Below are 52,240 nucleotides of genomic sequence, written 5' to 3'. Positions count from 1 at the left end.
GAGCGCCATGCCCTTCCCAGCAAGTAGCTTGAGCTTCTGGAGCTCCTCTGATGTCCAGGGTTGGCGGTGCCGTTCGAAACGCTCGGTCACGATATGCTCCTATTTTGACGAGACATCGGCGGCATTCCGCACTCGTAGCAGAAGTGGGCGGAGCTTGGTCAAACATTCGCGCCACGCAACCCGTTGTTTGCGCCAACAGCTGACCTTGGATCACCGCCTGGTAGCGGACATTGCTTTGAGGCCGCCGGGGCCGAGTGCCAACGGCGTGCAATCTTTAGACCTGGATGCTCCTGATCAGCCGCTCCAGATCGGATTGAAACTGCTTACAGTGTTGGGTGACCCCTGCGGTTGAAAGATCGATATCTTGTATGACCGGAAGGCCGCGGGAGAGCAGCAAGCAGCCTTCCCTTGTCAAAGACAGTCGCCTCAGTCGGGCATCTTTCGGATCGGTAAGGAAGGCGACCAGCCGCCGACGGAGGAGTGGCTTGAGGCTCGCGGCGACGGTGGTCCGGTCCGCGCCTAGAGCAGCGGCGACCTCACCGATAGATGGCGGCGCATCCGAGTCGAGGCAGCTGAGTAGGATCAGTTGCCCGGCGTTAAGATCGAGACCCCAAAGAGCCGGGTCGGCTTTCCGGGACATAACCCTGGCAGCACGCAGGATCGAAGCCGTAAGCCCGGTGGAGGCGGCATAGCCCGAGCTTGGGAGTCTGTCCTTTGGCTCACTCCGCCGCCTCCGCGAAGGCGATTGGCGAAGTTGCGCCACTCGATGGGGCGCCGGCCTTGTCGGCCGCGTCCGATGTCGGCTTGATCCGGAACCACGCAGCATAGAGCGCCGGCAGGAAGAGCAGGATGAGCACCGTCCCGACCGCCGTGCCGCCGATCAGCGTATAGGCCATCGAACCCCAGAAGACCGAGTGGGTCAGGGGGATGAAGGCCAGAACCGCGGCGAGCGCCGTCAGGATGACCGGCCGCGTGCGCTGAACCGTCGCCTCGATGACGGCATGATAGTCGTCCAGACCCGCGATCCGGTTCTCCTTGATCTGGTCGGTCAGGATCAACGTGTTGCGCATCAGGATGCCCGCCAGCCCAATGAGGCCCAAGATGGCGTTGAAGCCGAAGGGCTGGTTGAAGGCCAGCAGCGTCGGCACAACGCCGATCAGGCCGAGCGGGGCTGTGAACAGCACCATCGTCATCATCGAAAACGACCGCACCTGGACCATGACGACGATCAGGGTCACGGCGATCATCAGCGGAAAAATCTTGCCGAGAGCATCGTTCGCCTTGGCCGCCTCCTCGATCGAGCCGCCCATGTCGATGCGATAGCCGGCCGGCAGCGCGGCGATCAGCGGCTGGAGCGCGGCCCGCACCTGCTTGGAGACCTCCGGAGGCTGCGTCGCCTCGTTGAGCTCCGAGCGGACCGTGATCGTCGTCATCCGATCCCGCCGCTTCAGCATCGGCTCCTCGTAGCGGATCTCGGAGTGTCCGATCTGGTCGAGGGGGATCTGCCGCCCGTCCCGGCTCATCAGGGAGAAGTCGGCGAGACGCGTCGGGTCGAGACGTTCGGCACCTGCGCTGCGGGCGATGACCGGCACGTTGCGGATGTCTTCCCGGACCTGCGTGACCGGCACCCCGCTCAGCAGGAACTGGAGCTGCTGGCCGACCTGCGCCGGCGACAGGCCGATCAGGTTGAGGCGATCCTGGTCCGGCACGAAGCGCAGGACCGGCGTGCGGTTGCCCCAGTCTCGGTTCGCTTCCCGGACATCGGAGATGCCCCGCATGACCTGCAGGGCCTGTTCGGAGATCTTGTAGAGTTCCGCCTGGTCGGGACCGACGATGCGGAACTCGACGGGGAATACCGAGGGAGGCCCGAAGACGAATTGTGTGGCGCGGACATAGGCCTCGGGCGCGAGCCCGTTCGAGATCTCCTCTCGCAGCCGAAGCTTGAGCTCTTCACGCGCATGGGCGTCCGGCGTCAGCACGACGATCTTGGCGAAAGCCGGATCGGGCAGCTCCGGCGAAAGCGCGAGGAAGAAGCGCGGCGCGCCCTGGCCGACATAGCTGGTGACGATCTTAGCTTCGGGCTGCCGTTCGAGCCAGCGCTCGACCTTTTGGACCGCGGCGGTCGTGGTCTCGATGCTGCTGCCTTCCGGCAGGCGGATTTCGACGAGCACCTCGGGCCGGTCAGAAGTGGGGAAGAACTGCTGCTTCAGCCCGCCCATGCCGACGCCCGAAAGAGCGAAGGCGATGCCGACGATCGCGCAGGTCAGGAACTTGTGGTCGACCGCGAAGGTGATGAGGCGCCGCAGACGCCGATAATTCGGCGTGTCGTAGATCGTGTGCGTACCGCCGTCGATCGGCTTGATCTCCGGCAGCATCTTGACGCCGAGATAGGGCGTGAACACCACCGCCACGATCCAGGACACGATCAGCGCAAAGCCGACGACCCAGAAGATGTTGCCGGCGTATTCGCCGGCCGTGGAGGAGGCGAAGCCGACGGGCAGGAAGCCCGCGATCGTCACCAGCGTGCCCGAGAGCATGGGCGCGGCGGTATGGCTCCAGGCATATGCAGCCGCCTTGATGCGGTCCATGCCCTCTTCCATCTTCACGACCATGACCTCGATGGCGATGATGGCGTCGTCGACGAGGAGGCCGAGCGCCAGGATCAGCGCGCCGAGCGTGATCCGGTCGAAGAACCGGCCGGTCTCCAGCATGATGAAAAACACGGCCGCGAGCGTGATGGGGATCGCCGCTGCAACCACGATACCGACGCGCCAGCCGAGGCTGAGCAGGCTGACGAGCAGCACCACGCCGAGCGCCATCGCGAACTTCATCATGAACTCGTCGACGGAAGCGGCGATGTTGACCGCCTGGTCCGTTACCTTTTCGAGCGACATGCCGAGCGGCAATGTCCGGCCGATCGCGGCGGTCTTATTCTCAAGATCCTTCCCGAGCGTCAGCCCGTTCCAGCCGTCCTGCATCACCGCCGCGAGCATGAGACTGGGCTCGCCCTGATGCCGGATGATGAAGCTCGGCGGGTCCTCGTAGCCGCGGCGGACGTCCGCGATATCGGACAGCTTGAGGGTCCGGCCTCCGCCGACGATCGGCGTGTCGGCAATGGCCTGGACGCCCTCATAGGCGCCGTCGACCCGGATGAAGACGCGCGGGCCCTTAGTGTCGACCGAGCCCGCCGCCGTGACCGTATTCTGACGCTGCAGGGCGGTGACGATGTCCTGGGCGGAAACGCCCAGCGTCGCGAGCTTCGCATAGGAGAACTCGACGAAGATCTGCTGGGGGCGCTCGCCGAGGATGTTGACCTTCTTGACGCCGGGAACGTGCAGGAGATCCTGACGGATGGTTTCGGCCTGCCGCACCAGTTCCCGCATGGGCAGGCCCTGCGCCTTCAGCGCGTAGAGCGCGAAACTGACGTCGGAGTACTCGTCGTTGACGAAGGGGCCGAGCACGCCGGGCGGCAGGTTGCGCGCCTCGTCGGTGAGCTTCTTCCTCGCCTGATAGAATTCCTCCTGCACCTTGGAGGGCGGCGTGGCGTCCTTCAGGTTGACCGTAAGGTAGGCATAGCCCGGCCGTGTCGTAGTCTCGACGCGATCGTACCAGGCGAGCTCCTGAAGCCGCTTCTCCAGCGGCTCGGCGACGAGGTCCTGCATCTCGCGGGCCGTCGCGCCGGGCCAGACGGAGGTGACCGTCAGCGTCTTGATGGTGAAGCTCGGATCCTCGGCACGCCCGAGCTTGACGAAGGCGTAAGCGCCGGCCGCGACGAGCAGGAGGATCGTGAAGAGGGTGACGGCGCGTTCGCGGACCGCGATGGCCGAGAGATTGAAGCTCATCGCGAGGCCGCCTTGACGTTCGAGGAAGCCCGGACCGGCTGGCCTTCGCGCAGGAGATGCGCCCCGAGCGACACGATCGGCCGGCCGGCCTGCAGCCCCGAGACGACCGCCGTCTCGCTTGTGACGCGAACGAGACGCACCGGTTGGAACGTCACGGCGGAGCCCGCATCGTCGAGGACCCAGACGCCGGTCTTCTGTCCATCGTCGAGAACTGATCCGAGCGGAATCTCCGTCTCGGCGTCAGTCGCCATATCGGACAAGCGGACCGTAACGGTCGCACCCAAGGGCGCCAGGGCGGCCTCGCTTTCGAGGACATAGCGGGCCTCATAGGTCCGGGTCTGCGGATCGGCCGAGTCGGACAGCTGGCGCAGAGTGGCGCGGAAGCTGCGTCCCGCGACGCCGTAGAGCGTCGCCTGCGCGGCGGAGCCAATCTGGGGCCTGACCGTTTCGGGCAGGACCACCAACGCCTCTCGCGGGCCCGTCTGCGCGAGGCGCACGACCAGTTGCCCCGCGGCGACCACCAGCCCAGGCTCCGCGAGGGTGTCGACGATGATCCCGTCCGCGTCGGCCGCGAGCACGGCATAGTTGAGCTCGTTTTCCGCGACATTGGCCGCGGCCTCCGCGGCGGCGGCCTGAGCCTTCGCGGTGTCGAGCGCGGCCTTGGCCTGCTCATAGCGCTGGGGGCTGGCGGCGAAGCCGTTCTTCACGAGCACCGCGTAGCGCGCCTCGTCTGCCGCCGTCTGCGTCAGCACAGCCCGAGCGGCGATGGCCGCGTTGCTCTTAGCGGTGAGCGCCAGCCGCAGATCGGTCTCGTCAACCCGCAGAAGCGGTTGTCCCGTCTTCACGGACTGGCCGATATTGACGAGCCGCTCAACGACCTTGCCCGGGACACGAAACCCGAGATTGCTCTGGACGCGTGCCGCGATGACGCCCGTAAAGCGCCGGTCGGCGCCTGTGACCGGGCTTGCCGTCGACACGCGTACGATCGGCGGTTCCTGTCGGGGGTCGATGGCCGCCAAAGGAGCGGACTTGTGCCCGATCAGCATAACGGCCCCCCCGATCCCGGCGGCGACCACGATGCCCCCGACTGCGAGCAGGGCGAACCGGGATTTCCTTGTCATGGTGCTTACCAAATAGATTGCGTCCGACATCTATGTCCGTTATAGAGTGTGAACGCAATCTATTTTTGGAGCACGGCATGCGGGTCTCGCGGGAGCAAGCGGCGCAGAATAAGGAGCGGGTGATTGAGACGGCGAGCAGGCTCTTTCGCGAGCACGGCTTCGACGGCATCGGCCTCAAGGACCTGATGGCAGGTGCCGGCCTGACGCAGGGCGGCTTCTACAAGCAGTTCGCCTCGAAGGACGAGCTGACGGCGCTGGCATCGCGGCGCGCAATTGCCAGTTCGGCCGAGCGCTGGTCGTCCGCAGCCGCCTCTCGGCCGGATGATCCGCTGTCGGCCGTGGCGGAATTCTACCTCAGCACGGAGCACGTCGCGGAACGCGCCGAAGGATGCCCTTTCGTCGCGCTCGCGTCTGACGCAGCGCGACAGGGTCCGGCGGTGAAGGCCGAGTTTGAGGCCGGCATCCGCGCTAACCTCGACATGATCGCAAGCTTGTCCGCTGGAGAGGATCGTGACGCTCTTCTGGCGAGGCTGTCGATGATGGTCGGAGCCGTCCTGCTGTCGAGAACGGTCAACGACGAGGCGCTGGCACGCCAGATCCTGAACGCAGCCGGCTCCCAGATTGACGGCCGTGCGAGGACGACCAACGGCGAGCAGGAGCGCGCGCAATGAGCGCGGCCGAAACCGCGCTCGGCGGACCCCGGCTGGCTTCGCAAGCGGGCGTCGATCCGGTTCGACCCGAGGTCAACGAAGTCAGCCGTCTCACCGTACTACTTCTCGCGGGTCTGGCCGCCCTCGGCACGCTGGCGACGAACATTATCCTCCCGGCTTTTCCTCGCATGGCGGCTGAACTCGGCCTGACGAGCACCAGCTCGGAATCCTCCTCAGTGACGTAATACGGAGCCATTTGTTGGGCGCCAAATGCGGAACTTAGCTGCGCTCCATAAATTGGACATTCTGCGCGACGCGATGTTGCGCCCGCCACTTAGTTCCAACGCGACGACCGGGTACATTTAGGGGTTGGTATGCTCCACACTGTCGCGGGAGACTTGCCGCGTCAGTTGCTCGATACGGACAGCCCCGCAAGCAACGATGCGTAGACGGCGAACCTGTGGGAAGCGAATTCCATGAACAGCCGCACGCGCTTGGTTTTGCGCGTCTCGCCATGGGTGAGGAGCCAGAGCACGCCGTTCCGCTGCGGCAGGATGCCTGGCGCTCGGGTCAGCTGGGGATCGGAGTCGCCGACAAAGCACGGCAGCCTGGTCAGTCCGATCCCTTGGCGAACCGCGGCGATTTGCGCCTCGGCGTCCGGGGTCCTGAAAGGGACGTCGGCAGTTCGGATCTCGCCCGCCCGGGCCCAGTCCGGGATGCCGTGATCGTTAATGACGATCGGCCGGATGGGCCTCTGCGCACCCGCCCGCCACGCCGCCAGCAGGTCGCGGGACAGGTAGACCCCGCTGGCCAGCTCCGGTCCCATCAGGCCGTGGAGATTGAGCGGGAGGGTCTTGCGGTCGACGACGAAGCGGATCGCCACGTCGGCCTCTCGATTGGTCAGGTTCGCGACCTCCCCGGTCGACCGGATCTCCATCTCGATGTCCGGATGCAGGCGCGCGAAATCAGAGAGGTCCGGCATAAATAGATGCGTCGCGAGGAAGGGCGGCAGCGTCAGCCGCAAGAGGCCGCGCGCGCTCTGGTCGCGCCCGAATACGCGCGTCTCCAACTGGTGTGACGAGGCCTCCATCTGCTCGGCGAACTCCAAAACCTCCTCGCCTGCCGCCGTCAGGCGGTAGCCCGACGGCAATTTCTCGAACACCTGCGCTCCGAGCCGCTGCTCCAGCTGAGCGAGGCGCCGCAGCACGGTTGCGTGATTGACAGCGAGGCGCTCGGCGGCGGCCCGCACTGAGCCGGCCCGCGCGACGGCCAGGAAATAGCGAACGTCGTCCCAATCGATCATGGCGCAATCCTGCACCGGATTGGCGCTTCTTCAAAGCCCTTGTGCGCTAGTTCGATAGCATCGCCCATTTTAAGTGGATCGTTTTCGCACCACCGATGTTCATACCTCCGCACTCACCGTCGCGTGCCGTCAGGGCCATCTCGAGGCTCTCGGGTCGTCATCGAACGACCACGAAGGAACCCAAAGGAGACGATCATGGGTAAGCTGGACGGTAAGGTCGCGGTCATTACGGGCGGATCGAGCGGCATGGCGCTGGCGAGCGCCAAGCGGTTTGTCGACGAAGGCGCCTATGTCTTCATCACCGGTCGGCGGCAACAGGGGCTCGACGAGGCGGTCAAGCAGATCGGCCGTAACGTCACCGCCGTGCAAGGCGACATGGCCAATCTGGACGACCTCGATCGGCTGTTCGACACAGTGAAGCAGGAGAAGGGCAGGATCGACGTCCTCTACGCTAGCGCCGGCATCGGCGAGGCGGCGCCGCTGGGCGAGATCACGGAAGAGCTCTTCGACAAGACCTTCGGCCTCAACGCGCGCGGCACGCTGTTCACAGTGCAGAAGGCGCTGCCGCTGTTCAACGACGGCGGGTCGATCTTCATGACTGGCTCGGTGGCCTCACTGAAGGGCTTTCCCGGCTACAGCGTCTACGCGGCGAGCAAGGCGACGCTGCACGCCTTCGCGCGAGGGTGGCTCAACGAGCTGAAGGGCAGAAACATCCGGGTGAACGTGCTGCACCCGGGACCGATCGCCACCCCGATGCAGGACGAGGTTCTGACCGAGGAGGCGAAGAAGATGTTCGAGTCCCTGATCCCGCGAGGGACGATGGGCCTTCCCGAGGAGATAGCGGGAGCCGCGCTGTTTCTGGCGTCCAGGGACTCCAGCTTCGTCAACGGCATGGAGCTGTCCGTCGACGGCGGCTTCTCGGCCATCTGAGGGCGTTGCCCAAAAACCTCATTCACAGAGACCGGACGGCTGCGCTGTTGAAGGCCGGGCCATCCCTCCCCGCTATCGGAGACCATCATGAGCTACGCGATCATCGGCTTCGGCAAGATCGGCCAGGCCCTGGCCCACGCCTTCGCCCGCAGGAACATCGAGGTGGCCGTCGCCAGCCGCCACCCGCCCGAGGCGCGTGCTCCGCAGGCCCGGGCGATCGGTCCCAAGGTCGTCGCCAAGACCCTGCAAGAGGCCCTCAAGGCCGATACGATCTTCCTGGCCATCAGGTCCGAGTCGCATCCGGCTCTCGCCAAGGCTCTGCCAAGCTGGGAACACAAGACCCTCGTCGATGCGACCAACTCCCAGGCGCCGCTGGAGGACATGGACGGCCTCCTGTCTTCCGCGTTCGTGGCGAGGCTCTATGCCGGCGCCAAGGTCGTCAAGGGGTTCAACCACCTGGGCGCCACGGCTCTGGCAATGGACCCGGTCGTGGCGGGCGGTCACCGGGTCGTGTTCCTGTCGAGTGACGACGAGGGCGCGGCCGCACCCGTGGCGGCCCTGGCCAAACAGCTCGGCTTCGCCCCCGTCAATCTGGGCCGGTTCGACGAGGGCGGCGCGCTGGTTCACGCCCGCGGCTCCGTCTGGGGCGCACTGATCTTCCAGAACATGTTCAAGAAGGAACAGTAGGGGATTGCCTGGCAATTGTCCGAGAGGTGTAGCTGCGCCGTTACTGCCAGCTTCCTTTGCCATGAGGCTGGGATGGGCCCAGCCTCGCTTCCGCGCTGAGTTCAGGCAGGCAACCCGAAAATGGCCCCTGTCAACGCTGGCAATGAGCCCGACCTCCCCATCCAATGGCTGGTGCAAGCCCTGCCAACCGGCTTGCCCAGTAAGCGGACATTCCCAGGGGTGAAAGCGGGCCACCTACGGCTGCTTGACTGCCAACCCCAGCAGGCTGCCCAGTAGCGGACGCTCCAGACGTCGGCATTGGGCCAGCTTTGCCCGTTGGTGGCTGCTGACAAGAGCTCGACGAAGCGCCCTTCCACGCTGCAGGTTGCCAACTCGACAGCCGGGGGAAATGATGCGCTGTTTTCAGGAGACGCGACTATGGCGATCGGTACCGTGAAGTGGTTCAACGCGACGAAGGGTTTTGGCTTCATCCAGCCTGACGATGGCGGCCAGGATGTCTTCGTCCATATCAGCGCCGTGGAACGGGCTGGTTTGCGCGAGCTGCGCGACGGTCAGAAGGTTTCCTACGAGCCTGCTCAAGACAAGCGCTCCGGTCGGACCTCAGCCGAGCAACTGCAAGCCCTGTAGAAACGGCTCGAAGGCTACGCATCGCCGTCGGGCTCATCCGGGGACGGCGGATCGTCCTTCTCACCGATGGCGGCGAGCGGAATCGCGCCAGCAAGCAACCTGTCCTTGCTCAAAAGTCCGGCATCCTCGAGCCGCTCGAAATCCGGCAGATCGCGCAGGGTCTCGAAACCGAACTGCGACAGGAACGCTGGCGTCGTCACATAGGTATAGGGCGCGCCGGGCTGCGGGCTGCGCGGTCCTGCGGCGATGAAGCCGAGTTTGCGCAAATGGCCGATCGTGTCGCGGCTGACCTCCTTACCAAAAACCTGGCCAAGCTCGGCGCGGGTGATCGGCTGGAAATAGCCGATACACAACAGCACCAAGCTCTCGGACTGCGACAAGGCCTTGTCGCAGCGCTCGCCAAGCCCGGTCGCCGTCCGGATCGCGACCGCGAATCCCTTCTTCGTCCGGTGCTGCCAGCCGCCGGCGACAGAAACGAGCTCGTAGGGTCGGCCGGCCAACTCATCGCGGATGTCAGCGATCAGCAGATCGATACTGCAGTCGCGGCCGACGACGCGCGCCAGGGCCTGTCGGCCGACCGGTTCCGGCGACGCGAAGATGACGGCTTCAACGCGCCCCATCCATTCACGCCACCGCATCTCCGGCGGCAGATCCGCCAGCTCGGCGTCGAAAAGTTCCTCCGTCTGGGCTCGTTTGGCCATGCTCTAGAGCCCGTAAAGCCGAAAGCTGGCACGCCCGGAGAGCTCACGCACAGCCCCGAAACTGACCAAGCGCTCGAACAGCCGACGCGAACCCCAGCGGGTCAGATGGGTGGTCTGCAGCGTGCCAGACACGGCATCGCTATCGAGCAAAAGCTGGATCACCTCCCCTGCCCCCTTGGCGCGCAGCTTCGGCGTCACCTCGATGAGCCGTGCCGCCCGCGGCGCGATCTCGCCGGCAAGCCAGCAGGCCTGCGCCGCTGCCAAGGCGACTGCCACGCAGATCGCGCGCTCGAACCCCTCCCCTCCCGCACGCACGCGACCGCGATCCTTGAGGCTGCGGAAGGCAGCCCCGTGCGCCTGCGTCACCAGCAAGGGCACGGTCTCCGGCCAGCGCATGCGCCGGGCCAAGACCTGATCAGCGAGCCACCAGCCGAGCAGGCCGGTGTCCGGTCGCAGCCGTTGGACCTCGGCTGCGATCGCCGCAGCGGCCAAAGGCGCGGGCTGGCCGGAGCGCGCGAGGTCCTCGAGTTGGTCCACCAGGGAGACGAGGTTGTCACTCCAGCGCAGGCCGAGCCGATTCACTGCCCTGCGCAAACGGTCGGGAGAGACGTTGGGCGAGCGCTCGGCCAGGCTTTTCCAGGCGGCAAGCAGGTTGCCGGCCGGGCCGGGATCGGCGCCCGGCATACGCAGGAGCCAGGCGTCGCGCAATTGCGTTTCGGTCTCGGTCCGTCCGGCCAGCACGACAGCTTCGGCAGCAGATTTCAGAGCCAGCCGCTGGCGCCAGGCGCCGGCCCAGGGTGGCGCCGCACGCACCAGATGATCCAGGGAATTCAAGGCCGAACCAGCCAGAAACGCGGCTTCGGCATCGCTTGTCACGAGCCCGCGCGGAACCGCCCAGCCTGGTACGGCAGGCGGCCTCCAGACGGCGGAGGGCGTTGAATCGGGACCGAGCATCGAGCGAAGGATAGACCGACTGTGCGCTTGGTACCATGATTTTTAAGTCAAAGCGCACACTGCGTCGAAAACAAATAATGACCGATAATCTTGCATTATCGGATATTCTATTCTTGATAGAGAGACCGTCACTCGCGCCGCTTCCCGGCCTCCGAAATGCAGCTCTGGCAAGGGACACGCGGTGACCTTTCGCGGCGCCGAGGCGTCATCCTTTGACGGGTCCCCGATCGCCATTCTATATAGCTAGCTAGTCTAGCTAGGAGAGACATGATGGATTGGCCGCTGCAGGATGCCAAGAACCACTTTTCCAAGGTTGTGCAGCGAGCCCGCAGTGAAGGACCGCAGGTCGTGACGCTGCGCGGCGAACGAGCCGCTGTTGTCCTGTCCGCCCGGGATTACGACGCCCTGCGGGCCGGCCGGCCGAGCCTCGTCGACGACCTCCTAGCTGGTCCCGCCTGGGACGACGACCTCACTGACGCCGTTGACGCCCGGGCCAAGACCCCGAGCCGCGATCCCGCTTTCTGATGTATCTCATCGACACCAACATCGTCTCGGAAGCTCGGCGCGGCACACCCGAAGCGATCGCCTGGCTGCGCTCCGTAGATCCGCTCAGCGTCCATCTCAGCGTCATAACCCTTGGAGAGGTGATGCGCGGGATCATGCTGAAGCAGAAGATCGATCCGAAAGCGGCCGGGCATCTCGGCGAATGGCTGCGCAAGCTCCGGTATGACCACGCCGATCGGATCCTGCCGATTACCGACCAGATCGCGGTCGAATGGGGTCGTGTCGCGGCCCAGCGGCCGCGCGGCGATGCTGACGGGCTGATCGCTGCCACCGCGATCGTGCATGATTTGATCGTCGTCACACGCAATGTCGTCGATTTCGACGATACCGGCGCTTCAGTGATCACCCCCTGGGACCTCGATTGATGCGCACTACGGCGAACGGCACGAGCGCGCGGCAACGCCGCAGAGGGTCGCGTAGCGGATTCGCCCGCGCGATTCAGCCGGCTTTCGCAGACCTCGGCAGGGCGGCGCGACGTGACCCGGTATAGCGATCCGATGCACGGCGATGACGAGCAGCTCCCCCCTCCCCTTCCCGTAGCGGGGAGCGCGCGCCCAGCGCCTGGCACGCTCCCCGCCCATCTCGAGGGCCTCGCTGACCGCGCGCGCGGTTACGTTGAAGCCGCCAGCTCAGCCAATACCCGGCGGGCCTACGCGTCCGACTGGAGCCAGTTTCAGGCCTGGTGCCGACGCCAGAACCTTGCCGCCCTCCCCCCTGATCCGCAGATCGTCGGGCTGTACGTTGCGGCCCTGGCCTCTGGGGCAACCACGCCAAACCGTAAGCCCTCTTCTGTCAGCACGATCGAACGCCGGCTCTCCGCGCTCGCCTGGAATTTTGCGCAGCGTGGCCAGATCCTCGATCGCACGGATCGTCACATCGCCACAGTGATGGCCGGCATCCGCAACAGCCACGGCCGCCCGCCGGTGCAGAAGGAAGCGGTGTTGCCCGAGGACGTCATCGCAATGCTCGAGACGCTCGATCGCGGCACTCTCCGCGGCCTCAGGGATCGAGCCATGCTGCTGATCGGTTTTGCCGGCGGCCTGCGACGGTCCGAGATCGTCGGACTCGACGTCGGTCGCGACCAGACCGAGGACGGCCGCGGCTGGATCGAGATCCTCGATTTGGGGCTGGTCGTGACTTTACGCGGCAAGACCGGCTGGCGTGAGGTCGAGATCGGCCGCGGCTCCGCTGACGCCACCTGCCCCGTCGTAGCACTGCAAACCTGGCTGAAGCTCGCCAGGATCGTACACGGCCCTCTGTTTCGGCGCGTCACCGGCCAGGGCCAGTCCGTCGGTCCCGAGCGCCTGAACGACCGGGAGGTCGCGCGTCTGGTCAAGCGCACGGCGCTCGCCGCCGGCGTGCGCGGCGATCTCTCCGAGGGAGAACGAGCGGATAAATTCGCAGGCCACTCGCTGCGCGCCGGGCTCGCTTCCTCGGCCGAAGTCGACGAGCGCCATGTTCAGAAGCAACTCGGTCATGCCTCCGCTGAAATGACCCGTCGCTACCAGCGTCGGCGTGACCGGTTCAGGGTCAATCTCACCAAGGCGGCGGGGCTTTGAAGAATCGTCAGCGAAGGCTCACGGATGGTCGACGCCGTTAGACACCCATATGTTTCTTGAGCTGATCACTCACCTCAGCCATCAGCGGGGGTGTGATACGGCCGAGCTTCTGAGCGTGGGCTGCCTCGATTGTCGCGATCTTGACGGGACGGATCACACTCGGCGCCGGCAAGCCGGCCTCTTCATAAAGCCGTCCCAGCGATACGTCTCCGACCCATGGCCGATTCTCGGCGCTGGTGATCATGGCGACCCACAACAGGGCACCCCCCTCCCCGATCGCGCCGTTGCTGACGACGAGCGCCGGACGGTGTTGCCGGGTGTTGCGGTCGGTATAGGGGAAAGGCACCCGGACAACGTCGCCCTGCTGGAAATCAGAGGTCGGCATAGGCCCTCCGATCGGCTTCGCTGTCCCACTCGCCGAACGTGCCGAACGGATCCTCGACCACGACCGACACCGGCGCCTTGCGGATCACGACGGTCCCGCCTTCGATGCTATAAGCAATTTCGTCGCCTTCCCGCAGCTGTAGCGCTGCCCGGATGGGTTGCGGAATCGTCGTTTGTGCCTTGCTTGTCAGCTTGCTCGTAATCATGCCGAACCTCGTAAGGAAACCCCTTACAGTAAGGAAAATCCTTGCAGAATGCAAGCCTAAAGGTGCATCACGGCGATGAGCATCATGAGTACCAAGATTTGCGATCTCGCCGGCAGATCCGAAAGCCGCATAAATGACCACTGGCGGCTCTTTGATGCTTCGCCTCATCACCCCTGCCCGCACACGCACGAAGGGCCCTCAGCGGCCTTCCTACGAGGTCGATTTTTTCGGCTCTGGCTGTATACGCGCAGCTAGAGTCAGCACAACCTAGCGCAACAGCGGCAGCACGGTGGCTGCGGCGATCGCCACGACGATGGCACTGCGAATGAGGATGCCGTTGATCCGAGCCATAGAGGCTTCCGAGCTGTCAGGTGTACGCATCACTTCGCCTCCCTCTCAGGCCAGCTTCGGACTCATCACTACCTCATGCAATCGCGACCGTTTGCGAACCGTCAGACTCTCCTCTTGTGTGGCCAAGCAGCCACGCAGCCAGTCCCCGTCCTCCGGACGATCCGCTCGTGGGCTGAGCGGGCCAGCCTGTCCGGAAGATCGAAGGCTCATTTCCGTTTCAGTTGAGGAACGAACTCTCAGCCTTCCTTGTTTGCTCGTCGCGCAAAATGATGCACGCCGACCGCGCCGGTGCTGGCTGCTCATAACAGCGCCGGTGTGGTTCGAGTCCGGCCCGCTAGGCTCTCAAAACGGTTGGCCGTCCCAACAACGGAGTGTCCGAACGCTCTTCCGCTTATGGTCCCTCATTTTCGATCGAAGTCGCAACGACGCGGTAGCCACGCCGGGTCTTCCTGAGCAGCCAATCCTGCAGTGCCTCGGCTGCAGTTTCTTGATCCCCGTAGAGATCGAGCCGCCGCCGGCCGAAACAGCCCCGGCGCCCCCATTCGCGTACGAGCGCGACATCGCCAAACAGTGTTGGCTCAATCGCGAGCACATAGAACCGCGCCATATTCTGCGCTGGATCAGATCGGTCCAACACCAACATTTGCAAGCGCGGCGCATCTTTGGCGAAGGAGCTGTCCATGCGCGCATCTCGCGCCCATGGCATGCACCCGTCCAACGCAAAGGATGAATCAATTCCGTGCTGACGATTCACAGCGTTGATGAACCGCGAGGCGTCCTGCAGAACCTCGCCCTCGCCGCGAGGTTAGATCCCGGATTTGGCGCGCAGGTCCTCGACCGTCGCCGCGCTCACGAGCTCGGCTTGGCCCACCAGGACACCGCCCTTCATCACCGAACAAGCGGTTACACCCGGACGTGATTGCATATCCCGGTATCGGCGAAGCGCGTCGGTGGCAGAAGGGGCCGCTTCCTTGACCTTGCTACCCCGGATCGTGGCCTTGATCTGAAACACGTCTATTCCTTTGAAACGCCGAAACTGCAGCATCAAGAGCCCGCCTCAGCCGCATCGTTCAGGGGAGCTGGCGGCGCCGATATCGAATCGACCGCCTTGCAACACAAGAGGTCATCCGAGGCGATATCAGACCCAGATCAAATTGGCGTCGGTAAAAGGCTTGAAGTTGCGGTCGACCTCGTTAGGGGCGGTGCCACCGCAGTACTCCTTGGCGAGCAAGTAGCCACGGACATCCATCAGCCCAGGTTCGAAGCCGGACAGCATCAGCTCCATCGGCGCTTTCCCATTGAAGGGGCTTTCACGATTGATGCCTCGGAGCCATTTCGAGCTCTCGTCGTCAGTCCCCTCCAACAGACGGAGGGATTTATAAATCCCGAGCACCGCCGAAATCCGCAATAGGACGTCGGTTTCAAGGGTCAGAGGCTCGTCGGCGCGGGCAGCATCATACCAGGTCTGAAATTCGTCCGATGTGGGCATACCCAGGAGCGTTTGAATCTCGGCAACGTCGAGCTCCCAGACGCGCGCGACATTGAGGAGCGTCCGTAAGCCAGGTCCACTCACCCGGGCCCGGTTTTCCGGACTGGCATCGATCGGCGCAGGCGGCTTCCAATTCATCGCGCGAACCTCATCACTAAAGACCCGTTGTACCCGATTTTTGTCGCCAATGGCCTGCGTATGCCAGCAATCTACAGGCAAGCTACGCCCGTTTTGGCTCGCGCCGGCGGCTTCCGATCAGCGCCATCAGCATCGGTCCGATTGAGAATTCGTTAGCCTCGGCTTTCCGTGTCAGGCCGCGCAGATATCCGCCGGCGCTGGAAATCGCCTCGCCCCGCTGCATGATTGCGGCCACGACAATCGAGGCCTCCGTTTCGCCCATCGCATTCTGCGCGTCCAACCAGGCGCTCGGGCTTATTCCGAGCATCGATCGCACCATAGCCGCCGTCGCCAGGAAGTCTCGCCAGCTGGAAATTCCGCCGCGGGCGTAATCGATGATATCCGGGCAGGCATCGAGGACCATTCCCAGCGGGAACGGCCGTTCTGCCTTCCTCACGGGTTCAGGATCAATCTCGACTTTGACCGCCCTGCTTTCTGGAAAGCTAGGTTCAAGATCAATAGGTGGTTGTGTATTTGAATTCTGTTTGTGCCGCTCAGAATGAGACTCATTGCCGCTTATATTCTGATTTTTTGCATGGAGTTCCAGCAGGTTGAGGATTTCGTCGGCCAGCATCGATAGCTCTTCGGCAATTGGCTCGAGAACCTCCCGCGGGGCCGTGCGCGGAATCCGGTCAACGATCGACCGGTAGAGCGCGTGGATCTCCTGCCAGGTTGAAGGCCCCTGCCCCGCCTGGTGAGCCGGGACGCCTTCCTCCATCGCTGTGGCTATCATCTTGGCGATGTCCCGCCGGCAGATGGTGATGCGCTCCCGCGCGAGCTTCAGGGCTCGCTCCTCGAGCCTGACGTCCTCGGCCGCGCTCTCGATCTCGGCGGATCGAACAACCAAGGGAGACAGATCGAAGCCGAAGGCAAGCTCGATATCCCCTGTCCTCCCCTTCCGCGCGTAGCGCTTCCCGTTGGGGCTATCGCGGCGGATGATGAGACCCGAGTCAACGAGCACCGCAAGATGGCGCCGTAGCGTCGCCGGGGACATCCCGTGCGCCCTAAGGGCCAGCTGCTGGTTCGACGGGAAGACGACGAGTTGCTCGCCAGTCAGAACCGTCTCCGGATGAAATGTGAGCAGAGCGTCGAGCACCGCCAAGGCGCGTTCATTCACGCGGAGCCGAGCCTTGGCCGTGCAGATATCCCGAAATAGATTCCATTTGTGGACGGCCTTCTCGGGCAGTCGTTCTTTCGCGAGCGCTTGGCTTGCTACATGGGCGAGCGTCAGCGTCCGCCGCCCAAAGGGCGTCGTTGCGGCGTGATTAACCACGTTTCCTTACCTGTGATTAGGCAAAAGACGTCCGCTCGCCGAAAAGGCGCTTCGTCTCCAAGAGACTCTTGACGGCGATTCGAGGAAGTGCGATTCTCAAGGTGCGAACTACGAGAAGGGCTTCCGGGACACCGTTTCGGGGGCCTTTTTCTTTTGCTGGATTATTGAAAAGCCTACGACACTGAGAGCAAGCTCTCAGTTCCTGCGGCGACTATGCATCTGCCCTCCCTTCGTTCTCGACTGTGATCGATCAGTCGCCAGAGTGATCAGCAAACCGTTGCATCAACTCGGCCAACTCCGATTTCATGAAAACGGCGAAAGCCGCTGCGGACTTGGCGTCTACGACCAGGCGCACTTCACCGCGCGCAAACGTAGCTTGGCCCAATCGTCGTCCTTCCGGAGTGCGGAGATCCAACTTCTCACTGCTTCTGACCTGGCGGCTGCCCACCTTGTCGACGGCCAACCAGGCCGCTTTGAATCGTTCGTCGCTATCGAATGACTTCAGTCGATCCTCATTCAGTACCGCCTCCACAGACGCCCGCAGTTTGGCGTCTTCCAGTTTCTCGGCTAGGCCAAGCCAGCGCGCACGGCCTGTCTTTGGAGCCGGGCCAATCCGGTGAATGATGGCTTCAGGAATGCGCCGAGCAATCGTGATGTAGCGACTAAGATCGGCCTTGTCCGTCGCCAACGCTGCGACAAGCGTGTGCCGGTCATACCCTGCATCTTCCAAGCGTTTGGCGAATAGTGCCTTCTCGATGAACGACAGGTCCTCGCGATCGAGGTTCTCGCGGCCCTGGGCGACAATCAGCTCAGCGTCCGTGAGTTCGCGAACGATCGCTTTGACCTCACGCCCCAGGGCGGCGGCTGCGCGAAGCCGGCGTCGGCCATAGGCGATTTGAAAGCGGCCAGATTCCCGCGGGTGAGGGCGCACCAAAATTGGTACTTGCTGCCCGTTCTCCGCGATGCTTGCCATAAGCCGTTCGAAGCCGCGGTCCACCTCGACTGGGATGCGGTCCGCGATCGTAGAACCTTCAACCTGGCTGGCACTCAGCGCTATGACGGTGTCGCCCGCGGCCAGTTGCTGCCGTAGTTTGTCAACAGTCTTGGCGTTCTCGGACAATTCTTGGAGCGATGCCCCCATCGCTGCGACTGCACCGGTCCTGACACGCTCGGCCGGTTTGGCAGGCGAGGGTCCTACCGCCTCCGGCTTCTTGAAGAACAGCGAATTCACCTGATCTCGGCGGCTCATGCTCGTCCTCCTTTCCAAACGGGGGCTGCGTAGCTTGGTCGAGGCGCCTCCTCAAAGGCAGCAGATCGAAGGTTGTTGGGAGCTCCCAACCTCGACCAGGAACTGGAATGGGCAGAAGCGTGTTGGGAGCTCCCAACACACCGGTGCATTGGACGCCGCCGCTCGCCGCTCCCGAAAACGAAATGCAACGAGATAAAGCGGGGTGCCGTGAGGTAGGTCCGAGGCATCACGGACGCCTCCCCCAGGCGGATTTGATCAGGCCTTCGACTTCTCGATTGACCGCGTCGAGAGACTCCATGGCCCTATCGTAGGTGGTGCGCGTCAGGTTCTCCCGCCCGATCTCGTAAAGCGTTTGCTTGGTGAGACCTGCGTCCGAAATCGCAGCTGACTTCACCATTGCATTGGTCAAAACGAAGTCGTCGAACAGATTGCGAAGTAGCGCTGCGACCTTGGTCTGGGGTGCGTCCTGCGGCTCATAGCGTGTCAACAAGTACCGCAGGAAATCATACTTCAGCTCGCCACCTGCCTCGCGCACCACGCCGAGCAGATCACGAGTCATAAGTAGAAACTGACTCATCGACGCAATATCTAACATCTGCGGATGGATGGTGACGATCATCGCCGTAGCCGCGCAGAGGCCGCTGAGCGTCAGGAACCCCAACTGAGGGGGGCAGTCGATGACCACCACGTCATAGCGATCTGCAACTTCATCAAGTGCCCGCGCTATACGTGTAAAAAAAAGCCCGTCGCTGGTCCGATCCTTGGCAATCAACGCCTTCGGCGTCGCGTGCTCGAATTCCATGAGTTCCAGATTTCCCGGAACGAGATCGAGCCCATCGAAATAGGTCGATCGAATAACCTCGCTCAGGGGGCGCTTGTCTTCGTCGTAGCGGATCGCAGCATAGAGGGTCTGGTTCGCGGCAACATCTGTTTCAGGCAAAAAGCCGAGCAGGGCGGAGAGACTCGCCTGAGGGTCGAGATCCACCGCAAGAACCCGATAGCCCTGCAGCGCCAGGTGCTGAGCCAGATGCGCGGAGGTCGTCGTCTTTCCCGAGCCGCCTTTGAAATTCGTAACCGCGATGACCTGGAGGTGCTCTCCAGGTCGCCGATGGGGCAGGAACTCGAAGCTCTCGCGCCCTCGCGCCGAACTGGCGAGCACGTGTCGAACTTCGTTGATCTGAGCGAGCGTGTAAAGCCGCCGCCCATTGCTGCTGGTCTCCGGCATTGGGCCTTCGCCAGCCAACGTCATTTTGCGCAGGGTGGAGTCCGAGATGCCGATCAGGCGCGCAGCCTCGCCGGAGGTGAAGCGACGCAGCATCTTCCTGGCCATTGGCGGGAAGAGCGCTTCGCTCATCGCCTGAAGTTGGGAGCTGAGCAATTCCGCCTGCTCGCCGATCGTCTCATCGACGCCGTCGATCACAATACGCGAATGGTCTACGGAAACGCTCACGCTTTGATTCTTTCGTCACGGAAAATCGAGCCGTTCGCTCATTTAACCGTGACGATACCAATGAGCCGCTCGCAGGCAAGAAATTAGTGGTTAACGACTCCTTAGCGCAGGCAGAGGCGGGCCCTGATCAACCCACATTTTTTGTAATCACTTCAATATCTTACGTTTGACCCCGAAGGAAACGGGAGTTTGAACCCATTCTGTGCACATGACGAAGGCGAGACGTTTCAAGCAGCGATTCAAATGAATCGTCACGTCGATTCATCGACTCGCACGCGAATCGCCGTGCAGAAAGACCCGATGTTCCGGCGCGATGATTGCGCATCTGCACAAAAGCAGTGACCCACGCGCGGCTCCCGGATGCGACAAAGGATTGAAGTTCGGTTCCTTTGAAAGGGCGGGGGCGCTCCCCCGCGGACCGAGCTAATTATGCGGAACTGGTCCAAGAACACGACCTGGCTTGCCCGACTCCGTAAGCCTCGCCTCAGACCTATTCCAGACCCAGAAGCCCGCGCCCCCAAACGACCTTCACGGCGCTTGCTCGGCGCCCGGTGCTGCGCGCTCTCGACGATCGGTCAGGAGACGCAACCAAGGATCAAAGACACGAACGTTTCAACTGGCCTGCTGCTGGTTCTGTGGACAGAGGGTTAGGCCAATCCCACCTTCTTTTCGAACTCGACCGGGCTGATGTAGCCGATGGTCGAGTGCCTGCGAACGGCGTTGTAGAACCGTTCGATTTAGTCGAACATCACGAGCGTCGTCGCGTGTCCGGTAGACTCTGCCTCTGATCCGCTCGGTTTGCCGAGTGCTGGCATCCTCATGAATGCGCTCTAGATGAGGTTCGTACCAGCGCCGGGCACGTTCGATCTCGGCCGGCCAACCGGCCGTGTCGGCGCGCAGCTCGTTGACCGCGGAAACGAATGACGACCAGTCATCGCCGGCCCTCGGTGGAGCCGGAGCGTTCTCGAATGCTTCAATGGGTGCCGAAGCCTGCGCGACATGCTCAAGGACGCGCTGCGCCGAGGTCGGGCCGACACCGGGCAGCAGCTGCAGCACCGGAAGCCAGAGACCTTGTCGCGCGGGTTCTCGACGAAGCGCAGTAGGGCCAGCAGGTCCTTGATATGGGCGCTATCGAGGAACTTCAGCCCGCCGAATTTGACAAACGGTATGTTCCGGCGCGTGAGCTCGATTTCAAGCGGGCCGCTGTGATGTGACGCCCGGAACAGGACCGCCTGCTGTTTCAGCGTCGATCGGCCTTCGCGGTTCTCCAGCACCTTCTTGGCTATGACACGCACCTGATCGGCTTCGTCACGTACAATCTGCCAATCAATGCCCCGTCGCGACGACCGGTTGAATCCGCCCAGTATGCCGACAGTTCCAGAAGCTCATGGCCGACAAGGCGTCACCTGCTCGATGAGCCGCTCGGGCAATGTCTGGGACAATGCCGCGATAGAGGGCTTCTTCTCCTCGCTGAAAGCCGATCTGGTTGAGCTCGAACAGACCGCGGGTGGATAACCGGACCCGCTTCATTCCGAATGCGCTTCGCGGGCAGTGTGAGCGGACGGCCCGGCCCATCTCAGCCGCAGACGGCCCTCGGGCTTCGCCGGGAGGACCAAAGGTTGATGTCAGGGCCAAGATGCGCGGCATGTGGCGATGACATCGAAGGGGTATAGTTGCGTTCTGCTGGCATGGCATTTGAAGTGCGCATGGAACTGGATGACATGTCCTGGCATCGCGCCACCTGAACGGCAGGGAACGAATGGATAAGCAGCTTTATCTGGAGCGTCTCGTTCTCAAGCTCGAAACCCATATTCCTCTGCCGCCTGCCGAGCGGGAGAAGCTGCTGGATTTGCCACTTACCTTGAAGCGTTTCGAAGCCGGCCAGGACATTGTCCGCGAGGGAGAGATCACGAAGCAGTGCTGCTTGGTCGCCGAAGGGCTCGTTTGCCGCTACAAGATCGTGGGCGATGGCGCCCGACAGATCCTGTCGCTTCATCTTCCCGGCGACATTCCAGATATCCACTCGCTGCTCATCGAGCGCATGGATCATTGCCTGGGGGCCCTGACGCCGGCAGTGGTTGGCTTGATTCCTCACGATGCCGTTCGCGCACTCACAAGGGCATCCTACCGAATTTCCGAAGCGTTCTGGCGAGAAACGCTCATTGAAGCCTCGATTTACCGCGAATGGATGGTGGGCATTGGGCGCCGCTCGGCGCCCAGTCGGATCGCCCACTTGTTCTGCGAGTTCATCACCAAGATGACGGCGATTGGCCTGTCCGATGGCGTGACCTGCAACCTGCCTTTGACGCAGCCCGAAATCGCCGACGCATTGGGGCTGTCCACGGTCCACATGAACAAGAAACTTCGAGAAATCCGGGAGGCCAAACTCGTTCGGATTCGAGCCAACCGCCTGACGGTTCTGGACTGGAAGGGGCTCTGCCATTTGGCGGGCTTCGATCCGGACTATCTGCATCTCCAGCCTGGCGCCGCGAAAATCGAGAGCGATTGAGGAACAGGTTGGGCCCCGAGGGCATTAGGCTGGCATGCCCAGCTACTTCTTTCATACGCGCGACGGAGAGAAGCTCGAGATCGACGAGGAGGGCACGGATTTGCCCGATGACCAAAGCGCGCGAAATGCAGCCAAGGAACTGCTCGCTGCTTTGAACCGTGAAAAGCTGCCCAATGGCGATCATATGTCGCTTTCGGTCACGGTGCAGAACGCGCAAGGGACAGAGATCTACGTAGCCAATTTGCGTTTGGACGGCCTTCCGTCGTCAAATCCCAACAGAAAAAGTTGAAGGTAGGCCCAGCGCGCAGCCGCACTCAGCCAATGCCGCATCGTGGCAATCCAGCGGATAAGTCTTTCGCCGCCCTGCACAGGGACAAGCGCGTAGCAATGTCTTTTGCTGTTGCTCGGGAAGCTTTGATTGGCGCAGAAGAGGTTTATCCCACCAACCGGTCCTCTGCATGCCTATCTCCCAGGCGTTCTTCCAACGCTCTAACGCCCTGCTTTTGGCCGTCGGCATCGCGGTGCTGGTCGTCATCGTGGCCACGTCGCTCTGGCTGACGACGGCCAGCGAACGCTATTTCGGCGAGGTGACCGCGGCCCGCGCGGTACGCAGCTCTTCCGCTGATCTGCTGTCGCTCGTGCAGGACGCGGAGACCGGCCAGCGCGGCTATCTGCTGACGCGCGATGAAAGCTATCTCGCTCCCTATAACGCTGCGGTCTCGAGGCTTCCGGAACAGCGCGCCAGACTTGAACGGGCCGCGGCCCGGCTGCGCGAGATCGGCCCGATCCTGCAGCGCGTCAACCGCGTACTCGACCAAAAGATGGCGGAGCTCGCCGCAACGGTCGAGACGACGCGCAAGGGCGATACCGAGGCGACGATGAACCTAGTCCGCAGCGGCGCCGGCAAGCGGCTCATGGATGAATTGCGAGCCGACCTGAACGCGATTCTCGCCATTTCGGAAACGGAGCTCAGGGAAGCGATAGACGCGCAGGTCACGGCCTCGGCCAGGCTGCGCTGGACGACGATCATCGGCGCAATCCTGCTTCTGGCAATGGCCGGGGCGGCGAGCTGGACGATCATCAGCTACACGCGCGAGCTCGTCGAGACGCGCCGGGAGGTCGAGGGGCTCAATATCGGACTTGAGGAGCGCGTACGCCAGCGCACCGATGCACTCGTCAAAGCGAATGAGGAGGTTCAGCGCTTCGCCTATATCGTGACGCATGATCTTCGGGCGCCGCTGGTGAACATCATGGGCTTCACCAGCGAGCTGGAGGCGATGTTCAAGCCGATCGACACCTATGTCGGTGCCGGAGCCGTCGCCTCTCCGGAACAGAAGGCTGCGGCCGAGGAAGCGCTGCGCGTCGATGTAGCCGAGGCGATCGGCTTCATCCGCTCGTCGACGCGCAAGATGGACGGGCTCATCAACGCGATCCTCAAGATCTCCCGAGAGGGCCGGCGCGAGTTGCGGCCCGAGAGCCTCGATCTCACCGCGCTGATCGAGACCGCTGCGGCGGCGGTCCATCACCAGGCCAGCGCGGAGGAGGGCGGCGGGATCGAGATCAACGCGCAAGTCCCTCGCGTCGTCAGCGATCGGCTGTCGCTCGACCAGGTCATGGGCAATCTCCTGGACAATGCCATCAAGTACCGGGCGCCGGATCGGCCGATCCGGATAGCCGTCCGGACACGGCGGGAGCGCCACGGCTGGGTGAAGATCGAGATCGAGGATAATGGCCGCGGCATCGCGGCGAGCGACCACGAGCGCATTTTCGAGCTGTTCCGCCGGGCCGGTACACAGAACACCGCGGGCGAAGGCATCGGCCTCGCCCATGTCCGCACCTTGGTGCGCAATCTCGGCGGCGACATCACCGTGCGCTCAGAACTTGGAAAGGGCACGACCTTTACCGTGACCCTGCCACCCGACCTTGCGGCCTACAGACGGAGTGCCGAAGCGTGACCAATGGAAAGCCCGTTTCGATCATCATGATCGAGGACGATGAAGGCCATGCCCGCCTCATCGAGAAGAACATCCGCCGCGCCGGTGTCAGCAACGAAATCATTCCCTTCGTCACTGGGAATGATGCGCTGGCCTATCTCTTCGGCGCCGACGGCACCGGCGCCGTCAGCGCCGGCCGCCAACTCCTTATCCTGCTCGATCTCAACCTGCCTGACATGGGCGGCGTCGACATCCTCGAAAAGGTGAAGGGGAACATCCACACCAAGCGCTCGCCGGTCGTCGTGCTGACCACGACCGATGATAGCCGCGAGATCCAGCGCTGCTACGACCTCGGCGCCAACGTCTACATCACCAAGCCCGTGGACTATGACGGCTTCGCCAATGCGATCCGCCAGCTCGGGCTGTTCTTCTCCGTCATCCAGGTTCCGGAAACGCCATGACCGGCTTGCGGGGCCGCCGCTGATGCCGAACCGGCCGATCAACGTCCTCTATATCGACGACGACGCCACGCTGGGGCGCCTCGTGCAGCGCATGCTTGCGCGCCACAACTATGTCGTCGAGCACGTCGCGACCGACGAGGCAGGCCTCTCCCGGGCACAAGCGGGCGGGATCGACGTCATCATCCTCGATCATGATCTCGGAACGGCATCCGGGCTCGATGTCCTCTCGGCGCTTTCCGCCGATGCCGCCGCCCCCGCGGTCATCTACGTGACGGCTTCCTCGGAGCTGTCGATCGCGGTGACCGCCTTGAAAGCCGGTGCCATGGATTATGTCGTCAAGACCGTCGGCGAGGATTTCGAGATCCTGCTGCGGGCGGCGCTGGAACATGCCGTGGTGAAGACGCGGTTGACGCGCGCCCGCGAACAGGCGGAACAGGAAGTACGGGCCGCGCGCGACCGGGCGGTGACGCTGCTGGCCGAGGTCAATCACCGCGTCGCCAACAGCCTGTCGCTGGTCGGCTCGCTCGTCCGGATGCAGGCCAATTCCCTCAAGGACCCCGGCGCCAAGGCGGCGCTCGCCGAGACGCAGGCCCGCATCACCGCGATCGGCAACCTCCATCGCAGCCTCTACACCTCCGACGATGTCCGCTTCGTGGATCTCGCCGGCTATCTTCGCTCCCTGATGGAGGATTTCGCGCAGTCGTTGACCGGCTCCGGCCAAATGCCGACGATCCGCTTCGAGGCGGTGCCGGTCCTGGCGAAAACCGACAAGGCCATCTCGATCGGGCTGATCGCGACGGAGCTCGTCACCAATGCGCTGAAATACGCCTACCCGAACGGCACCGGCGAAGTGCGGGTCATCCTTTCCAGCGAGGGAGACAAGGTAACCCTGAAGGTCCTCGACGACGGCATCGGCTGGACCGGGACGGGCACGATCAAGGGCACCGGCCTCGGCAGCAAGATCGTGCGTGCGATGGCCAAAAGCCTCGCCGCCGAACTGCGCTACGAGGATACGGGCGGACGCGGTACCCATGCCGTCATGGACCTGTCCCTAGCCGGACTCGCGCCTCCCATCTCCGAGATGGCCTGAACCGCATCGAAAACTCGAAAGCAAGAGCGTGCTTCACTGTCGCAGAAATGCGTCGTCATTCCGGCAAGCCGTGTCAGCGGCGCCGACCCGGAATCCATCGAAGGACGTAGCGCTCTACGATGGGTCCCGGGTCTAGCCCGGGATGACTATGCGTTTTCGCATCAAGTCAGCAGGCCCTAGCCGGCACCAACAAGGTTACGCCGCGCGCCTTCGAGCGAGGCGAGGCTATAAGGCTTGCGCAGCGTTGCAGCCTCCGCGACGCCCAGGAAGCGCGAGGTCGTCCATCCGGCAGCGTCGCGACGACATCGATGAAGGAGCCGCTGCTCCTATAGATTCGATAGGTTTTCGCGGAAGCCGGGGCCGCTGCGCAGATTAGTCGGTGTCTTGTCCCGCGAATAGGCTCAGAGCCAGCAGAGGGCGACACCCTTTTGCTTCCCGCCGGGTGCCTTCCTCACGGCAGAAGCGATTTCATGGATTTCCAGCCAGCGGCTCGCCCTCTGGCGCTCCTCAGCGACGGTCGGGAGGATCGTCTGAACAGCATGGGCACGGCGATCAGATAACGCTCCACCCCCCGATCTCGATGAGAGACTGGTAGCCTAGCGATGCCCCATCGTCAATAGCGCACAGGGCGACAGGTTGCTGGCACGACCAGAAAGTATCCAGAAGTAAGCAGTTCAGGAACCTATCCGCAGTGCCAGCCGTTTCGCCCTCACTTTCGCTCACGAGCAGGAGGGGCTCATGGACAGCATCATTTATCTCGTCGGTCTCGTGGTGGTCATCATGGCCATCCTGTCGTTCCTCGGTCTTCGATAGGAAAGCGCCATGTCCATGTCTGGAACGGACGTCGTCGTCGCCCCCGTGACCGTCAACAAGGAGAACCGCTCCTATGTGCAATGGGGTCCGATCCTCGGTGGCGCGGTCATCGCGACTGCCATCTCGACCATCATGACGGTCTTCGGATCCGCGATTGGCCTGTCGATGGTCTCCGTCGATTTCGAAAAGAGCTCCAGTGCCACGGCGCTGGCGATTGCAGGCGCTTTGTGGGCGCTCTGGGTCATGGCTTCGGCCACGATGGCTGGCGGCTATCTCGCAGGGCGAATGCGCCAGCCGAACTTTGATGCCAATGGCGAGGAGCGCAAGGTGCGCGATGCGACCCATGGTCTACTCGTCTGGGCGACCGGTGCGCTTCTGATCACCGTGGTCGCGACCTCATCGCTGTTCGGCGCGGCGAAGACGGCGGCCAGCGGCGTCGCCAGCGCCAGCTCCGGGCTGGCATCGCTGGTCTCGCAGAATGTCGATCCGCTCGCGATGACGCTCGACAACGTCATGCGCGCCAACGGTCAGCAGCCGCCGACGGCCCAGGAACGTGACGAAGCCTCGCGGATTTTCGTCAGCGCGCTCAAGAACGACAAGATCGAACAGAGCGACCGGGATTATCTCGCATCGCGGCTCGCCGCGCGATCCGGCATCAGTGAGCAGGATGCGCAGAAGCGCATCGACGATGCCTATGCCCGGCTCTCGCAGGCCAGAGAAACCGCCAAGCAGGCGGCGGAGCGGGCGCGCAAGATTGCGGTCCTCACGGCTTTTCTCACGGCGGCTGCGCTCCTGGTGGGGGCTGCCGCCGCGGCCTGGGCGGCGACGCTCGGCGGAGAGCATCGCGACGAGAACCTACGGGTCGATCCAACGCTCTGATTGATTGCGCCTGCGTAGCCCGGCTCCGCTTGGAGCCGGGCGTTTTTGCGGTCCACGGAAACGATTGGATCGCGGCAGCGTTGCTCCGGCAACAAAGGGTATGCACCGATCGACCGTAATTGCGAGCGAAATGGCGGACCAATGAGCACAACGACGCGCTCGCGCCCGCTCCCTCCATCGCCTCACTTCGTCATCCAGAAGCAAGACCCAACGCTTCTCTATTACAATCGGCCCCGTCAGCGGAGCTCGCGGGGTCTCTCATGACGGTGCGCGCATGGGGCAACCTCTCCAGGCTGGGCTCCGTGCCATTGTCATCGCCATATCGCCGGCAGATCTTGCGCGCGCCCAGGCGGCCTTCGATGGGGCATGGACGCGGGTCAAATGAGATCGTGAACGCGAGCGAAGGCGACTTCTTACATTGTGGCATCTTGCCGGCCTGCTCCACCGTTCCGAGAGAGTTTGCAACGGCGTGCGCCAGCGATGGCGGCGCCTTTGAATTCCATTGCGTTGCGCATCCGCCGATGTCCTCGATGTCATCGAGAGATCGCCACGGCCTTTGAGCGAAAGTTGCGCGGCTCGAAGCGCAAGGCTGTCACGATCATCTTCGGCATGGCCGCTTCTCCCAAGAAGATTTTTTAACCCTCGCCCGCCTGGCTCGTTCCTGACCCCAAGCAACTTCCGCACTTCTTCACCGAACGGCACAGTTCGACCGACACAAAGCCGACCCGGGCCGACCATCGCAGAGCATCCGGCGTCTGGCCGGCCAAAAGTGATAAGCCCGCCGCTTGGGGAAGCGACGGGCCTCTGACTTCAGTCAGGACTACGTGGTTCCGGCGTCGCCGGGAAACTGGCTTTGCCCTCCTCTCGGTTGCGACCGGCGGCAACGCATCCAACTGGAGAGCATTCAGGCATCTCGTGATGCCGCGCTGACAACGAGATGCGCGCCCTGCTTGTTCCCAGCAACGCCGTACAAAACCGTTTTCGATGGAGGGGAACGGCAGACCCGCTCTCGGCGTTCCTCCTCCGCTGCGCATAGGCAACATGTGGAGGCTAAAATGGCGCAAGAGAAGAGTCCGGCGGTCGAAAGCCTCAAGCAAGAGCAAAAAACTCAACGACAAGAAGAGCGCGAAATGACGCCTGACCAGAAATTGGAACGGGCGCTCAAAGATACATTTCCCGCAAGCGACCCTGTGGCCGAGCAAGTACCCGTCACGCCAGGGGCGGCAGAGAAACAGAAATGATCAGAGCCGCATTCTCGGGCCTGGCCGGAGCCTGGATCGCACGGAACGTCGAAAGGGGTGACATCCCTGAGAAACTCGCTGTCCGGCTAACGCTGCTGGCCACGTGCATTCCGACTCCCGTTCTCCTGGCAGGAGCCATCGGTTATGGATTCCACCGCTGGAACCAAGATGTTCGTGCCCGTGAGGCGAAGAATGTAACTCCACCGCCGCCACCTAGGGCGTCGGCCGGGAGCAGGAAATCTGGGCCTGGTCGGACGCGGCAGAAGCCAAACAGTGCTCAACCGCTCGCGAGCCGAGGATTGTCTAATGCTTAAGCGGCTCCCCAAATTTCGATGCTGACGCTAGGAGGTCAACAAGCGATCCGGCTCCGGGAAACGATACCGGCCAGTTCCGCGAGCACGTCTTCGACATCAAATCCGCCGCCCGCCGCCTCGTTGGCCAGATACAGCCTCAGGGGTCTGACAATCACCCAGCTCCGCATCGGACCCTTTCGATGTCCCGCAGTTTGTCGACCGGAACTTGCAACGCGATTGGGTCGGAGAGAACTACCTTGCGCCAGTTCGAGGATGGTTCGACTTCGGCATCGAAGCCGCCGCTGAGGCATTCTCGACGAAGCCAGGCATCAGTCGAACAGTAAGGCCCCTACCAGCGGACGCTGGAACTCAGAACCGTTCCACTTCGTTCTGTGAGCACTCCGCGAGTGCGGAGATATCGACACTCCCTCGTCACCGAACCGATCCAGCTGCGCCTCGAGCCGCTCGACACGATCGCGACATCGGCGGCACGCGGATCGGCGGCTGACGCGTCAGCACATCAAGGAGAAAGATCCATGGCCCGCTCTCCCCGCCACGACACCTCCAATTCCAATGCCACGATCGGCAATGGCGGCGAACTGCACCAGACAGCCTCTGCGCCCGACACGCGGATCACCACCAATCACGGTGTCCCCGTTAGCGACAACCAGAATTCGTTGAGGGCAGGCAATCGCGGACCGACGCTGCTCGAAGACTTCGTTCTGCGCGAGAAGATCCAGCATTTCGATCACGAGAGAATTCCGGAGCGCATTGTCCATGCGCGCGGTTCGGCCGCCCACGGCTTTTTTGAACTGACGGAGTCCCTCGGCGAATTCACCCGCGCGAAGGTGCTGACCGAGATCGGGGTCAGGACTGAGGTCTTCACGCGCTTCTCGACTGTCGCCGGTGGCGCTGGCTCCGTCGACACGCCCCGCGACGTGCGCGGCTTCGCGGTGAAATTCTACACCAAAGAAGGTAATTGGGACCTCGTCGGCAACAACATTCCCGTCTTCTTTATCCAGGACGCGATCAAGTTTCCCGACCTGATCCATGCCGTGAAGATGGAGGCCGATCGCGGCTATCCGCAGGCAGCCAGCGCGCACGACACCTTCTGGGACTTCGTCGGCCTGATGCCAGAGTCGACCCATATGATCATGTGGGCGATGTCCGACCGCGCTATCCCGCGCTCGCTGCGGATGATTGAGGGCTTCGGCGTCAACACCTTCCGCCTGCTCAACGACAAGGACGAGCCGACCTTCGTCAAGTTCCACTGGCGCCCCAAGCTCGGCACGCAGTCGACCTGCTGGGACGAGGCGGTGAAGATCGCCGGCGTCGATCCCGACTACCATCGCCGCGATCTGCATGAAGCTATCGCCAAGGGCGATTTCCCGGAATGGGAATTCGGCGTGCAACTCCTCAGCCAGGACGAAGCTGACGCGCTGCCCTTCGACATTCTCGACGCGACCAAGGTGATCCCCGAGGAGTTGGTTCCGATCCGCATGATCGGCCGCATGGTATTGAACCGCAACCCGGACAATTTCTTCGCCGAGACCGAGCAGGCGGCGTTCATGCCGACCAACATGCCGCCCGGGATCGACGTCTCGGAGGACCCGCTTCTTCAGGGGCGCCTGTTCTCCTATCAGGACACGCAGCTCTCCCGGCTCGGGACCGTGAACTTCCACCAGATCCCAATCAATCGGGCCAAGGGCTGCCCCTTCCAGAATCTCCAACGTGACGGACATATGCAGACTCAGGTCTTTACCGGCCGGGCGAATTACGAGCCCAACAGCCTCAGCGAGGCAGGCGAGGCTGGCGGTCCGCGTGAGGATCCGGTCGGTGGGTTCCGGACGGCTGCAATTCCGCTGGAAGAGCACAAAGTGCGACTGCGCGCGGAGAGCTTCGCGGATCATTACAGCCACGCACGATTGTTTTTTCGCTCGCAGAGCGAGATCGAGCAGGCTCATCTCGCCAGCGCTCTCGTTTTCGAGCTGTCGAAAGTCACGCTGGAGCATGTCCGCAACCGCGTGATGTCGAACCTCATCAATGTCGACGAGAGCTTGGCGCAGCGCGTGGCGGACGGGCTCGCCATGCCCTTGCCGAAGGCTTCCAAGCCGACGGTAGCGCCGGTCGACATGGAGCCGTCGCCGGCGCTCCGGATCGTCGGCAAGTACCCCGAGACACTGAAGGGCCGGGCTGTCGGCATATTGGTCTCGGATGGGGCGGACGGATCCCTGATCGCCGCCGTCAAGGCCGCCGTCGAAGGCGATGGCGGAGCCGTCAAGTTCGTCGCGCCGAAGATCGGCGGCGTGAAACTTAAGGACGGGAAAATGCTCAAGGCCGATGGTCAGCTCGCTGGCTCGCCGTCCGTGCTCTTCGACGCCGTCGCCATCATTCTCTCCGAGGCCGGCTGCGCCGCATTGATGAACGAAAGTGCGGCGATCGATTTCGCCAAGGACGCCTACGGGCATCTCAAGGCGATCGGATACAGTGGCGAGGCTAAGCCGCTTCTCGACAAGGCCGGAGTGGAGCCGGATGACGGCATCGTCGCGCTCGACAAGGGCGCCAAAGCGCTCCTGCCGCGGGCGCGCACGCGGCAATGGGCTCGCGAGCCGAATGTCCGCATGTTGGCGTGACGAGTGGGACGCGGCAGCCGAGCGAACGATTCAGCGGAGCGTGCTGAAGACGCGCTCGGCGAGTAGGCGGGAATGTTCCATCTGGCGTGCCACCCAAGTCTCGAACTCTGATAGAAAGTCAGCCGAAATCGTGACGCCGCGACCTCCACGGTCGACGCTGAAATAGCCGCGTCGTTCCGCGCTCGCGAGGATATTGCCGACGTGCTGTCGTGAGACTCGAAATCGCTCGGCCAGCCCGCCATAGGAGAGAGGCGCCGGCGCAGCGACGCCGGCGAGCGCGGCATAGTGCGCAGCAAGAACGGCCGACAGCACAGGGTAGCCGCAATCGTACCCCGTGAACTCGACGACGCTGGAAAAGGGAGCGAAGTAGAGGTCCTCCTGCAGAAACATCTCGTAGGATGCCTCCAGCCAATCGCCCATCCCGCCAGCGTCCAAGCGAAACGTCGCAGCCATTGGCGACGCAGCCGGATCCAAGTGCTCGGAGGCTTCAAGAAAAGCCAAGGGTGAGCGGCCGATTTCCTGAAGCAGCGCCATCGAAGGGCTCAGCCGCAAAGCTCGACGGTCTTCCGGGAGCTGGCTCGCGACGACGTAACCGCCCAGCTGGAGGGTGCCGACCAGTTCCGCAATCTGCCGAGCGCTGGCTGGCGCGATTGCACCTGCGCGGCCTTGGCCGGCGTCGGACGGATAGCTTCTCCCAACCGCAATGCCATTTCATAACCGGCTGTTAAGGCCGTTACGACCTCGCGCCCGGATAGCCCGAGTTCTTGCGCGACGGCCAAGGCACCGGGGATAATTGCTGTGCCGAGATGTCCCAAGTGAACATGAGAGTCGTCGAAGCTCAGAAGACAGGCTGCGTATGAATTCGCATAGCCGGCATGGGAGGCCGGAAGCGATATGTCGTCGCCAGGAACGTTTGCGCCGCCTCGACCGCTGATCTCCGGCAAATGCTCGAGAAGCAGCCGAATCGGTTTCAGCCGTGCGCCCGCAATCGCGCAGCCGATATTATCCAGAATCAGCAGCTTCAGGCGCACACTAATCAATCACATCCCTGATTACGCCTCCTGCATCGCTTCGAGGACGCTCACATCGGAACTGGTGGGGATCGCCCGCGTCAGGCGGAAGCCGGCCTTGGCGAGGAGCTGGCGGTATTCCTCCTCGGTTCGCTCCTGGCCGCCGGGCAGCACCAGCATCACCATGTCGAGCACCTTGCCGGGATGGGGCGTGTCGCCGGCGGGCAGCACCATCTCCACGAGCAGCAGCCGCCCGTCGGGCTGCATGGCCTTGCGGACATGGCCGAGGATGGTGAGGCAATGCTTCTCGCTCCAGTCGTGGATGACGTGGGACAGCACATAAGCGTCGCCGCCGGCGGGAACCATCTCGAAGAAGTCGCCTGCCTCGATCGCCACGCGCGCTTGCACGCGCCGTTCCGCCAGCAAGGCCGGCGCGTCGGCCACCACATGGGGCCGGTCGAACAGGATGCCGCGCGGCCCATCGTGCCGCGCCAGGATCGCCGCAAGCAGGTTGCCGGTGGCGCCTCCTACGTCGACGACGGTGCGGAAGGCCGAAAAGTCGTAGGCCTCCGCGACAGCAGGCGGCTCCCGGCCGTGGAAGCCGATCATCGTCTCGCTGAACAGCGAGGCCTCGTCCGGATGCCGGCCGAGATAGTCGAAGACCGGCGCGCCCTGCGCCTTCTCGAACGCCGTCCTGCCGGTCTGCAGCGAATAGACGATTTCGTCGAAGGCCCCCGCGAACCAGGGGCTGCCGACGGTGAGGATGGCGGCCCGCGCCGAACCGGGCGCGCCCGTCTTCAGCGCCTCCCCCAGCTCCGTCAGGGCAAAGCGCTGGCCGACCTGCTCTGCGAACATGCCAAGGCTGGCGAGGCAGCGCAGGAAGCGATGGAGCGAGGGCGCATGGAGCCCCAGCGGGCCGGCCAGGTCCTCGGCACTGCGAGGGCCGGTGGCCAAGTGGTCGGCCAGGTCGAGCTTCGCCGCTGCGTAGACCAGGCGCGAAACCCAAGCGGCCGTCGCCATCTGGATCAGGGTGACATGCGGGGGAAGCTCCCGCGGTGCCGCCGGCGGCGCAAGGGGCGAAGCGGCGTGGGGAGTGTCGTCCATGGTACTCTCCCGAGAGACCGACAACCGACTGCTACCGCAACCCTAGATATCACGACCGGCCAACCCCGGCACGACATTGATGAGGTTCAATCATGTCTTCGGGGAGGAAGTCGGGTTCGCGTTCTGCCGCGGCTCCAGCGCGACGGGAACTACGGGGCGCGCACCATGGGCGGCCTTGAGGATGAAGTTGTGATCGCGGCATCTGGCCTGCGGATGTCGGCTTGCGGGTGGTCAGTCAAGGTCGGCTTCTGGCGCGTCGCTGTCTTCGCGCTAGCCGGAAATAGACTGGGATATCTACCCTCCGGCCTGCGCGTCACGATGTGACTCGGACTGGCAGGCGCGAACTCGCGCTCAGATGCTGGCGGGAGCTAACCGCCAGCTCCAACCCTTGTTTCGTACCACCCTGCGAACATAAGCGGATGTCAGTCAGCGCGTTCCGATTCTCAAGCCAAAGGCCTTTGGGATCCCCGCTGCGCCCCGCATGAAGAGACCGGCACGCTCGCTTTTCTCCTCCGCCTCCTCGCATCCAATAATGCCCCATCGCACTAGCCTGCCGCCGACCGCGCGGAAGGGTTCCGGTGGCAACTTCGGTACATCGCGTGTGCAAAGCGGCAACGTCGACCATTCATCCTTCACGCCCAGAACGAGCGATGCCAGGCACTGTCCTCCCATATAGGTCGGGTTGACGCCGTGGCCTGAGTAGCCGGCTCCGTAATGGACGCGTGTCCCGGCTACAGTGCGGAAGAAGGGGAGCCGGTCGGATGAAACGTCGATGCCGCCGCCCCAAATCTTTTCAACGGGGACATCAGCCAAACCAGGCAGGAGCCTGCGCAGCCCTTTCTCGGCCCTCGCCGCCGAGGCGCGGTCGGTGGTCAATGCCGGGTTTTTTGTGTTTCCCCCAAAGCTGATTGGGCCGGAACCAGACCCCATGAGGATGCGGCCGTCCACTGTCTTGCGGAAATAGTGGACGAACATGCGCAGGTCCGCGAGGCCCTGGTCGCGGATCCAGCCCATCGCAGCCAGCTTGTCGGGTGCGGGGGCCGTCATCAGCGCATAAGACGAAAACACGCTGACATGCGGGCTGACTTCGGGACGTTTCGCCAATTCGATGTTCGTGGCGAGGACGACCTCACGGGCGATGATTTCGCCGGCCGGCGTTGAGATCTGGTTCGGCGAGCCGGCGGCAAGCCCCGTCATCGGGGAATTCTCGTAAACAGCGACGCCCGCCTCAATAGCAGCTTTGCGGAGTGCCCGCGCCAAACGAGCCGGATGCACATTCGCGCCTTCGGGCAGATACAGGCCGCCGCGGAACACCGGCGAGCGACAATAGTCGGCGACCTGCTCGGGCGTCAGCGCCTGCGCGGTGTCCGGCACGCCGAGGCGCTTTGCGGTTTCGACGTAAAGCTGGATCTTAGCATCCTGAGCGGGTGCTGCCGAAACGCGGACATTGCCGGACTCGCGCCACCAGACGTCCCGCCCGGGGGCCGTCGCGAAAGCCCGAATGGCGTCTTGAGCGCGTGTGCCTGCCCTCGCTACGGCGAGTGCGCCATCCGCACCAATGTTAGCAGCCATACCAGCGAGCGAGGCCCAATATCCGTGGACCTTGCCGCCATTTTTGCCGCTCGCGCCGGAGCCGCATAGCGAGGCTTCGACGAGGGCGATCGAGAGCTGAGGCGCGCGCTCGCGCAAAGCTAGAGCTGTCCAGAGCCCGGTGAATCCTCCGCCGACGATCGCGACGTCGACAGTGATCTGGCCGGAGAGCGAAGGAGAGGGGTTTTCGCCGGCCTCGGCGCGAAGCGCATCGCTGAACCACCAGGAAGGATCACCGGGGCAAACCGATGGATAAACGGATGGCTGCGACATGGCTGTGCACCGGGCTGGCGAGGTGAAACGAAACGGAAGATCGATGCCCTCCGCCGCGCAGGAGGGCGGAGGGCTATCGGGCTCAGACCAGCGCCTGAACCTGGATCTCGACGAGGATGTCGTCGGCAGCCAACTTCGACTCCACCGTGGCGCGAGCCGGGGGCTGCTTGGGGTCGACCCAGGCTTCCCAGGCCTGGTTCATTTCGTTGAAGGTGCTCACGTCCTTCAGCCAGATGTTCCCGACAACAATGCGCGTTTTGTCGGTGCCGGCCATCGCCAGGTAATTGTCGATCTGGGCGAGGATGTCTGCGGTCTGCTCCTTGACGCCGCCGCTGCGGTCCTTGGCGGTCAGGCCGGACAGGAAAGCGAACCCGTTCGCAACCAGCACCTTGCTGAGGCGGCCGGTGACTTCGTGACGCGTAATCATGATTCCTCGTGACAGTTTAGAAGAATGGGCAGCCTCACGCGGCCCGACGCTATCGCCCTAGAGGTGCGATTCCCGGATGTTGATGATCCAGATCAGCCTAGCCTCACCGTCAGAGCGGTTGGTGAGGTAATGCGGGATCGTGCTTGGAAACTGGAAGCTGTCGCCTTCCGCGAGCTGAAAGACCTCTTCTCCCACCGTCAGATCAACATTGCCCGACGTCACGTAGCCCGCCTTGTCGCCCGGCCCAGTAAGCACATCCATGCTTTGGGCACCTGGCGGCACGGTGAGGATCATGAAGCGGAGCTGATTGTTGTCGCGGGGAGAAAGCAGCTCTTTGGTGAAATGGCTGCCGCCAACAACGATCTTGGGTCGCTCGCCAGGGCGTCGAACGTATGGGTTCTCGCGCGGAGCTTCCGCCTCGCTCTCTAGGAAAGACCACAGCGTCACACCGAGCGCAGCGCGCAGCTTCTGCAGGGTGCTGATCGAGGGGTTTGTCGCGCCGCGCTCGATCTGGCTGATGCTGCCGGCCGACACTCCAGCCTTCGCCGCCATCTCAAGAATGGTCATGCCGCGCTCGGTGCGCAGAGCGCGAAGGCGTCGGCCGATCCTTTGATTCTCCAACTGCTCTTCGGTCTCGGGTTCGAGGCTTTCGGCAGTCTGAGTGGTGTCCGACATGGGGGCTCGCGGCTGTGTAAGTTCAGTGAACGATATGATGAGGAGTGAACGGATGCAACCATTATACTGAAAATATGATGTTTGGCGGAGAAAGATATTTAATATCAGATAGTTAAAAGGTTTTTACGCCCGATCGAACGACGTTCGAGCCCAAATTCAGCTTGACGGCAGCCGGTTATGATGAAAATTTTCGGCCAAAGTGAACCAAGCGTGCGGCAACTCTCGCTAATAGTTTCAATATTCTGATGTTTGATCAATGGCCGAAAGCGGCCGCGGGGCGCTTGGGAAGGGGAGATACAAACATGACGAGTAACCGCGCCGGATGGCCGTTCGACCTCAATCGCCGTGATCTATTCGGGCTCGGTGCGGGGGCTCTGGCCGCCGCCACAAGCTTCGGCGCTCATGCTCAGTCTGCAGGCAAGCCCAATCCGCCGCCTCCCGCCAAGCCAAAAGGCGTGGTCGTCGTTGGTCTTTCTCAAGAGCCGGTCGCGTTCAATCCGCTGATGCCTGGCGTTGAAGTCGACGAGGTCGTCTGGACGAGCGTCTTCAACTCGCTGTGGGTCGCGGAGCCCGATGGCAGCCTGAAGCCCGACCTCGCGGTCGAGGTCCCCAGCGAAGCCAATGGCGGCATCGCGGAGGGCGGCCTCTCCTGGACAGTGAAGCTGCGCAACGACGTCAAATGGCATGATGGCACGCCGTTTACGGCGGAAGACGTCAAGTACTCGCTGGAACTGATCAACACTGCCGGCTTCAAGGCACGCACACGAGTCGGCCACGCCTTCGTCAAAGACATCGTAGTCAAGGGACCGCACGAGATCAGCTGGCGGATGGAGAAGGCCTATGCGCCCTATCTGGCGATGCTGGCCAACACGCACATCGTGCCGAAGCATATTCTTGGTAGGGCGGGGGACCCGAACACGGCGCCGTTCAACAACGCTCCCGTTGGAACAGGCCCTTTCCGCTGGGGTACACGTCAGCCGGGCGACAACATCACGCTCGTCGCGAATGAGAACTATCACGGCGACGGCCCCTATCTCGAAAAGGCCGTCCTCAAATACGTGCCGGACATGACGGCGCTGTACGCCCAATTCCGCACTGGGCAAGTCGACCTCGTCATCATCTCGGGCATTCCCGCCAATTTCTATCAGGAAGCGATCAAGCTGCCGGGTCGAAAGGTTGCGGTTGCGCCGAGCGGCAACCTCGAGATCATCATGCCGAACCTCGGCAACAAGGCCTTCGCCGACAAAGCGGTGCGTCACGCGCTCTACGCGGCGATGGATAAGCAGGCCATCATCGACGCGATCTATTACGGCGTTCCGAAACCGACCGAGTCCTTCGCGCCGCGGGAATCCTGGGCGTTCAATCCCAACCTGCCGGCTCAGAAGCGTGACTTGGATCGGGCCAACAAGCTGCTCGACGATGCCGGCTGGAAGCGCTCGAGTTCAGGCGTCCGCATCAAGAACGGCACTCCGCTAGAATTCGCGGTCTCGACCACGACCGGCAACCAGCTGCGCGAGCAGTGCCAGCAGCTGCTGCAACAGGACTGGCAGCAGATCGGCGCGAAGATGACGATCAACAATATGCCGGCGGCCGTTATCTGGGGCGAGTTCTACGTTCGCTCGAAATTCGAGTCCCTGCTGGTCGGGACCACTTTCCGCACGGGCGTCGATCCCGATCCGGCCTCACGCTTCGCCTCCGATGCGATCCCGGTGAAGGGCGGCAGCGGGGGCAACTACATGCAGTGGGAAAACTCGGAGGCAGACGCCCTGATGAAACAGGGCCAGGAAATCTTCGACCGGGAAAAGCGCAAGGCGATCTATTTCAAGCTGCAGGAGATTGTCCGCGAGGAGCTGCCGATCCTTCCGATTTTCCAGTACGCCCCGATCGAAGGCGTCAAGGAAGGGCTCGTCGGATACCGCCCCAACATCAACCAGCGCCAGAATGCCTGGAACATGGGCAGCTGGTACTGGGCGAAGTAAGCCGGTCCGACGTGACTTCATGAAGAAGATCGGGAGAGCGATGTCTTGATCGGGTTCCTTATCCGCCGACTGGGCCAGTCGCTGTTGCTGCTGCTCATCGTCTCGATGATCGGTTTCGCGATCCTGCATCTGGCACCAGGCGGCCCGCTTTCGCAGTTCGCTGCGGGCGGCGACATGACCCAGGCCGATCTGGACCGGATAGCGGAACAGCTCGGCCTGAACCGCCCGCTGCCGATCCAGTATGTCGAGTGGCTCTGGCGCATGCTGAGCGGCGATTGGGGCCGCTCCTACCGCGATCAGCAGCCGGTGATTCATGTCATCGCGTCGCATCTGGGCGCCACGCTCGAACTGATGCTGACCTCCACGCTGATCGCCATGGCGATCGGCGCCTGGGTCGGCATCCTCGGAGCCATCAAGCGCTATTCGCTTTTCGATGCGCTGGCGACCGTCGGTGCGATGGTGGCTCTTTCGATCCCGACCTTCTGGTTCGGCCTCGTCGTGATCTACGTCTTTTCCGTCGGGCTCGGCTGGCTGCCGGCCGGCAACCGCTACACGGTCGGTGACGGCTCCCTGCTCAACCAGCTACATCACTTGATCGGGCCCTGCATCGTGCTGGCCCTGGTTTCGACCGCGGTCTGGAGCCGGTACATGCGCTCCTCGATGCTGGACGTCGTCAACCAGGACTACATCCGCACGGCTCGTGCGAAAGGCGTCCCCGAGCGCCAGATCCTGCTTCGGCATGCGCTCCGCAACGCGCTCTTGCCGATGATCACCATCACCGGCCTGCACGTTCCCACGCTGCTCTCGGGCGCCCTCGTGACGGAAACCGTCTTCACCTGGCCAGGGATGGGCCGCCTGTTCCTCGATTCAATCAGCTATCGCGACTATCCCGTCGTGATGGGCATCCTGATGTTCTCGGCCGTCCTCGTCCTGCTGGGTTCCTTGATCGCCGACCTGCTCTACGGGGTAGCCGACCCCCGCATTTTCGGGAGTCGCTGATGAGCGATGCGCCATTCATGAGCGGGGTTTCGATCGGACCGGCTCCAGGGTTCTGGAACAGCCCAGGGTTCCGGCGATTTCGCCGCCACAAGCTTGCGGTCTTCGGCAGCTGCAGCATCGTGCTGCTGACACTCGCCTGTGTATTCGGGCCGATGCTGCTGCCTTATACGGATACTTTCATCGATATTCGCTCCCGCTTTGCCGCGCCCTTCTCCGGCCCGCACATTCTCGGGACCGATCCGCTCGGCCGCGATATCCTCGCCCGTCTTCTGATGGCGGGCCGTATCTCGCTTGCAGTCGGCTTCTCCGCCATGCTGATCGCCATGGGCATCGGCATCGCCGTCGGGATGGTCGCAGGCTTCTACGAGGGGGCTCTCGGCGCCGCGCTCATGCGCTTCGTGGACGCGATGCTCTGCTTTCCGTCGATCTTCCTGCTGCTGGCCATTTCAGCGCTGGTCTCGCCTTCGGTGCCGTCGATCGTGCTTCTGATCGCGATGACGTCCTGGATGGAGGTCGCGCGGGTGGTCGAGGCCCAGATCCGCTCCCTCAAAACCCGCGAATTCGCCCAGGCAGCCATCTCCTTCGGCGCCAGCAGCCGACGCATCATGCTGCGCGAGTTATTGCCGAATGCTGTGGCGCCCATCGTCGTCGCGGCGACACTCAACGTGGCACATGCCATCCTCGCCGAGAGCTATATCTCTTTCCTCGGCTTCGGCATCCAGCCGCCAACGCCGAGCTGGGGCAACATGCTCGAAAGCGCCCAGAGCTACCTCACCAGCGCGCCCTGGCTCGCGATCATCCCCGGCGCCGCCATAACGCTCGCGGTAACTTCGTTCAACTTCATAGGCGACGGGCTGCGGGACGCTTTGGACCCGAAGCTCTAAAACCGAACTCGCGCGGCCGGCCGATGATGCGCCAAACGTCCGCTTCGAGGCCGTAATTCGATGTCTGGAGCGGGTGGATTATGTTGAAAAAGTCGGCTGCAATACTTCGCGCCGGTTTACCCGGCCGAAGGTAGAAATTTCATCTCTACGCTGACGCAATGGTTCGGACGCGAAGGGCATTTTCCTGACTCGTGAAGAAAATTCCTCTCCGTCTAGCGCCGTTCTCAAACGAATTTGGCGCTAGCCGGACTTTTTCAACACAATCGGCGCATTTCGACCTGAGCGGAGGAGGGCGGTTCAACGCGCTTGGCAGAACGGTTTGCGCCAGCAACCGCAATCAGACAAGAGATTACACATCGTCCCCGCCCACCCTGCGCCTGCGCTCAACCGGCGCGGGAGTCTTACCCGCAAATTGGAGACACGCGACAGCCTCGGGCGTGCCGCCCGTCGCCTTCGTGCGATCCGCGTCGAAGCCGATCGCGCAGGGCCAATAGGTGACGTTCTCAAAGAAGAGAGGCCGTCATTGGACCTCCGCGTGACCGCTGGCGCGTCCGTATCGGCCGGATGCTTCCCTTTCGCGCTGGCATCGGGGGACATCTTGCCGACATGAAATTGGGCACTAGGACACGCGCTTGAAGCCCGGAGGCTTCCACATCCCCTCGCCCGGCGGCAGAATCGATGGTGGTGTGGTCTTCGGCCAGTACAGGCGCATGACCACATAGATCGGACCATCCGGCGCCGGCAGCCAGTTGGCCTCCTTGTCGGCTCCGGGCGACTTGTTCTGGACGTAGAGCGTCAGCGAGCCGTCAGCGCCAAGCTTCATGTTTGGCAGCATTGGCGAGTTGATCAGGTAGCGGTTGATCGGATTCTTCACCAAAAGCTGCGACTTGCCGTCATACATCGTCACCGACCAGAAGGCGTTGATCGGCGGCAATTGCCCGGCCGGGAAGGTCAGTGTGTAGTTCGATTTCGAGCAATCGAGTTCCCTGCCATCGGCGTCCATCTTGGTCAGAGGGTACATGGCCTCCACGGCATCGTTGCCAAAGATGCCGGCCTTCGCGGCTGCCGCGCGCAAGAGCCAATCGCCATGATAGAATGCGGCATCGCCGAACGCCGAGCTGATGCGCCAGCCGTTGATCTCGTTGCCGAGGGTTGCAACGGCCGCGGTGATCTTACGCTCGCCTTCCTTCATGCCGAGCAGGATCTCGGCCTTATCCTCCAGCGACAGGCTACGGAAATCAAAGCTCTTGCCCGGCCCGACGCCGATCCGCGCCAGTTGCTCGCGGATCCAGCGATCCTCCGGCAGCGCCGGGGCGAATTGAAGCACGAAATCCAGGTATTCGAAGAACTCGGTGCGGACCAGGTCCTTCTCGAATTTGGGGAACGAAAGCGCGGGCGCGGGCGCGGGTGTGGGCTGGTTCAGATAGCTGGACAGCGTTTGCGCCTTGTAGCCGGCCTGAACCTTCTTGACGGCCTCGATATCGGCCGCGTCGAACAACTGCGTCCGGAGAAGTGACAGGCAGAAATCGGTAGTCGACCGGAACACTTTCTTAATGCCGGCCGGTGTCACGCCGGTCCATCGCGGGCCAACGACCATGTAGCTGCCAGCATCGCTGCCGGTGGCGCGCGAGCCGACATAACCAAAATTGTAGGTGTTAAGGTCGATCAATTGCAGGGAGTAGTAGCGCTTGGGATCGATCGCCGGCACCGAGAAGACGAAAGGCTCGGCCCGCAGATCCAGCCATGCGAATGAGTACGGCGTGTCGCTGTTGGGGGTGACGACGGCGGTGTCTTCGTATGTGAAGACGCGCGCGTCGTTGTATAGCGTATTGAACGGCGCCTTGTACTGGCCCGACGACTTGTCGACCGCATACTCATTCATGACGCCATAGGCCATCACCATCGGTAGGCCATAAATGAAGCCGGCCTCGGCAATGTCCTTGGCCTTGAAGAATCCCGGGCGCTCTGACCACTCAGCCCAGGCTTGGCTTGAACTTGCGGCAGTAGCCGCAATCGTCGCCAACGCGGCAGATCGCAGAAAATCGCGCTTCGTTGGCATGTGCGAACTCCGGGTCGATCGCTTTTGCATCGAACACTCTCTTTCCGTGGTTGAACGAGCCTTGATACGCTACGGTTCTTCGCCACTCTCGCACACTGAAAAGCGCGGAGGGGCAGACTGCCACCTCTCGGCTACAGCTCGCCAGCGGAGAGTTCTTGCCATTTCGCGCCAGATCGCCAGGACCAAGGCGTAGCAGCCGGAAGACGGCATCGCGCATGTCCCCCGGATGGCGCGACCCCCACGGTACTAGGGATCGAGCAAAGGTCAGCTTGCGACCGATTGTGTTCTTTAACGGGTCAAGGTCTGGCAGTTTGGTCCTGAGCGGTTGATGCCGTTGGGTGCCTGCGTTCTCTGCGTGCTCATTGGCACTTGATGGGGTCAGCTGGGTGCAAGGTGGCTTGGTTGAAAGCGCAGTCGGCCGACCTGGTCGGCAGCATGCTACGGAATCGGCGCCATCATCTGCTCCCTCCCTTGGGCGTCGCTCCGGCTCGGGAGCTCGTTGCGGCCTCCTGTCTCGTCTGCCTCTGCCTGGCTCTGATTGTCAGGCGGGCCGGAACTCGGTGGCATGCCGAAGCATGGCGTGCGTGATGATCGCGAGACGGCGGGCGAGCGCGATCCGCGCCTTACGCATTGTCGAGCGCCTGGCAATGGCGAGCGCCCAGTCTTTCAGCTTCAGTTTGCCCTTATAGCGGGTGAGCATGACGTTGGCCGCTTCATAGAGCAGGGTTCGCTTGCGTTGGTCGCCCACCTTGGAGATGCTGCCGACATAGTCGATCTCGCCGGACTGATAGCGACGGGGAACAAGACCGAGATAGGCACCAAGGTCGCGCGAGCGCCGGAAGCGCGACGGATCATCGATGGCGGCGGTGAAGGCCAGCGCGGTGAGCTGGCCCACGCCGGGGATGGTCATCAACCGACGGCAGGTGTCGGAGGCGCGAACGAGGCGCTTCATATCCGCGTCGATGGCGGCGACCGTGCCAAGAAACGCGTCCCGGGCCGACGCGCAGCCCTACGCCGTACATGAACAGGTAGTAGAACATCGACTTGGTGAAATTATCGAGCGCGAGCTTCACCCCGTAGGCCGACCCCCACACGGATCTGGCGCAACCGACGATGATGGCGGCCGCGACCATGCCTAGGCCGTAGCCGCCGACACTCTGGCGCCCCAGCCAGACCGCAAGGCCCACGGTGAGGAATAGCAGGATGAACGCATTGGCACCGAAGAACTGGAAGAAGCTCGACATGATCGAAGGTCCTTCTGCGCCTATTGCGGGCTCGCATGCGCGAGCCCCGGATGGCTGGCATCGTGGGTGCTCGGGTTACTTCGACTTGGCGGCGAGGACGTCGGGGCGCAGCAGTTTGCGCCCCTTCGCCGCCTCGTAGCCGTGGATCTCCTTCACATCGAGCTTACGCATGAAGTTGACCGTCTCGGCGGTCAGAACCTGCCCGGGTACCATGATCGGAAAGCCGGGAGGGTAGGGGATGACGAAGTTGGCCGAGATGAACTCGGGGCCATTCTTCAGCCGCTTGTCCACCTCTGGGCTGGCCAAGGGCAGGTATTCGCACTCGGCCTCGACGTAAGCGCCGTAGAACGCGGTGCGCATCTCTCCTTCTCGCGTTTTCTTGCCCGCATCCTTGCGGAACGAGTCGTGGAAGTGGCTGAAATTGGGGAGTTCGGGCACGTCGTCCATCAACGATTTCACGCGCGCCGCGAAGACCGCGCGGCTGCCTTCGCCGCCATCGCGCAACCCATCCTCGATCTCGCGCGAGATGGCGACGAGTACCCGGATGAGGTGGGCGATGTCGCTTCGCGTGTTGTTGATGTTCGACTGAAGCAGGATCGAGTTGCGCGAGGTCTTGTTGAGCTGGATGTTGAACCGGTTGGGCGAGGATGCCCTTGAACTGCGTGCCGTCGAAGCCGGCGGTGCCGCAGACCATGGTCATGCGAGTTGGGTCGAGGTAGAACTCGTCCTCCCGCATCGCCTTGACGATATCGCCCCAGTTCGTGCCGGGCTTCAGGAAGTCGACGAAGCCGGACTTGCGGAACTCCGCGGGAATCATCTCGTCCGCGCCGAGAACCTTGAAGTATTTCGAGATCAGCGGGTGGCTATTCACCGCCGCCCTTATCTTAAGCGCGATCGAGATCGCGTTCATCACGAGTCCGTGTCCCTCCAGTTCCATCTGCCGGCGCGCGACGTCAAGACTGGCGATGAGCCGCTGGTTGGGACTGGTCGAAAGCACCGGCAGAACAGGTCGTGAAGGACATCCGCCGAGCGACGCGGCGGCAGTTTTCAGCCGAAGAGAAAATCCGCATCGTGCTGGAAGGCGTGCGCGGCAAAGCGATCATCTGGAAAACATCGCGCGGCCGCGTCTCGGCCGCTCGATCGGCGCTGGCGCCGTCGCGGGTTTCTTAGAAATTCACCCTGAGCTGCGCAGTGCCGCCGACACGTTGCGTGTTCCCGGACAGCTCCGAGTCGACGCGCATGCCGAGGCTGACGGTTTGGCTAAGCTTGATATCGGCTCCTGCCGCGAGCAGCGCCGCATTGCGGTCGGGCCTGGCACCGCTCACAGCGAAGCTCGCGCCGGGCAGGCCGTTGAGCGCGGCGGTGAGGTCGACGTCGCGCTGGTAGTAATGCGCCCATGCGGCGCGGACGAAGCCGGTGACGGGCGATGCGCCCGCGATCAGGTTGGCGTCGAGCTGCAGGCCGAGCTCGCTGCGGCTGGTGATGCCGGTGCGCCGCGGCAGCGTCAGCATGCCGACGGTCGCGCCCATCGCGTCGCGCTCGACCGCAGCCGGGCTGTTCGCCCGCACCGCCTGGAAGGCGGCGAGCGGGGAGAGCGTCAGGCCACCCCAGCCTGCCACTGGTAGGCTCGCCTCGATTCGACCGGACCAGGCCTGCGTCGCATAGGAGGCGGCCACGCCGGTGCGGCCCAGCGCCGGGATGGCGCGGCTGGTGTCGGTGTCGAGCCGGGCATAGCCGAGCGCGCCGGCGAGGTTGACCGAGCCAAGCGTGGTGCGGCCATAGAGACCAGCCTGGAAGACATCGGCCTCCGCCTTGCCGAGCCCGCCCGAGAGCGAGTCTCGCGCCTGGCCACCCGCGACTGCAGCGCCGATGACGGTGCTGGAGCCCAACCGGATGTCGGCGCCGAACGCGACATGCGCATCGGAGAGGTTTCGGTTGGCCGAACCCACGACGCGGTCGCCGTCGGTTCGTCCGGTCGAGCCGAAAGTCGCGCCCCAGAGTGCGAAGCGCGCCGGATCGAAGGTCGGGCGTCCCGACCCATCCTGCCTCGATGGCAGGTCGGCTGTGAAGCCGGCCACGCCGGCAGGGCCGCCGGGCGCTCCTGAGAGCCGCCCGCTACCCGAGCCGTCCAGCATCGTGCGCAGGAATTGGTCTGAAGCGACATGCGCCATCGCGGGCGCAGTCGTATGGACCTCGCCCGAGAGCGAGTTCACAGCCGCTGGGATCGCCGCCGCCGGCAGGTTGTAGATCCCGAATAGGGCAGACGGGTCGACGCGATTGGCCACCGCACTGTCGATGGCCGAAGCGACCGAGGCGGCGTTGCGCGGCGCTGTGACGCCGAGCGTCGGTGTCACGATTGGCGCCAGCGGCTTCGGTGTCAACGTTAGCAGCACGTCGTTGACGGTGTAGCTCACCGCAGTGGTGACACCGTCGCCGAAGGAGCCGGTCGTGTCGACTGGGCCGAAGCGCGTGCCTCCGAGCCCGCCCGCTGCCGACAGCAGCGTGTAGGGGCCGGAGAAGCTGTAGGCGCCGCCGAGCGGCACGATCCGCAGCGTACCCGCCAGCGAGGCCGTGCCGGTGACGTTGACCCGGTCCGCGACAGTGCCTTGCACCTCGGCGATATAGGTCGATGCGACGCCCATCACGAGGCTGCCGTTGACGGTCAGCGTCCCCGGTGAATTGCCCGGCGAAAGCGTGCCGCCGATCGTGGTCGCGCCGACCGAGCCGGAGCCAGCCAGCGTCGCACCCGCATGTACGATCACCGGCGTCGCGACCGAGCCGTCGACGACGAGGCTGCCACCAAACACCTGGGTCACGCTCGTGTAGGTGTTCGTTCCGTTCAGCGTCAGCGTGCCGGTACCGGTCTTGAGCAGCGAGCCCGCGCCCGAGATCGTGCCGGAGAAGGTCGTGCTGCTGTTGTTACCTCCGGCATTCAGCGTCGTGCCGCCCAGGAGCACGTCGCCCGTGCCGGACAGCGAGCCGACCGTCTGGGCGATGCCGTTGAGATCGAAGACCGCCCCGGCCGAAATCTGAACCGCCGTCTGGTTCGGCAGGACGCCCAACCCGCCCATCCGTAGCGTGCCTTGCTGGATCCAGGTGGCGCCTGAGTAGGTGTTGATCCCCGACAGCGTCAGGACCCCGGCGCCCGTCTTGGAGAGCGTGCCCCCGCCGCTGATGACGCCGGCCAGGCCAAAATCCAACGAACCGGTATCGATGAAGGCGGTGCCGCTCGACAACGCCACGGCGTTGGCCAGCGTGAGAGCAGGGGCGTTGGCACGAAGCGTCGTCCCACTCGCCATCTGCAGCGTGCCTGTGCCGAGCGCGCTCGCCGATCCGACGGCGAGGGTGCCTGCGTTGAGCAGCGTGCCGCCGGAATAGCTATTGGCGCCGGACAGCGCCAGCGTGCCGGCGCCGACCTTGGTCAGGCTGGTCCCGACGCCATCGATGATGGCCGAGCCGATTGAAGCGGCGACGCCGCCTGCCGTGTTGATAATGCCGCCCCCGGCGACGCCGAGGCCGAGAGCGCCTCCGGTCAGCACAAAGCCGTCGCTGGTGAACTGCAGCGTGTCGAAGTTTTGCGTGCCGGACACCGTCACCGTGCCGGCTATGCCCTGGAACACGCCGACAGAGCTCAGCCACGGGGCATTGAAGCCCGCCTCGCCCGGCGCCACCGCCCAGTTGGTGTTGCCGCCATTCCAGGTGCCCGTGCCGCCATCGACGGCACCGTTCCCGGTCTGGTCAGCGCCGTCCCAGAACTGCAGGATCTGGCCGGCCCCGAGCACGGCAAGATTGACTTGCGGCGGCAGGCCGGCAGGCATGCTGTAGACCGTCCCGGTCGCGCCTGCGACGCTGGGCGCGGACAGTGCAAGCGACGAGAAGCTGCCGCTGATCGTGCCGCCGCCGGTGACGTCGAACAGGCGATAATAGCCGGCCGAAGCGACATTGGCCGTGAGCGTGCCGCCGAGCGTCAGGTTTCCGGTCGCCCCGCTGCCGTTGATGATGATGTGGTCGTTGGTCGCGCCGCCCGCGACTCCAGGGGTGCCGAGTTCGAACACGGTGTTCGAGCCGGCATTGATCGCCAGCGATCCTACCGTGAGCGTGCCCGGGCTGTTACCGGCCGACAGCGTTCCGCCGGAGGCGACCGTCACCGCTCCCGCGATCAAACCCGAACCGGCAAGCGTCGTGCCGCTGCCGACGCTCACGCTGGACGAAGCCAGCGAGCCGTTCACGATCAGCGTGCCGCCGTTGATGGTGGTTGCGCCGGTATAGGTGTTGGCGCCCGTGAGCGTCCAGGTGCCTGTGTTTATCTTCGTCAGCCCGCCTGTCCCCGTGGCGATCACCCCGGATACGGTCCCTGTCCCGGGGCCGGCTAGGGTCAGATTTTGGCCAGAGCCGGTAATGCCGCCGGTGACGGTCAAGGTACTTGGAAAGGTCAAAAGGCCGGCGTTGATCTGGCTGTCCGCGGCGAGAGTGATGTCTCCGCCATAGGTGCTCGTCCCGCCGCCCGCTTGCAGGGCGCCGAAACCACCTGTGCCGCTGCCCGAGAGCGTGAGCGCCTCCCCGACAATGTTGACGCTGCCGCCGAGTATAAGGGACGCGCCCGATGCCACCACCGTTCCGTTCGCTGTCGAGCCGAGACCGAGACTGTTTGTCACAAACAGGGGGCCCGAATTTACGATGGTGAGGCCGGAATAGGTATTGGCGCCTGCCAGGGTCCATTGGCTGCCGGACTTCGTGATTGAGCCGGAGCCCGTGGCAATCACCCCACTGATGGTGCCGCCGTTGTTGCTGGAGCCGCCAAGCGTCAGATCCGTGTTGGATCCAGTGATGCCGCCCGAAAGATACAGCGAGCTCGTGTTATTAACATTGATACTACTGGCTGCCGCCAGAGTGATCGCGCCCTGGAAGGTGTTCACGCCGGAATTCAAACTGGTGAGAGCGCCGCCCCCTGACACGCCAGTCCCAGAAAGCGTCAGAGCTTCGGCGCCGACGTTGATACCACCCGTCAAGGCGAGCGTCGCACCCGAGTCGACCGTCGTGCCGCTGGAAACCGCACCGAGGCCACTGGCGTTGGAGACCGTGAGGGTGCCGGCCGAAACCGTCGTCAAACCCGAATAGATGTTCGCTCCGGACAGGGTCAGGCCGCCGGTACCGACCTTGGTGAGGGCGACCATATCCTGAATTGTACCAGCATAAGTGGTGCTTGAATTCAGTCCGCCAACCGACAGAGTTTGTGCCGCCCCAAGGGCTCTTATGATGCCGGTGCCTTCGATCGAACCGATCGACAGCGTATCACCGGCGCCCATAATTAAATTCAGTAATCCGCCCTGGCCGATAAATCGCGAGCCCGCCGCCGAACTCCCGGCACCGAATTGCATCACGCCGGAGGCTGGTCCCGCAATAAGCGCCATCGGGCCGGTAACCGTGCCAGAGATAATGAACCCGCCCGCCGCTCCAGCAAACAGTGTCTGCTCGAAGGTCGAATTATTGGTGATGTTGGTGATAGCCAGAGCCGAGCTGGGGGCAGTCGACAACGTGTAGGCGAGCGCGTTGTTGTTGTATTCGAGCAGCGTGAGCGAACCGCCGGACGCGGTGACATTTCGCTCCGCCGTGGGGCCGTTCGTGAAGGTCGCCGTTGTCGGCACCGCTCCGCCAGCCCAGTTCGAACCGAGGTTGAAATCCCCGGTGGCGCCCAGCCAGTCCGCCGCATGCGCCTTGCCGGGGGCCATCACAGCCGTGGCAGCGACGGCGAGTGCCAGACCGCTCACCATCGTTTTGTCCACCAGCGCACCCCGCAAACGCGATAGCGTATTGGCGGCGACGGCACGGCTCCTCGAAGGCATCATTTATGCAACAGCCCCGCGGCGATGACGCCGGTTGCGGGCACGGATTGGGCGGTGAAGGATGTCGTCTCGCGCAGGGCGCGGCGTCGGCAGGAGATCATAGGCTCTCACGGTAGGCATAGTCCGTCGCCATTAGCCCGCGACGCAATTTGCGCAGTTTAGCGATTTTAGATCGTGATGCACCTGCTTTCCGATATTGCGGCATTGTCGCGGCACGATCGGCAGCTGCGTCTTCCGCTCACTTGTCACAGCCCAGGCCGCATAGGTCGTAGGCGCAGACGGCGTTCCGTTGGCGGTAGACCCAGGCGCTGAAGGCGAAGGTTCTGACCCTTTTGAGCATGGGGCAGGGTTGCGGCTCGCCGAACCGCGAATGTTATTTTGCGCTGGATCAAACACCTTGGCTGGTTCTCGTGATTTGATCGTGACTTCGAATGGGAGCCCTGACGGTTCGCTTACACGCGGGTCCGATCAGCTTGCCGACGGAGGGACCCATGAGGGCAACTGCCTTGAGCGCAGCACTCATTCTCGTCTCAACGGCGATGGCATTGAGTGACGATGTTCCTTTCGCTGCACTGCCACCGAAAGGAGAGCAAGAAATCTCGAATCTGGTCAGTCTGGGCGACATCATGAGCGTAACTCAGTTGCGTCATATCAAGCTCTGGTATGCGGGCAACTCCAAGAACTGGGATCTAGTTAACTATCAACTTGATCGCATTAGCGAGAGTCTGAGACGAGCCGCAGTTCTGTACGTCAATATTCCGGTCGACGAGGTCAACGCTGCAGCTGAGCATGTGACCGCCCTGCGCCAGGCCGCCGCTGCCAAGGATAGCGGCAAATTCGTGCGCGCTTATTCCGCGCTGACAATGGCCTGCAATAGCTGCCATTCGCACGGCGGGGTCGGCTTCATCAAAATCCAGACCCCCACCTCATCGCCGTTTTCTGATGAGAATTATGGTAAGTGAGGTCGATCCGGGTTGGACTGGGTGCTGCAAGCAGCGGTTATCTGAGTTCCTCAGCGCGCCGGGTCGGACTGCGTTTTTGACCGTGAGCCGGGCGTGTTTGTCAGTAGGCGTTGAGTTCTCCCTGACGGTTGGCGCCGAAAATTCCCTGCCTAGCGTCCTTGCCTGAAGCAGCCGGGTCCACCCGCTGCTTCAGGCGTTCCACCCGTCGCCGATGATGCCCGCCAAGGGGGCGGCGGCGGTGGTCCGGCTTAGGTTGGAGAACGGATGATGATCCCGGATCTTCACCGCCAAAGGCCGTCCGCGACGGCGATCACGCGTCGCACGGGGCGTTATCGCAAGGCGATCCGCAAAAATATCGAGCGGGGCCTGGAGCTGCCGGCCTATGGGCCGCGCCAGGTTGGCCGGCCGAATAAGATCACGCGCTACTCGATTATGTGCGTGAGCGAGTTGTGGCCTTTCCTGAACTGACGGCGACGCGCCGGACGCGGGAGTTGCGCGAGCACGGCATAGAAGGAATCCAACCATGACCAAGGCGTCCAACTGGCTGGTCGATCACACGGGCATCGGCGTATCGGACATCGCCCGCTCCGCGCACTTCTACGAGATGGCCCTGAAGCCTCTCGGAGCGCATGTCGTCTCCTGCATCTCGCGCACCATGAAGCCCGCGGATCGAAACGACGTGGATCTCGCTGGTGTCGCGTTCGGCATCGACTACCCGGTGTTCTGGATCGATACGTTCCATCCGAGCGGGGTGCGACAGCATACGGCATTCCGGGCGAGCAGCTGCGAGCAGGTGGACGCCTTCCATCGCGCGGCCGTGGCCGCCGGAGGCACCGACAACGGAGTACCAGGCATCCGCTCGGGCGGATATCCTCCAGGGTACTATGCCGCTTTCGTCCATGACCCCGATGGGAACAACATCGAGGCCGTCTTCCGAGGCGATATGCGCTCAGATTGAGGAAAATGAGGGATTCCCGGCTGCCTTTTCGGCGCGAGAGGTCGTTGAGCTTCACCAGTTCGAGGACTTCGATCCGATTCCCGAACGGATCGTCGACATAGGGTCGTTTGATGCCCGGCAGATCCATACAGAGCCAAATTCGAGGCCGCGGGATTGAAGCGGACCCATTGCACGTTCTGAACGTCCGGGCTTGCTTTGCAGGACAAACGGCGTCTCCTCGCCGAGATGAGGCTGGATGCTTCCGCTCTCAAACCACATTCCGCCACGTGAGCGCTGTTCTTCGGGCTTGTCGACCTCTCTGAGGCCCAGAACGTTTCCGGTAGAATTCCCGTGCGTCCCGTTCACAGACTGCGGGCATCGCCAGTTGAATGTGGTGCAATAGCGAGGCGAGACGTGTGCGTGCCTATCCATATCGTCGCCCATCAGCTGCATGATCTCTCGGCCGAGTTGGCCAGCGTTGGATCACGCGATGCCAGCTTGCCGCTTCCCCACGGACGCGGCGACGAATTCCATCGTGGATCGCCGACGGCAGATCGGCGTGCAATGCCAAAGGGGAGGAATCTCGTCGATCCTTACGGGCATATCGATGAGATTAGGGTCAAGACGCGGGATTTCAGGTAAGATTGGAATTCTTCGATCGTCGTGAGACCTAACGGGGTCGTCATGGAAATTGCCGATGCTCAAGACTTCGAGCTAGCTTGGGATAAGGTCCAGGGTAAGCGGTGTTCTCAGGCCACGGCCTTGAGCGGCTGAGGCGCATAGGCCCATGGCAGCAGGTTGTCGATCTGGCTCTGGGGATGGCCGGCAACGATACGGGTGATGACGTCGACGAGGTAGGCTTGCGGATCGACGCCGTTGAGTTT

Annotated in this window: 44 protein-coding genes and 5 pseudogenes; 23 read left to right on the top strand and 26 right to left on the bottom strand. The window is 63.2% G+C overall.

Annotation, left to right across the window (positions count from 1 at the left end):
* Positions 1 to 719 precede the first annotated feature (719 nt).
* Positions 720 to 3,842, bottom strand: coding sequence for an efflux RND transporter permease subunit (locus AC1DIN_RS25945; protein WP_476811828.1), 3,123 nt, complete (start codon positions 3,840 to 3,842; stop codon positions 720 to 722).
* Positions 3,839 to 4,963, bottom strand: coding sequence for an efflux RND transporter periplasmic adaptor subunit (locus tag AC1DIN_RS25940; protein WP_476811827.1), 1,125 nt, complete (start codon positions 4,961 to 4,963; stop codon positions 3,839 to 3,841). Before AC1DIN_RS25940 ends, AC1DIN_RS25945 begins: the two co-directional genes overlap by 4 nt.
* Positions 4,964 to 5,040: 77 nt before the next feature.
* On the opposite strand from AC1DIN_RS25940, the gene AC1DIN_RS25935 reads away from it, so the two are divergent.
* Entirely contained in the window at positions 5,041 to 5,634 is a 594-nt protein-coding gene (locus tag AC1DIN_RS25935) for a TetR/AcrR family transcriptional regulator (protein ID WP_476811826.1), read from the top strand.
* On the top strand, positions 5,631 to 5,858 hold the full coding sequence (locus AC1DIN_RS25930) for a hypothetical protein (protein ID WP_476811825.1): 228 nt from the start codon (positions 5,631 to 5,633) through the stop codon (positions 5,856 to 5,858). Before AC1DIN_RS25935 ends, AC1DIN_RS25930 begins: the two co-directional genes overlap by 4 nt.
* A gap of 161 nt (positions 5,859 to 6,019) precedes the next feature.
* Here AC1DIN_RS25930 and AC1DIN_RS25925 read toward each other — a convergent pair whose 3' ends face one another.
* The gene (locus tag AC1DIN_RS25925) at positions 6,020 to 6,916 is read right to left on the bottom strand and encodes a LysR family transcriptional regulator (RefSeq protein WP_476811824.1); all 897 of its coding nucleotides are present in this window, start codon (positions 6,914 to 6,916) and stop codon (positions 6,020 to 6,022) included.
* A 195-nt stretch (positions 6,917 to 7,111) separates the two neighbouring features.
* On the opposite strand from AC1DIN_RS25925, the gene AC1DIN_RS25920 reads away from it, so the two are divergent.
* From AC1DIN_RS25920 to AC1DIN_RS25910, 3 genes are all read left to right on the top strand, one after another.
* Positions 7,112 to 7,846 (top strand): SDR family NAD(P)-dependent oxidoreductase, encoded by a 735-nt coding sequence (locus AC1DIN_RS25920; protein WP_476811823.1) that lies wholly within the window; start codon positions 7,112 to 7,114, stop codon positions 7,844 to 7,846.
* Between the two features lie 87 nt (positions 7,847 to 7,933).
* Positions 7,934 to 8,533: an NADPH-dependent F420 reductase gene (locus AC1DIN_RS25915; RefSeq protein ID WP_476811822.1), complete on the top strand. Its 600-nt coding sequence runs from the start codon at positions 7,934 to 7,936 to the stop codon at positions 8,531 to 8,533.
* Between the two features lie 417 nt (positions 8,534 to 8,950).
* On the top strand, positions 8,951 to 9,160 hold the full coding sequence (locus AC1DIN_RS25910) for a cold-shock protein (RefSeq protein ID WP_441470753.1): 210 nt from the start codon (positions 8,951 to 8,953) through the stop codon (positions 9,158 to 9,160).
* Between the two features lie 14 nt (positions 9,161 to 9,174).
* Here AC1DIN_RS25910 and scpB read toward each other — a convergent pair whose 3' ends face one another.
* On the bottom strand, positions 9,175 to 9,861 hold the full coding sequence (gene scpB, locus AC1DIN_RS25905; protein WP_476811821.1) for an SMC-Scp complex subunit ScpB: 687 nt from the start codon (positions 9,859 to 9,861) through the stop codon (positions 9,175 to 9,177).
* A 3-nt stretch (positions 9,862 to 9,864) separates the two neighbouring features.
* Complete coding sequence (locus AC1DIN_RS25900; RefSeq protein ID WP_476811820.1) at positions 9,865 to 10,815, bottom strand: DUF1403 family protein; 951 nt, start codon at positions 10,813 to 10,815, stop codon at positions 9,865 to 9,867.
* Between the two features lie 270 nt (positions 10,816 to 11,085).
* On the opposite strand from AC1DIN_RS25900, the gene AC1DIN_RS25895 reads away from it, so the two are divergent.
* The 3 genes from AC1DIN_RS25895 to AC1DIN_RS25885 all read left to right on the top strand — a co-directional run bounded on the left by AC1DIN_RS25895 (position 11,086) and on the right by AC1DIN_RS25885 (position 12,938).
* On the top strand, positions 11,086 to 11,340 hold the full coding sequence (locus tag AC1DIN_RS25895) for a type II toxin-antitoxin system Phd/YefM family antitoxin (protein WP_476811819.1): 255 nt from the start codon (positions 11,086 to 11,088) through the stop codon (positions 11,338 to 11,340).
* A complete protein-coding gene (locus AC1DIN_RS25890; RefSeq protein ID WP_476811818.1) occupies positions 11,340 to 11,744 on the top strand; it encodes a PIN domain-containing protein in 405 nt (134 codons plus the stop codon). The genes AC1DIN_RS25895 and AC1DIN_RS25890 overlap by 1 nt, the downstream gene beginning before the upstream one ends.
* 132 nt (positions 11,745 to 11,876) lie before the next feature.
* Positions 11,877 to 12,938: a site-specific integrase gene (locus tag AC1DIN_RS25885; protein ID WP_476811817.1), complete on the top strand. Its 1,062-nt coding sequence runs from the start codon at positions 11,877 to 11,879 to the stop codon at positions 12,936 to 12,938.
* A gap of 37 nt (positions 12,939 to 12,975) precedes the next feature.
* Here AC1DIN_RS25885 and AC1DIN_RS25880 read toward each other — a convergent pair whose 3' ends face one another.
* The 10 genes and pseudogenes from AC1DIN_RS25880 to AC1DIN_RS25835 all read right to left on the bottom strand — a co-directional run.
* On the bottom strand, positions 12,976 to 13,323 hold the full coding sequence (locus AC1DIN_RS25880; protein WP_476811816.1) for a type II toxin-antitoxin system PemK/MazF family toxin: 348 nt from the start codon (positions 13,321 to 13,323) through the stop codon (positions 12,976 to 12,978).
* Positions 13,310 to 13,528: an AbrB/MazE/SpoVT family DNA-binding domain-containing protein gene (locus AC1DIN_RS25875; protein ID WP_476811815.1), complete on the bottom strand. Its 219-nt coding sequence runs from the start codon at positions 13,526 to 13,528 to the stop codon at positions 13,310 to 13,312. Before AC1DIN_RS25875 ends, AC1DIN_RS25880 begins: the two co-directional genes overlap by 14 nt.
* Positions 13,529 to 14,270: 742 nt before the next feature.
* On the bottom strand, positions 14,271 to 14,561 hold the full coding sequence (locus AC1DIN_RS25870) for a WGR domain-containing protein (RefSeq protein WP_476811814.1): 291 nt from the start codon (positions 14,559 to 14,561) through the stop codon (positions 14,271 to 14,273).
* A gap of 123 nt (positions 14,562 to 14,684) precedes the next feature.
* Positions 14,685 to 14,891: a hypothetical protein gene (locus AC1DIN_RS25865; RefSeq protein WP_476811813.1), complete on the bottom strand. Its 207-nt coding sequence runs from the start codon at positions 14,889 to 14,891 to the stop codon at positions 14,685 to 14,687.
* A 126-nt stretch (positions 14,892 to 15,017) separates the two neighbouring features.
* Positions 15,018 to 15,506, bottom strand: a complete 489-nt coding sequence (locus AC1DIN_RS25860) for an MbcA/ParS/Xre antitoxin family protein (RefSeq protein WP_476811812.1) — start codon at positions 15,504 to 15,506, stop codon at positions 15,018 to 15,020.
* 82 nt (positions 15,507 to 15,588) lie between these two features.
* Positions 15,589 to 16,818, bottom strand: coding sequence for a plasmid replication protein RepC (gene repC, locus AC1DIN_RS25855; RefSeq protein ID WP_476811811.1), 1,230 nt, complete (start codon positions 16,816 to 16,818; stop codon positions 15,589 to 15,591).
* A gap of 250 nt (positions 16,819 to 17,068) precedes the next feature.
* The gene (gene repB / locus AC1DIN_RS25850; protein ID WP_476811810.1) at positions 17,069 to 18,067 is read right to left on the bottom strand and encodes a plasmid partitioning protein RepB; all 999 of its coding nucleotides are present in this window, start codon (positions 18,065 to 18,067) and stop codon (positions 17,069 to 17,071) included.
* A 226-nt stretch (positions 18,068 to 18,293) separates the two neighbouring features.
* Positions 18,294 to 19,517: a plasmid partitioning protein RepA gene (gene repA, locus AC1DIN_RS25845; protein WP_476811809.1), complete on the bottom strand. Its 1,224-nt coding sequence runs from the start codon at positions 19,515 to 19,517 to the stop codon at positions 18,294 to 18,296.
* A gap of 647 nt (positions 19,518 to 20,164) precedes the next feature.
* A pseudogene (locus AC1DIN_RS25840) lies at positions 20,165 to 20,327 on the bottom strand (IS3 family transposase); the annotation flags it as partial.
* A pseudogene (locus AC1DIN_RS25835) lies at positions 20,301 to 20,833 on the bottom strand (3'-5' exonuclease); the annotation flags it as partial. The pseudogenes AC1DIN_RS25840 and AC1DIN_RS25835, both read right to left, overlap by 27 nt.
* 443 nt (positions 20,834 to 21,276) lie before the next feature.
* Between AC1DIN_RS25835 and AC1DIN_RS25830 the strand changes: the two are divergent.
* The 8 genes from AC1DIN_RS25830 (at position 21,277) to AC1DIN_RS25795 (ending at position 31,370) form a co-directional block, all read left to right on the top strand.
* The gene (locus tag AC1DIN_RS25830; RefSeq protein ID WP_476811808.1) at positions 21,277 to 22,026 is read left to right on the top strand and encodes a Crp/Fnr family transcriptional regulator; all 750 of its coding nucleotides are present in this window, start codon (positions 21,277 to 21,279) and stop codon (positions 22,024 to 22,026) included.
* A gap of 34 nt (positions 22,027 to 22,060) precedes the next feature.
* Positions 22,061 to 22,315 (top strand): DUF6894 family protein, encoded by a 255-nt coding sequence (locus AC1DIN_RS25825; RefSeq protein ID WP_441473658.1) that lies wholly within the window; start codon positions 22,061 to 22,063, stop codon positions 22,313 to 22,315.
* 169 nt (positions 22,316 to 22,484) lie between these two features.
* Positions 22,485 to 23,981: a sensor histidine kinase gene (locus tag AC1DIN_RS25820; protein WP_476811807.1), complete on the top strand. Its 1,497-nt coding sequence runs from the start codon at positions 22,485 to 22,487 to the stop codon at positions 23,979 to 23,981.
* 26 nt (positions 23,982 to 24,007) lie between these two features.
* On the top strand, positions 24,008 to 24,421 hold the full coding sequence (locus tag AC1DIN_RS25815; RefSeq protein ID WP_476811830.1) for a response regulator: 414 nt from the start codon (positions 24,008 to 24,010) through the stop codon (positions 24,419 to 24,421).
* A 22-nt stretch (positions 24,422 to 24,443) separates the two neighbouring features.
* Entirely contained in the window at positions 24,444 to 25,511 is a 1,068-nt protein-coding gene (locus tag AC1DIN_RS25810) for a histidine kinase dimerization/phosphoacceptor domain -containing protein (RefSeq protein ID WP_476811806.1), read from the top strand.
* 822 nt (positions 25,512 to 26,333) lie between these two features.
* Entirely contained in the window at positions 26,334 to 27,203 is an 870-nt protein-coding gene (locus AC1DIN_RS25805) for a hypothetical protein (protein WP_476811805.1), read from the top strand.
* 1,055 nt (positions 27,204 to 28,258) lie between these two features.
* Positions 28,259 to 28,444 carry a hypothetical protein gene (locus tag AC1DIN_RS25800; protein ID WP_476811804.1) on the top strand — a complete coding sequence of 62 codons (186 nt, stop codon included), beginning with the start codon at positions 28,259 to 28,261 and terminating at the stop codon, positions 28,442 to 28,444.
* Positions 28,445 to 29,273: 829 nt separating this feature from the next.
* On the top strand, positions 29,274 to 31,370 hold the full coding sequence (locus tag AC1DIN_RS25795) for a catalase (protein WP_476811803.1): 2,097 nt from the start codon (positions 29,274 to 29,276) through the stop codon (positions 31,368 to 31,370).
* 30 nt (positions 31,371 to 31,400) lie between these two features.
* Here the strand turns inward: AC1DIN_RS25795 and AC1DIN_RS25790 are convergent, their stop codons facing one another.
* The 6 genes from AC1DIN_RS25790 to AC1DIN_RS25765 all read right to left on the bottom strand — a co-directional run bounded on the left by AC1DIN_RS25790 (position 31,401) and on the right by AC1DIN_RS25765 (position 36,449).
* Entirely contained in the window at positions 31,401 to 31,904 is a 504-nt protein-coding gene (locus tag AC1DIN_RS25790; protein WP_476811802.1) for a hypothetical protein, read from the bottom strand.
* A gap of 8 nt (positions 31,905 to 31,912) precedes the next feature.
* Positions 31,913 to 32,401: an MmgE/PrpD family protein gene (locus tag AC1DIN_RS25785; protein ID WP_476811801.1), complete on the bottom strand. Its 489-nt coding sequence runs from the start codon at positions 32,399 to 32,401 to the stop codon at positions 31,913 to 31,915.
* A gap of 21 nt (positions 32,402 to 32,422) precedes the next feature.
* Positions 32,423 to 33,484: a methyltransferase gene (locus AC1DIN_RS25780; RefSeq protein WP_476811800.1), complete on the bottom strand. Its 1,062-nt coding sequence runs from the start codon at positions 33,482 to 33,484 to the stop codon at positions 32,423 to 32,425.
* Between the two features lie 426 nt (positions 33,485 to 33,910).
* A complete protein-coding gene (locus tag AC1DIN_RS25775; protein ID WP_476811799.1) occupies positions 33,911 to 35,347 on the bottom strand; it encodes an NAD(P)/FAD-dependent oxidoreductase in 1,437 nt (478 codons plus the stop codon).
* Positions 35,348 to 35,429: 82 nt separating this feature from the next.
* Positions 35,430 to 35,774 carry a RidA family protein gene (locus AC1DIN_RS25770; protein ID WP_441473668.1) on the bottom strand — a complete coding sequence of 115 codons (345 nt, stop codon included), beginning with the start codon at positions 35,772 to 35,774 and terminating at the stop codon, positions 35,430 to 35,432.
* A 57-nt stretch (positions 35,775 to 35,831) separates the two neighbouring features.
* Positions 35,832 to 36,449, bottom strand: a complete 618-nt coding sequence (locus AC1DIN_RS25765) for a cupin domain-containing protein (protein WP_441473669.1) — start codon at positions 36,447 to 36,449, stop codon at positions 35,832 to 35,834.
* A 302-nt stretch (positions 36,450 to 36,751) separates the two neighbouring features.
* Between AC1DIN_RS25765 and AC1DIN_RS25760 the strand changes: the two genes are divergently transcribed.
* The 3 genes from AC1DIN_RS25760 to AC1DIN_RS25750 are packed head-to-tail and all read left to right on the top strand — an operon-like array spanning position 36,752 to position 40,311.
* On the top strand, positions 36,752 to 38,428 hold the full coding sequence (locus AC1DIN_RS25760; RefSeq protein WP_476811798.1) for a peptide ABC transporter substrate-binding protein: 1,677 nt from the start codon (positions 36,752 to 36,754) through the stop codon (positions 38,426 to 38,428).
* A gap of 45 nt (positions 38,429 to 38,473) precedes the next feature.
* A complete protein-coding gene (locus AC1DIN_RS25755; protein ID WP_476811797.1) occupies positions 38,474 to 39,427 on the top strand; it encodes an ABC transporter permease in 954 nt (317 codons plus the stop codon).
* Complete coding sequence (locus AC1DIN_RS25750; RefSeq protein WP_476811796.1) at positions 39,427 to 40,311, top strand: ABC transporter permease; 885 nt, start codon at positions 39,427 to 39,429, stop codon at positions 40,309 to 40,311. Before AC1DIN_RS25755 ends, AC1DIN_RS25750 begins: the two co-directional genes overlap by 1 nt.
* 619 nt (positions 40,312 to 40,930) lie before the next feature.
* Here the strand turns inward: AC1DIN_RS25750 and AC1DIN_RS25745 are convergent.
* From AC1DIN_RS25745 to AC1DIN_RS25735, 3 genes and pseudogenes are all read right to left on the bottom strand, one after another.
* Positions 40,931 to 42,370, bottom strand: coding sequence for a DUF1254 domain-containing protein (locus tag AC1DIN_RS25745; protein ID WP_476811795.1), 1,440 nt, complete (start codon positions 42,368 to 42,370; stop codon positions 40,931 to 40,933).
* A gap of 541 nt (positions 42,371 to 42,911) precedes the next feature.
* Positions 42,912 to 43,379 (bottom strand): annotated as a pseudogene (locus AC1DIN_RS25740) (transposase); the annotation flags it as partial.
* A gap of 310 nt (positions 43,380 to 43,689) precedes the next feature.
* A pseudogene (locus AC1DIN_RS25735) lies at positions 43,690 to 44,605 on the bottom strand (aminotransferase class I/II-fold pyridoxal phosphate-dependent enzyme); the annotation flags it as partial.
* Positions 44,606 to 44,625: 20 nt separating this feature from the next.
* On the opposite strand from AC1DIN_RS25735, the gene AC1DIN_RS25730 reads away from it, so the two are divergent.
* On the top strand, positions 44,626 to 44,784 hold the full coding sequence (locus AC1DIN_RS25730) for a hypothetical protein (RefSeq protein WP_476811831.1): 159 nt from the start codon (positions 44,626 to 44,628) through the stop codon (positions 44,782 to 44,784).
* Here the strand turns inward: AC1DIN_RS25730 and AC1DIN_RS25725 are convergent.
* A complete protein-coding gene (locus AC1DIN_RS25725; protein ID WP_476811794.1) occupies positions 44,781 to 49,385 on the bottom strand; it encodes a beta strand repeat-containing protein in 4,605 nt (1,534 codons plus the stop codon). The genes AC1DIN_RS25730 and AC1DIN_RS25725 overlap by 4 nt on opposite strands.
* Positions 49,386 to 49,948: 563 nt before the next feature.
* On the opposite strand from AC1DIN_RS25725, the gene AC1DIN_RS25720 reads away from it, so the two are divergent.
* The 3 genes and pseudogenes from AC1DIN_RS25720 to AC1DIN_RS25710 all read left to right on the top strand — a co-directional run bounded on the left by AC1DIN_RS25720 (position 49,949) and on the right by AC1DIN_RS25710 (position 51,377).
* Positions 49,949 to 50,419, top strand: coding sequence for a hypothetical protein (locus tag AC1DIN_RS25720; protein ID WP_441470798.1), 471 nt, complete (start codon positions 49,949 to 49,951; stop codon positions 50,417 to 50,419).
* 264 nt (positions 50,420 to 50,683) lie between these two features.
* Positions 50,684 to 50,934, top strand: a pseudogene (locus AC1DIN_RS25715) (IS21 family transposase); the annotation flags it as partial.
* 8 nt (positions 50,935 to 50,942) lie between these two features.
* Positions 50,943 to 51,377 carry a VOC family protein gene (locus AC1DIN_RS25710; RefSeq protein WP_476781061.1) on the top strand — a complete coding sequence of 145 codons (435 nt, stop codon included), beginning with the start codon at positions 50,943 to 50,945 and terminating at the stop codon, positions 51,375 to 51,377.
* Positions 51,378 to 52,105: 728 nt separating this feature from the next.
* On the opposite strand, the gene AC1DIN_RS25705 is transcribed toward AC1DIN_RS25710, so the two are convergent.
* Positions 52,106 to 52,240 (bottom strand): transposase domain-containing protein (locus AC1DIN_RS25705; protein WP_476811829.1); only part of this gene is annotated, 135 nt, incomplete at its 5' end.

It is taken from the genome of Allobosea sp. 05T438 (assembly GCF_056396025.1).
This window is presented reverse-complemented; position numbering and strand designations above follow the sequence as displayed.

Coding starts and splice junctions, on each gene's coding strand:
- AC1DIN_RS25945 (WP_476811828.1), bottom strand. CDS start 3,842: ATGAGCTTCAATCTCTCGGCCATCGCGGTCCGCGAACGCGCCGTCACC.
- AC1DIN_RS25940 (WP_476811827.1), bottom strand. CDS start 4,963: ATGACAAGGAAATCCCGGTTCGCCCTGCTCGCAGTCGGGGGCATCGTG.
- AC1DIN_RS25935 (WP_476811826.1), top strand. CDS start 5,041: ATGCGGGTCTCGCGGGAGCAAGCGGCGCAGAATAAGGAGCGGGTGATT.
- AC1DIN_RS25930 (WP_476811825.1), top strand. CDS start 5,631: ATGAGCGCGGCCGAAACCGCGCTCGGCGGACCCCGGCTGGCTTCGCAA.
- AC1DIN_RS25925 (WP_476811824.1), bottom strand. CDS start 6,916: ATGATCGATTGGGACGACGTTCGCTATTTCCTGGCCGTCGCGCGGGCC.
- AC1DIN_RS25920 (WP_476811823.1), top strand. CDS start 7,112: ATGGGTAAGCTGGACGGTAAGGTCGCGGTCATTACGGGCGGATCGAGC.
- AC1DIN_RS25915 (WP_476811822.1), top strand. CDS start 7,934: ATGAGCTACGCGATCATCGGCTTCGGCAAGATCGGCCAGGCCCTGGCC.
- AC1DIN_RS25910 (WP_441470753.1), top strand. CDS start 8,951: ATGGCGATCGGTACCGTGAAGTGGTTCAACGCGACGAAGGGTTTTGGC.
- scpB (WP_476811821.1), bottom strand. CDS start 9,861: ATGGCCAAACGAGCCCAGACGGAGGAACTTTTCGACGCCGAGCTGGCG.
- AC1DIN_RS25900 (WP_476811820.1), bottom strand. CDS start 10,815: ATGCTCGGTCCCGATTCAACGCCCTCCGCCGTCTGGAGGCCGCCTGCC.
- AC1DIN_RS25895 (WP_476811819.1), top strand. CDS start 11,086: ATGGATTGGCCGCTGCAGGATGCCAAGAACCACTTTTCCAAGGTTGTG.
- AC1DIN_RS25890 (WP_476811818.1), top strand. CDS start 11,340: ATGTATCTCATCGACACCAACATCGTCTCGGAAGCTCGGCGCGGCACA.
- AC1DIN_RS25885 (WP_476811817.1), top strand. CDS start 11,877: ATGCACGGCGATGACGAGCAGCTCCCCCCTCCCCTTCCCGTAGCGGGG.
- AC1DIN_RS25880 (WP_476811816.1), bottom strand. CDS start 13,323: ATGCCGACCTCTGATTTCCAGCAGGGCGACGTTGTCCGGGTGCCTTTC.
- AC1DIN_RS25875 (WP_476811815.1), bottom strand. CDS start 13,528: ATGATTACGAGCAAGCTGACAAGCAAGGCACAAACGACGATTCCGCAA.
- AC1DIN_RS25870 (WP_476811814.1), bottom strand. CDS start 14,561: ATGGACAGCTCCTTCGCCAAAGATGCGCCGCGCTTGCAAATGTTGGTG.
- AC1DIN_RS25860 (WP_476811812.1), bottom strand. CDS start 15,506: ATGAATTGGAAGCCGCCTGCGCCGATCGATGCCAGTCCGGAAAACCGG.
- repB (WP_476811810.1), bottom strand. CDS start 18,067: ATGAGCCGCCGAGATCAGGTGAATTCGCTGTTCTTCAAGAAGCCGGAG.
- AC1DIN_RS25830 (WP_476811808.1), top strand. CDS start 21,277: ATGGATAAGCAGCTTTATCTGGAGCGTCTCGTTCTCAAGCTCGAAACC.
- AC1DIN_RS25825 (WP_441473658.1), top strand. CDS start 22,061: ATGCCCAGCTACTTCTTTCATACGCGCGACGGAGAGAAGCTCGAGATC.
- AC1DIN_RS25820 (WP_476811807.1), top strand. CDS start 22,485: ATGCCTATCTCCCAGGCGTTCTTCCAACGCTCTAACGCCCTGCTTTTG.
- AC1DIN_RS25815 (WP_476811830.1), top strand. CDS start 24,008: ATGATCGAGGACGATGAAGGCCATGCCCGCCTCATCGAGAAGAACATC.
- AC1DIN_RS25810 (WP_476811806.1), top strand. CDS start 24,444: ATGCCGAACCGGCCGATCAACGTCCTCTATATCGACGACGACGCCACG.
- AC1DIN_RS25805 (WP_476811805.1), top strand. CDS start 26,334: ATGTCCATGTCTGGAACGGACGTCGTCGTCGCCCCCGTGACCGTCAAC.
- AC1DIN_RS25800 (WP_476811804.1), top strand. CDS start 28,259: ATGGCGCAAGAGAAGAGTCCGGCGGTCGAAAGCCTCAAGCAAGAGCAA.
- AC1DIN_RS25795 (WP_476811803.1), top strand. CDS start 29,274: ATGGCCCGCTCTCCCCGCCACGACACCTCCAATTCCAATGCCACGATC.
- AC1DIN_RS25790 (WP_476811802.1), bottom strand. CDS start 31,904: ATGGCGCTGCTTCAGGAAATCGGCCGCTCACCCTTGGCTTTTCTTGAA.
- AC1DIN_RS25780 (WP_476811800.1), bottom strand. CDS start 33,484: ATGGACGACACTCCCCACGCCGCTTCGCCCCTTGCGCCGCCGGCGGCA.
- AC1DIN_RS25775 (WP_476811799.1), bottom strand. CDS start 35,347: ATGTCGCAGCCATCCGTTTATCCATCGGTTTGCCCCGGTGATCCTTCC.
- AC1DIN_RS25770 (WP_441473668.1), bottom strand. CDS start 35,774: ATGATTACGCGTCACGAAGTCACCGGCCGCCTCAGCAAGGTGCTGGTT.
- AC1DIN_RS25765 (WP_441473669.1), bottom strand. CDS start 36,449: ATGTCGGACACCACTCAGACTGCCGAAAGCCTCGAACCCGAGACCGAA.
- AC1DIN_RS25760 (WP_476811798.1), top strand. CDS start 36,752: ATGACGAGTAACCGCGCCGGATGGCCGTTCGACCTCAATCGCCGTGAT.
- AC1DIN_RS25750 (WP_476811796.1), top strand. CDS start 39,427: ATGAGCGATGCGCCATTCATGAGCGGGGTTTCGATCGGACCGGCTCCA.
- AC1DIN_RS25745 (WP_476811795.1), bottom strand. CDS start 42,370: ATGCCAACGAAGCGCGATTTTCTGCGATCTGCCGCGTTGGCGACGATT.
- AC1DIN_RS25725 (WP_476811794.1), bottom strand. CDS start 49,385: ATGGTGAGCGGTCTGGCACTCGCCGTCGCTGCCACGGCTGTGATGGCC.
- AC1DIN_RS25720 (WP_441470798.1), top strand. CDS start 49,949: ATGAGGGCAACTGCCTTGAGCGCAGCACTCATTCTCGTCTCAACGGCG.
- AC1DIN_RS25710 (WP_476781061.1), top strand. CDS start 50,943: ATGACCAAGGCGTCCAACTGGCTGGTCGATCACACGGGCATCGGCGTA.